This is a genomic window from Algoriphagus persicinus, from assembly GCF_035156415.1.
GTDB classification, from domain to species: domain Bacteria; phylum Bacteroidota; class Bacteroidia; order Cytophagales; family Cyclobacteriaceae; genus Algoriphagus; species Algoriphagus persicinus.
In genome coordinates this window covers 1-57,671 of record NZ_JAYEEY010000026.1, presented here as the reverse complement: position 1 = coordinate 57,671, position 57,671 = coordinate 1, and the positions used below count along the sequence as shown (strand labels likewise).

Sequence of the window (57,671 nt, the reverse complement as noted above, 5' to 3'; positions counted from 1 at the left end):
AGTATGGGTTCTTTCACTGTAAATTCTTTTGGAGAAAAGGGGCAATTTTCACTGTTTATGGGCTGCACTTCCAGTGAAAAAGTGCCTATAGAAGTAGGAGAGAGGAAAAGGCTTTGTCCTGTCCCGATAATATCTCCAGCGGCATTTTTCCAGGAAAAGGTAGCCAAACTCGGATCAAATCCATAAATCTCAGCTTCAAAAACCCGATTGCCGATCACACAGTCTTCACTTTTGAGGACAGGGTCAAAAGGTATGGGATCAGAAGTGTTTACGGTAAGCTTAAGTTCTGATGGACATACTTCACTTTGATTGGGTAGTATTCCTATTAAACTATATTCTCCCCCTTCAGTAAGGGTGAAAGGTTCGCCCGCATTTTTTGAGGTTGTGTTGCCGGCAGGATCTGTTAGGGTGAAAAGGAGGTTTTCTGTAGTCTGAGGAATTAGATCGTAGGACTCACAAATAGTTAGCTGTTCAGGTATTGTAAAGATCGTCTGGGGTTTACCTGGGATTTCAATAAGTTCTTTTCTAGGTAGTTTACAGCTGTCAGGGTCTAATATTTCGAAGAAATACTTTCCACCTCCCAGTTCTATCTTAAATGGATTTGCTGTAGGCAACGCCTCCTTCACGACCACGTCTCCTTTTTCGGTCAAAATCCTAAAAGAGCCCTCAGTTGGGCCATTTTCTAATTTGACATCGAAGGAGCCATTTGATATCCCATTGCTGGTACAGGCTTCTGCGGTAATGTTTTCAATAGCGAAATCCAGAACCGTGGGAGGGACGTTTAATGGTACTACGGCACCAAGTTTATTTTCGCAGCCATTGAGATAGGAATATAAGGTGTAGCCACCTGATTCTAGATTCGTAATTGTTATGGTTTCTCCAGCTAGATAAGGACCATAAGACGTACCTAGCCCCCCTACAATTACTTGATCTATATTGGTTTCAGCTTTTAGTTCTAATCCTCCATCCTGATTGAAACATCCACTTGCCCCAACTGTCGATAAAAGTGAAATAAGCGGTTCTTGGTTGTAAGTGAAACTACTTACGGCATGAGGACTGCAAGCAGGGTTTTCTAGATTTTCAACTATAAATTCTATACCGTAAACGCCGAAAGCTGGTAAATCAATGCTTGGCATAAATGTAAGCGACGATGAATTGCCTTTAGATATGCTAGTTGGCTGGCCAGGAACCGTCAGGAACCACTCGCCTTCTATGAGTGGGTCGGATGTGAAGGTGATACTGCCATCTTTGCAGACCGAAACTGAGCTGTTAATGATACTGATAGCGTCAAGGACTTCTACGGTCGATTGTAGGCTGGTCTTGCATATAGGGTTGGCATCCTTATCTGGCACATAAAATGTGACTGAATAAGTACCTGAAGTGCTTACACTAAGAGTATTTGAGAGGCCTATGACTACGTCGTTTTCATTTTTCCATTCGAAGAGATAGCTTGAGAAATTAGCACTTGATGGTGAGATGGCCTGTAGGTCTATAGGTTGGCCGGCGCAGATTCTATAATTAGGTGCAAGTGTGAGTGCTGGTCCGGTAATGACGTCTACTTTTTTTTCAAAGCTAGCGATGAACTTTCCACCACGGCTCACTTCTAAGAGGACTTTGTGCATGCCAGATGCCTCAAATGTGTATTCAATAGTTTGGAAAGCCCCGGGAGGTCTGGTAAACAATACTTTTCCATCAGGAGCTAGTACAGTCCATTTATATACATCAGTAACTACATCACCACCACCGGAAAAAACACCGATTACACTACCAAAGATGTTGCATAGCCCATCAGGACCAGTGAGCATTGGCTCGTTCAGCGAGGATTCTATATGGATTGATGCGTGTTCGTTTTTGAAAATATGCTTCAATGATGCCTCAGCAACAAAAATCACCATCAAGGAGAAAATGGAGATTGCAAAAGTTTTAAGGGATGCTTGAGTCAAAATAGAGGCTATAAACTTTTATTTACTACCCCTAAGGTACAATTTTATATAGGTAAAAAACAGTCACTGTCTTTAAGAGTCAATGAATAAGGGAGATGAAGAATTATCTCACAAATATCCAGTTATTTTGATCGCTCAGCTTATCAGAATACTCATATTCACCTTCATTGAACGTTTTCAATTGTTGAGGATCTGTGATTCTTTTTTTGATGGCAAAATTACTCATCATTCCTCGGGCTTGCTTGGCAAAGAACCCGATGATTTTATACTGGTCATCCTTGTATTCTTTGAAATCAATGTTGATCACTGGGCTTTTTAAAGATTTCATATGAACGGCTTTAAAGTATTCCTGTGAAGCGAGGTTAACTATCGCTTGCCCATTTGCAGCCTCATTGATGGCTTTTGAGATTTTCCTATTCCAAAATTCATAGAGATTTTTGCCTTTTTTATTCTCCAGTTTAATCCCCATTTCCAGGCGATAAGGCTGTATTAAATCCAAAGGTTTCAGCAGACCATATAGGCCGGAAAGAATTCTTAGATGCTGCTGCGCAAAATCAAAATCTGCCTTGGAATAGTCATCCACATCAATTTTGGTATAAACATCACCTTTGAACGCCAGCATCGCTTGCTTTGAATTTTCTTGAGTAAAGTCTTTCTGAAAAGTCTTAAAACGCTCCTCATTCAACTCAGCCAGATTTTCCGAGATATGCATTAGCTCGCCTATTTCTTTGGCAGATTTCTTTTTCATGATTCTCACTAGCGAGCGGGTATCAGTTTGGAAATCAGGTTGTGTTGACTCGTTGAAAGTTGGGGTGCTGTAGTCCAGCGTTTTGGCTGGCGAAATCAGAATAAGCATACTATTGAATTACTGTAATGGCTTTGGTTAATTTTTCTGTTTTGTTTTGATCTTCACTGGTAAACTTCACGACCACGGCATATGTTCCATTTGGCACAAATTCTCCTCGTACCTTACCATCCCAAGGACAGAAAGGTTGTCTTGGCTCCATATTTTCATGCATACAGTAGAAAATCAATTCACCCCAGCGATTGTAAATATATACTTCCACATCGTCGATATATTCATTTGCATAGAGTATGAAATTTCTATTTGTATCATTCAAAATCACAGCATTCGGGAAGACTATTTTCAGCGAACAGTCTTCTATTATATCTACGGTGGCCACATAGGCACAACCCAGATTGTCCGAAACGGTGAGTTCATATATCCCTCCCTCAGTTGGGGTAAATACAGCATCCTGGGATACCTCCAACCCATTTAACTTCCAAGAATAGTTGTCATATGTACCGGGGTCAATGGATTGTGTGACTCCTTCTATTGCGCAGATAGTAAATCCTACAGGTACTACTGGAGGTAGGATGGTAGATTTGGCTACGATACCATTGGCACGCCCAAGCTCACATCCTAGGCTACTTCTCAGCAATGCTTCATAGGTTCCTTCTTGAGACACTTCGATGATAGGCAATCCATCAAAAGCTGGAATTCTAGTTCGAGTTCCGTTGACTACAGAATACCATTCTATAGCTGCTACATTCGTCATATCTGCTACTACAGTAATGGTAGTACTCGTTTGCTCGGTACAGAATGGCACTATATCTAGACTCACCTCTACTCTTTGGGAAATAACTTCAGCTGTAAAAGGTTTTTTGTCAATCGGGCATAATCCTCCTGCAATAGGCTGAACTTCAAGAGTATAATCTCCCGATCTACTTGGGACAAACGTTTGTCTTCTTCCCACGATCACTCCCCCATTGTCTTTCCAAAGGAAAACAACCTCTGCCGGCGATACATTCTTCAAAATGGCTTCGTATTGAATACCGACCTGACAATCCACGATTGGTGGAGAAATTTCAAAATCTATTGGTTGGGTGATAGTTGCCACAATAGTCTCTTCCCTCGGGCAATTTACACCTGCTGGGTCTTCTCCTCTGACTGTGTATGTGTCAGATTGAGTGATTGTAAACTCTCCATTTGTATCAGGAGAAATGATAGTTCCTGTGGAGTTGGTTATTGTATAAGTTAATGCATCAGGAGAAGTAGGAGTGAAGGTGAAGCTTTCACAGGCCATCAAATCTGATGGAACGGAAAATACTACTGCGAATTTTTGAGCAATGGGATAAATAGTTGGATCTGGAATAGCGCAGCCACTCGGATCCTGAATTTCTATTGCATAATCTCCATAAGGAACAGCGATATCAAACTGATTTGTAGCCGTAAAGGATCCCTGAAACGTTTGTCCATCACCTTGCCTGGTCGCCACATAGGTACCTGATTGCGGAGAGTTGGTGAAGGTTACCGTTAGCAGGCCATTTTGAACCCCAGATGGCATGCATACTTCATCGGTAGGAGTGACTGTGTATTCGAATCCAGCTGGAGGATTGCTATTCTCTACAGTGACAGACGCAGTGAATGTACAGCCAGTACTATTTTCTGCTTCTATGGTGTAAACTCCAGGAAGTAAACCAGTTACTTGAACAGAATTCCCGGAGAGTACATTTGAGAAAGTATCTCCTGTCTCTAACACAGTTAATGTCTCAGCATCGGATTGCATCGTGATTTCAAATGATCCATCCGGCGTATTACAATCGGTAGCTGGAGTTGTTTGCAAAGCTGTGAAAAGAGGTAATGGATTTACCAATAAATCCAACTTTTTCTCAATAGTACATCCTACCAATATCGGGTCTTGAGTCACAAAAATAATCTCATAATTACCCGGGCCGGGTAATGTGTTGATGTATAGTTCTAGCTCGAAGAACTCACCTAATGCAACACGGGTTGGATCGCCATTGAGCTCATAGAACCATTCTCCTGTGATGGGAGTATTTGGGGCAAAGGTCACTGAAGTCTCCTCGTAACAGACTTCCGTAGCTGTCTGCGTAAGGTCAAACTGGAATGCAGGGCCTACAAAAATTTCTGCCGTTGAAGGGCAAGTTTCATAAAGTAATGCTTCATCATCCGAAAGTCCGTTAGGTAATCTGTAACTCACACTTACTGTATAAATGCTCTCTTCATCAACTGTAATCGTGTTTGAGTTTTCATCTCCAAAAACTTGTCCGGCAGCATTTGTCCATTGGAAATCATATAAACCCTCAGCAGGGTCATATCCTTCTATTGCTGTCAAGGTAACAGGGTTGCCAGCACACAGAGTAGCATCATCTGCCAAAGTCAATTCTGGTGGTGCTTCGACCAAGATCTCAGTACTCGAGCGGAAATATTCAGGATCACCGCACCTATCTACTCTCAGCTCTACTAGGTACGTACCAGGGTTGTTGAAAATCTGATCCAAGTTTTGGAATTCATCGCCAGGCCCACCGTAGTCGCTTCGAATGATAGTGCCATCATCCATATTGGTGATGGTCCAGAAATAGCTGTCAATATCTGGTTCTCCACCGCCTTCGAGAAGAGCTCCAGCGCCAAGTTCAGGATCCAAACAAAGTCTTAATGGAGCAGCGAGGATAGGTTCTGGTATCGAACTTCCGGAGTTTTGCACGAAAGAAGGTAGTCCTAAATTGGATGTTCCCGGCATGGCTTCTACGCCATCTTGTGTAAAGGTGCTTTGAGAATTACAGCCAGAACCTACGTTGATTTGCCCTATTCTATTGTCCCCGACTACAGCTGCATAGATCTGACCATTTGGTCCGATTTGTAATGCTCCAAGGTTAAGTCCAGCTGTTTGACTGATTTGATTTTTGGTGCTGATGATACAGGCTTCTATTTCTGCTCTGGTGCTAGCTCCATCAAAGCAAGTTGGGCAAATAGCTGCATCAGGATCATCGTTATCATTGGCTGTGATGATAAATTCTTCTATTCCCGGCCCACCATTTCTATAAGAAACCAGTACTCGCTCTCCATCTTCTGAAAACTCCATTCCATAAACATCACCATCACAGCCTAAGTCAATGCGAGCGTACTCAGTCATTTCTCCTGTGTCGCTGTCAAAATCAAATATTTCCAGCTTATTACATCCTCCTTCAGTAATCGTGACTGCTACTTTGTCACCATCAGAGTTAAATTTCATAGCTCCTACTCCCGAATTAAAACCATGATTGCTTCCTCCAGAACTGAGGATTGGTTGACCGATACCACTTGCTGAAATAGGATATGCTCGGAAAGTATTATTTCCTAGCTCATGATACATTACCCAGGTGGTGTCTCCTGCATCCAAAGCTGCGGAATGCTCCGTGGAAGGACTAAAGAGGAAATTGTCTTTCGTGACTACATTTCCTACTCCGGTTGGGTTTTCAGATTTGATATCTACCAGAGAGTATTTAGCTACATTTTCCCCGTTTGCGGATACTTGTGTGGTGAAGAGGTAAAAGAGTGTTTCTTCTCCCGGAACTGGGACAGCGATCACCCCTTGGCTACTTGAGTTTTCACCGCCTATATCATTGCCGTTTTCCATCAAGTCTCCGTTAAGATCCCATACAGATTGCCCGTCAGTATAGAAAAGTACTTGACCGTCTTGACTAGAAATTGTTGTAGTTCCAGCAGGGATATTTTGTGGATGTCGGGATGCTATCGGGCGTGGAGTAGGTGCGTCAGGGTCGTCAGGATCGGGGTTGAAATCCAATCCAGCGCCATCTCCGAAGTACCAAATATTGTTGGTTTGGTCTTCCACGTCCCACATTTTAACTCGAATCTCAGCATATGCATAACAAGAGGAACCAGGCTCACGAACTAAAGCCCAATACAATCCTGGTTTACATACCAGATTATCTTTTCTATCGGTCCAGCCTTCGTCTCGATAATTAGACCAGAAATATTCGTAATTATCTTCTCCACCCTGTCCACTACCTACTCCGCCTCCACCTCCGGCGCCTCCATCTTCTTCACCTTTTTGAGCAGATAGCAATGGGCCAATATCTATGCAGGTTTCACAGAGTGTAGTGTCTTGAGGAGAGAAATAAGCCTGTAAATCATTTTTGGTCAAAGGGACGGTGTGATTGACTTCTTTTTTTACCCCATCTGCAAAAGTGACTGTTAAAGTAATGTTTACACTAGTTTCTTGTGCGGCGTCAGCAGGTATTAGAAAATGCTCCTGAGTGTAATCAGCGGGTAACTCATTCCCAGTCGAATCTCGGAGTGGAGGATCAAATGCCCAATGAAAACTTACGGGTCTGTAGTTCTCAGGGGTTAAAACAGAAGTAAGTTGGACTGGGTTATTGGCACAAGGCATTTCTGGAGCCCAAGTGAAATCGACCGTAGGCTCTATGTCAGCATTTGGGGCAAAGGTGGGGAAGACCGTTCCACAGAAGTCGGTTCCTGCAAATGGATCTTCTTCTACATTGATTAATGTAAGATCTTCTTCGTTAGGATTGGTTACTTTTCCCATCATCTGTGGACCGCCGTCCACTTCCTCATAGAGATAATAGATGCTTCCATCTGGCCCTGCTTTGATGTCATGTACCGCAAAAATCCCAACAGGAGGTGTGCCAGGCCCATCTATGGGCATTACTTCTGGCGAAGCAGAAAGGTTAGCTGTAGGTACTCTGAATAAGGAATCCCCTGCGGAATAGAAGATGTAATTTCCGTCTGGTGAGAATTCTGCCCCGCCGTATGTCCCAGTGCCAGAAGATTGGGTGATAGGAGTTGGTGATCCGAATGTCCCTCCGCTCGTGTTAAAATTAAGTACTAATATGGGATCTGAGTCAGACTCAGGTATGATGATTAATTGATTGGTTTCTTCATTGAAGACAATTTGCTTTGGAGTGGAGGTAATTGCCTGAGTGTCTGTATTCGAGAAACTCCCCTCACTTGCACCTATGCTCCGGGAGATTAGATTTCCATTTTCGAAACTGATCAAATAGGAAGGTGAGGAAGGTGTTTTTACGACTAAAAGTGCGCCGGACCCATTACCAATTGAGTTGTCCTTGGAGGTGATTTCTCCCAATGGTCTTTCATTTCCTGTAGCTTGTCCGGGCGCGTTCATATCCACCACGGCATACTGCAGCTCACCGCCTAGAGAGAGGTAGAAGATATAAAAGAGCTTATTCCCATTTGGATCGTATTGGAGAAATCCGGTGGCCACTTGCTGGACTCCGTCTATATTTCCGTTCAGTCCAGAGCCGACACCCTGTATTGGGTTTTGACTGAAATCATAAACTAGTTCCCCATTGGTTAGAAATAAAGTTTGTCCAGTGATAGGGTCTATGGCTAGTGCAGAATTGTTTTTTGTAAAGACAATTGATCCCGGGATTGACTGCACGGTAGGCGTATCCCCTTTACCGAAGGATAAATAATTGTTTTCCGTAGATCCCCCACAATAGCCGAATATCCACTCGTTGTTATTAAACCCCTGCGAATACACAGTAGAATTAAATACAAAAGTTGTAAATAGTAGGGCAATAGCAAAAATGTAGGGTAACCTTATGGAATTAGGGCTGCTTTTCATAATTTTCGAACTGCTTCTAAAACAACATACGTTCTGTATCGTTGAAGAAGCCTACTGAATATTCAAATTAACGAACAAATACTTGTCACGGTCTCTGGTTTACGTTGTTTTTCTTGGTGTGGTTGGACTATTTCTAGGAACCAATGCCTATGCACAGGATCCGCAATATAGCCAATATTATGCGGCACCTCTTTACTTAAATCCAGCTTTTGCAGGATCTGAGTTGACGGGTCGCGTCGGCTTCAATTATCGAAATCAATGGCCAAGTATTGATGCACAATTCACGACTTTTTCTGCCTACTATGATACCTACCTTAATGAGTATAACTCGGGCATAGGGCTAATGGTTATGCAGGACACCGAGGGAGCTTCGAAACTTCGCTCTACCACCATTTCTGCAATTTATTCTTACGAGCTGAAGCTGGGAGATAATGCGTATTTCCGCCCTGGGTTTCAAGCAAGCTATATCCGGAGACAGATTGGCTTTTATGAAAATCTGATTTTCGCCAATCAAATCAATCCTAATGATCCCTTTGGCCCAATATTCCCAGGTTCGGATATCGCAGGTTTAGGCGATCCTGTTAATATGCTTTCCCTATCTTTTGGGGGACTGTTTTTTACGGAGGACTTTTGGATCGGCGGATCAGCTCACCATGTCAACCAACCGAATCAGTCCTTTATTGATGGGGATAGTCCCTTGCCAGTGAAGTTCTCTGCGCATGCCGGCTATAGGATTCCTTTGGGTGAAGGTGCTATGCGTGGCGATTTTACCCATATTAGGAAACAACGCTACCTTACACCTACTATTAATTACAAAAAGCAGGGGCCTTTTGAGCAACTTGATGTTGGAGCTTATTTTTATGTAGAGCCAATCGTTTTTGGCGTTTGGTATAGAGGGCTTCCATATAAGAAAGTGGAGGAGCAGAGTAACCGTGATGCAATTGTCATGATGGTTGGCCTCAACCTGCTTTCTGGGTTAAATATCGGGTACAGCTTTGATTATACAGTTTCACAATTGGGTATTCAGTCTGGAGGAGCTCATGAGTTGAGTTTGTCTTGGACTTTGCCAAACAGCAATCAAGGCCAACCAAGAAGAAGAGATACGCTACTTCCTTGCCCTAAGTTCTAAATTAGCTTATCTCCCGCAAAGGCGCAGAGGCGCAATTTTAAGTCACATAAATCAGGGTAGAGTCTTTCAGAGTAGGACATATCTGTGAATAAATAATCATGCGAGGTTCGAAAAAAAAATAAAAGTCTTCGTGTCATTAAGGCGGGAGAAAAGCTGCGCCTCCGCGCCTTAGCGGGAGATATTTTATCCAGTGCAGTTGCGAGAAATAATAACCAATAAAAAAGCTGAAACGATCTCTCATTTCAGCTTTAGACTATAAACTGCTATCAGCCTTAGAGAGCGTAATACTCTTCCCAACCTTTTCTAGGGACTTCACCGCCAAGTAGTTGATTTGCAAGGGGGTTATTAGTGATTCGTTGTGTTTCTCTATCAAATTTCAAGGTAGTATTCAACTGCTGTGCTAATACTCCCAGGCAGAACACTTGGCTTAGCGGGCCAGCAATCTCAAAGCGGGAACGAGTTTGTTCTTCGCCTTTGCAGGCTTTCAAGAAATTAGCAAAGTGATTGGATGGGCTTTCAGGCACTTCAGGAAGTTTGCTTGCCATGTCTTTAGCTTTTTCCTCCCCAATAATCGAAAGCGTGCTGCCATGAGAGCCGCCCTTGAACGTAAGGTCTTTGCCATAAATAATTTTGCCAGGATTTAATTTCGCAGGCTGAATCTGGCCCGTGCTGGCGGCCGGTATTTCAGAATTCAATTCGGAGACTCCATAATCTTCAGGTACTGGTGGTACATTATCCACCCCATCATACCAAGTCATAGTCAAAGCCGGCATCCCTTCTCGCTCTGGAAATTTGAAAGCAAGTGTTGATGACATCGGGAAGAAGAAAGGATTGTGACCTCTCAGCATCACTGGATCTACCTCATATGGAAGACCTAAATCCAGAAATTCGTGAACTGTATCCATGGTATGTGCTCCCCAGTCGCCTAAAGCGCCCATACCAAAGTCATACCAGCATCGCCACTGGCCGTTGATGAAGTCCTTGTTGTAATCATGAGCGGATCTAGCCATCAGCCAAGTATCCCAGTCCAGGGTGGAAGGAATAGCTTCAGCTTTCGGGAAGCTTTGCATATTTACATCCCAGCCATGCCATCTTCGTGGGCTATTCATATGAGCTGTCACTGCGGTCACATCCTTGATGATTCCCGCTTCTTTCCATGCTTTAAATTGGAAATAGTTTCCCTCAGAGTGTCCCTGATTTCCCATTTGGGTGACTACATTATGCCGTTTGGCACTATCCATCATGAGTGACACCTCATTGAAGGTACGGGCCATGGGCTTTTCTGTATAGACATGCTTGCCTTCAGACATGGCTAGCATGGTGATCGGGAAATGGGAAAAATCCGGTGTTCCTACAGTAATAGCTTCAAATCCATTTCCAAACTCATCAAACATTCGTCTAAAGTCCTGAAACCGTTTTGCATTCGGGAACTTGTTCATGATTTGGCTGGTATGCGGTGCCCCCATGTCCACATCGCAAAGTGCCACGATATTACAAAGGCCGGTATCATACAGTGCATTGATGATTTGAGCACCTCTGTTTCCTATTCCGCAGCAGGCGAGATTTACTTTGTCACTCGGGGCAATATGCCCCATGGATTTGCCAAGCACGGCAGAAGGGATTATAGAAATCCCACTAAGTCCAAATGCGGCTAGTGAGCCGGTTTTTAGAAAATTTCTTCTGTCTTTTTTCATATGTTAAGGGTATTTGGGTAATGCGAATTGTATTTTGGATGAGAAAGTAGGGATTTTTACTGCTAGTCTTTTTATTTTTCTGTAGAAAGGAGAAAGAATCAACGGAATCGATACCGAAAGAGAATTTTGAAGACGGGACGAAAACCCTTGAAAGTTTTAGTATTTTCCCAAATCATTCCCTTAAAAAAAAACATGAATAGTACATCGCCCCTGAAGTCTGCATTCTTAGTAATTTTGATTGCAGTCCTTTCAATTTCCTGTGTTTCAGCCCAAAATGGCAAAATCTTCTTACAATTTGAAGGGAAAGATGGCCTAGGCAAAGGCAAGAATGTAGTCTTGATCTCGGGAGATGATGAGTACCGATCTGAGGAATCCATGCCCATGATGGCGAAAATCCTATCGACCCATTATGGGTTTAATACGACAGTGCTTTTCCCAATCGAACCGGAAACAGGAAATATAGTACCTAGCTACCAAACCAATATCCCAGGATTAGATCATTTGAAGAATGCTGATTTGGTCATTATGCTTATCCGTTTTCGGGATCTTCCTTTAGATCAGATGAAGCATTTGGAAGATTATTTTAAATCGGGTAAGCCGTTCATAGCTCTTAGGACTTCCACACATCCTTTTTCAATTAAAGACAAAGACTCTCCTTATGCCAAATGGACTTGGAATAGTAAAGTCGCCGGCTGGGAAGGTGGATTTGGCCAGCAGATCGTAGGGGAAACTTGGGTCGCCCACCACGGTATTCACAAATCTGAAGGAACAAGAGCTTTGATTGATGGAGTTGATCGTGATGCAGATCATCCGATTCTGAGAGGTGTGGATGATATCTGGGCGCCAACGGACGTTTACTCGATTAAGAATTTGACCTCAGCTGCCAATGTGCTTTTATACGGACAATCTACCGCTGGAATGACTCCAGAAGCACCGCTAATGTGGGATAAGTCAATTATGCCTATCGCTTGGACGAAAGATTACTCGCTAGATGGTGGGAAAACAGGTAAGGTTTTGGGAAGCACGCTGGGTTCTTCGATTGACTTCCAGGTGGAAGATATGCGTCGTTTGATAGTAAATGCTTCCTTTTGGCTTTTGGATATGCCAGAAGTCATTACGCCTGAGCTTTCTGTAGAAATAGTAGGGAATTATGAGCCTACGATGTTTGGCTTTGATAGTTTTCGGAAGGGGATGAGGGTAAGTGATTTTAAGTAAATATTTAATTTTCCGATATTTTCAATGATGAATGATGAACATCAAATGTTGAATATTGAAGTGCTAAATAAGTTGAGTTAATAAGAAGGAGAATAATTCATGAACAAAATAGGGTTTAATGTGCTGGCCTGGTCGGCTGAGATGTCGGAAGAGCTATTGCCTGTTCTCGATCGTTTGAAAAAGATTGGGTATGACGGCGCTGAGTTTTTCATCGGCGGTTCGCCTGAAGAATCCTTCAAATTGATAGGAAGGCATTGTGCAGATATAGGATTGGAAGTGACGGCAGTGACGGTGATGGGGGCTGATCAAAACCCAATTTCGCAGGATGCTAACGTACGAGCAGCGGCCAGCGAACAACTCAAATGGGTAATCGATAGAGCGCATGATCTAAATGCTCAGGTGCTTTGTGGCCCGTATCATTCTGGATTCACAGTATTTGCATCACGAGAACCTATAGAAGAGGAATACAATTGGTCAGCTGAATACTTACACGCTATGGGTGATTATGCCCAGCAAGCTGGCGTATTGTTGACTCCTGAGGCATTGAATAGATTCGAATGCTACCTCTGCAATACCATGGAGCAACTTTCCTATTTGCTGAAGAAAGTCGATCACCCAAATGTCCAGGCGATGTTTGATACCCATCATGCGAATATCGAGGAGAAAAACCTTGGAGATGCTATTAAGTTTATTGCGCCTCAATTAGGCCATTTCCATATATCTGAGAATGACCGCGGAACTCCAGGCTCTGGTCATGTAAATTTTGACGAGACATTCAAGGCACTGGCTGATATCCAATACAATGGCTGGCTGACTATCGAAGGATTTACCAGAAATGATCCTGCTTTTGCCAACTCCATCGGCGTATGGAGAAATTTCTCCGAGCCTTGGGATATGGCGGAGAAAGGGTATAAGTTGATTAAAGGAATGGGGGAGAAGTATGGGTTGTAGATAGAAGCGGGAAGATGGAAGACCGAAGGTGTGGAGCGTTTCCGTGAATAGCGAGCGTTCTTGTTCTGTTTGTGTAAAAATCCAGAATATTAAAAAGTTTGATTTTGGCCTTATGAGACCAGGTTATTTTTCGCTTTGCCAAAGATTGTGTTGCTGAAATTTTCTATATCATATGATTCAATTCTGAGCCCTTATAAAAGCGGAATCAACATAAAATCCAATTTCACTTTTATTGATTTGCCGATTTATGATCCATTTCTAAACCAACGGTAGTTCGAGGTTTAAAGCCTGGCCATTCTTTCTTTTCAGCATCTTCTTTGACATCCAAATATGATTTATAGTCTTCTTCTCCTTTGAGGTAAAAACCTAGAAACGCTGTGACAAAATGTTGATTAATATTGTTGATTCTACGCATATCCCAAACAGAATCTGCATATCTCAAATATTCATCTATATGTCTGGCTGAGTCAAGAGATTCTGCTGGGGCAGGATTTGGGGCAGTATTGTGACGTGCATTTATGTAGGTAAGTAGGTACCTCTCAGAGTTAATTGCTCCTTCGTAGATCGCTTTGATACCCTCTTCATAGCCAGAGATATCATCTTTACTTCCTGCAATAAATAGTGAAGGGATTTTGATGCCCGCCAACCCTTCGGCATTCCAAACTCCTCGCTGCATACCCCAAGGAGCAAAAGCTACTACCACCTTGATCCTTGGATCTATGGAGGCCTCAAATTCAGGGTTACCCATAGTTCGTTTCAATAAGGCTTTACTTCCGCCGGTCATACCTCCAAAAAGTTGTGCCGCCTGAGGACTGTATCCAGCCCCAGCCACATTGACTACTCCATAGCCACCCATTGAATAACCGATCAATGCGGTATTGTCCGAGTCCACTAGACCCTTTAAAAAGGATCCATCTTTCTGACTCAATCTTGCAATTTCATTAAGGATAAAAAGATCATCAAGAGACCGATTGAGAAGGGTACTCTGAAAGCCTGCTGCATCGCGAAAGGTTGATTCGGTATGACCTATTGCCACGACAACATAACCTTTTGAAGCAAGATTCTCTGTCAAATAAGTCATCAAATATCTGGAACCTGTATATCCATGCGAAACGATCACTAAAGGAAAGGAATCATCACTGAAGGCCGGATTTGCATTTCTTGTGGCTCTACCGAGAAAAGTGAAGGGGGTAATAGGTCTGGTAGGCGAACCATTCTGTCCCATTACTTCATCGTAGGAAATCAATTCAGTTGATCCGGCAACCGCTGCTGCTGGATACCAGATTTCTACTTTCAATGGTCGATTGTAAAGCGAATCTTCACCTTTACCGTAATTAAGAATGTCAAGCTGATTTTCATGAATTAAATCCATGGTCTGTACACCCACAGCATATTCTCCTCGTGCGGCTAATTCCGGGGCGTCAGGCAATAAATCTCCATACACAAAGGAGGTTGCTGTGGACTGTCCGAAGTTGATAGAAAAAGTACTTATAAAAAGTACAGCTGTTAGAAGCGAGACTAGAAAACGCTTTTTGATCATTTCATGTGGAATTTTAGGTTTACTGGTTCAAGATAAGAAATCTGTATGGCCCAAGTTTTCTACAAATCTAGATTTCTTTACGAAAGTAGATGAGTGGTAAAGTAAATAGAGTTGTGGCTACGGTTGAGATACCTACGTAAGTGAGTGAGTGAGATATGTAAAAAACTAATCATTTTCATTTATCTTCAATCCATGATCACATTGACTCGCACAGACTCTTCCAATCCAGATTTTGTAGCTTTAGTAAAGCTGCTGGATGCCTATCTCGCAGAAAAAGATGGGCGTGACCATGATTATTACAATCAATTCAACACTATAGTTATGCTGAACCACGTGGTGGTTTGCTTAGAAGATGGGATTCCACTAGCATGCGGAGCAATCAAGGAATTTGATGCTGATGCTATGGAAGTGAAGCGGATGTTTACCTTACCAGAAGCCAGGGGGAAGGGCTTTGCTTCCCGTGTCTTGACGGAATTGGAAGACTGGGCTGCCGAACTGGGTTATACAAGCTGCGTACTTGAAACGGGCAAGAGGCAAGTGGAGGCGGTTGTCTTATATAAGAAGAAAGGCTACGCTATCATTCCAAATTATGCGCAATACATAGGAATTGAGAATAGTGTTTGTTTTCAGAAAGATTTGATATAGTAACTGGTAATTATTTCAGGATCTTGATTCCTACAGCTTCTATTCCAGGCAACTGGTCTTGACGCATGTACTGCAAGAGCGTTACGCTTTTGGTTTGCTTATCAAATAGGAAAGGAAGGGTGTCGTAGCGTGTGTAAGAACTACCAAATCCCTCACCGAGCGGTTCGCCAGATTTAGGATCGAATAGCAAGATATTTACCAGCTTATTATCCAAAATCACACCTGAAGAATCTTTACTGATCACTCTCATGTAGCAGTTAGAAAACGCATATTCCTCGTTAAACTTCACTGCCACCAGATTAGGGGAATTAATCAGTTCCACCTTCCCCAACTCGAAATTAAGGCTATCTGTGATGCCCCAATTTTGATTTGGTAGGCTTCGAAAATCCTCGTAAATCCGCCCGTCTGTACAAGCAGCAATTACAAGAAATAGTAGTATAAATAGGCAGTGCTGTACCTTATTCATTCTCTGGTTTAGTTGGATTTGGCCCTTGGTTTTTTCTTGGAGGGAATCTCTTCTTTCCTTGTGGTTTAGGCTTAGGATCTCCTGTGTTTGCATTCCCTGTATTCCCTGTATTCCCGTCATTGCCTTTTGGCTTTTGCACATTTTGCCTTTTTTGAGAGCCACTTGCTGCTTTTGGCTGCTGAGGTGGAGGCGATGCCTGACCAGCATTTGCTTCGGGATTTCTAGGCTTATTTCTGTTTTTGTTATTTCTTCGTTTTTTGGGCTGGTCTCCCGCGGGTCTCTGACTTTGAGGAGCGTTTTGCTGCTGAGGTTCAGCTTGATTAGGCTTTACATCAGAATTATTAGATGCTTGAGATGCTTGTTGATTTCTATTACCTCCAGCGTTTTTATTCTGTGGTCGTGGCTTTTTCTTGCGCTTTGGACTTGAATTAGCAAATTTCTTATCCAAAAGCTCCAGTTCCCGAGTTGATTTAGCTGCCAAATCTTCCATTTCTGAAGCTTCATTGTACCGAAGCGTAAAGACCTTTTTGCCGCTTTCATTGATCGCCTGGATCTCTTTCACCCGCTCGCAAGTGATGCTGTGCCAATCGTTGTCATTGTTGTAGCTGAACCACATGAGCTTACGGAAAATATCCGTCTTCTGAAGCTTAGCTGGGCCGGATTCTGTCTGCAATGGACGGTCGATGGCTGGGATATCTTTGATCGCATCCATGTAAGTATCCAATTCGTAATTGAGACAGCATTTCAGCCTTCCGCATTGACCACTCAGTTTCCCGGGATTCAGGGAAAGATTCTGATATCGTGCTGCAGAGGTACTCACATTTTTGAAGTCAACCAACCAGGTAGAACAGCAAAGCTCCCTACCGCAAACGCCTATTCCTCCGAGTCTTCCGGCTTCTTGTCTTAAGCTGATCTGACGCATTTCCACACGGATTCTAAACTCTCCTGCGAGTACCTTGATCAGTTCACGGAAATCAACACGGTCATCTGCCGAGTAGTAGAAAGTGGCTTTGGAATTATCTGACTGGTATTCTATGTCAGACATTTTCATTTTGAGCCCCAGTTCTTCTACAATTTGGCGACATCGATAGAGAGTAGGGATTTCCCGGTTTTGAGCCTCTCCCCATTTCTCCATGTCTTTTTGATTGGCGACACGGTATATTCTCAGTATTTCATCGTCATCCCTGATTTTCCTTTTCTGCATTTGAAGACGAACGAGTTCGCCCTGAAGTGATACGTGGCCAATGTGGTGTCCACTTGGGACGTCCACGACTACCGGATCACCGGTATTTAAACTGAGAAAATCTACGTTTCTATAGTATTCTTTTCTTCCTCCTTTGAATTTGACTTCGACAATATCAAATTTATCTACCTCGGGAATACCCATGTGAGATAGCCAATCGAAAACATTCATTTTATTACAATCACTTGTGCCGCAGCTGCCGTTACTTTGGCAGCCTCCGGTTCCTCCCGAGGAGGTTGAGCATGTGCTACATCCAGACATAATATATATACAGAGGTGACCCTCTTGGTTAGTTTTGGGTTTGATTACAATAAGTTCAGAATATCCATTCCGATATCCTTGCGGTAATAGGCCTGATCCCAGTGGATTTTCTTCACTGTCGTAAAAGCATGGTTAAGAGCTTCTTGCAATGACGCGCCTTTTCCGGTCACGGCGATTACCCGACCACCTAGATTGACTAATTCACCGTTTTCATTTCTGCCCGTTCCGGCATGGAAAATCTCCGCTCCAGAGATGGAATCAGGAAGTGAAATGATTTTCCCTTTTTCATAGGAGCCAGGGTATCCACCGCTCACCATGACCACAGTAGTGGCATATTCAGGAGAGATTTTCAGTTCGTATGCAGCTAGTGTCCCTGTACCAATGCCATACAGCAATGCCAAGAAATCACTCTCAATTCTAGGGAGCACGGCTTCTGTTTCTGGGTCACCCATGCGTACATTGTATTCAATCACCTGTGGTTCTCCATCTTTATTCATCAGACCTATGAATAGGAAACCTTTGTATGGAATATTCTCCTTCGTGAGACCTTCCACTGTAGGCTTTACTACCTTCTCTTCTACTTTGGCCATGAAAGCTTGGTCTGCGAAAATCACTGGGCTCACAGCACCCATGCCTCCGGTATTCAGTCCTGTATCGCCTTCTCCAATGCGTTTATAATCTTTTGCCTCCGGCAAAATCTTATAGCTTTTTCCATCGGTAGCCACGAATACGGAAAGTTCAATTCCAGTTAGAAACTCTTCGATCACCACCTTAGAGGAAGCTTCACCGAATTTCTGATCCAAAAGCATTTCCTTCAATGATGCTTTTGCTTCGGCCAGAGTCAGGCAGATCAGCACACCTTTGCCGGCGGCAAGTCCATCTGCCTTTAAAACGATAGGGAGACTTTGAGTGTCCAAATAGGCTAAACCAGCATCTAATTGATCTACAGTGAAGGTCTCGTACGCTGCAGTGGGGATATTGTTGCGCTGCATAAAGCGCTTAGAAAAGTCCTTACTTCCCTCCAGTGTAGCACCGAGTTGGGATGGACCAACGACTGGAATAGCTGCAGTTTCAGCTTGGTTTTGGAGGTAATCTACGATGCCTTTGACCAAAGGCTCTTCTGGCCCTACTACCACTAGGTTTATATACTTGGAAGCAATAAAATCTCGGATGGCGTCAAAATCAGTGATACTGATGTTCACATTGGTAGCTATACTTTCGGTGCCGGCATTGCCCGGAGCTACATATAAACGGGTACAATCGGTACTTTGTACGATCTTCCAGGCGAAGGCATGTTCTCTGCCTCCGCTTCCTAATAAGAGTATATTCATTGACTCAATTCAAGTTAATTCGCATGCTCAGAGATGAATTTGATCCGATAGACTCGCAGTTCATCTTCTGCAAAGTCTTCGTCTTCTAGTTCATCCAAAGCTGCTTTGATCTGATCACTCGAAGCATTCATGAAGTAGTCGTGGAGCATATCCTCCCGATCTTCATCCATGATGCGTTCTATGTAGTAATCTATATTTAGTTTAGTTCCGCTATAAATGATCTGCTCTATTTCATGGAGTAAATCACTCATACTCATATTGAGGTTTTCTGCGACCTCATCCAAGCCTACCTTGCGGTCGATCTGCTGGATTATTGATATTTTTACTTTAGACCTGGTTCCAGACGATTTGACTACCACATCTGAAGCGGTCTCGATCTCATTCTCCTCTACGTAGTTCTCAATTAATTTCAAGAATGAAGACCCGAATTTAACGACTTTTCCCATACCGACGCCAATGATTTGCGATAGCTCCTCTCGGGTGGTAGGATATAAAGTTGCCATTTCTTCCAAGGAAGGATCTTGGAAAATAACATAAGGAGGTAGCCCTTTTGAGCGTGCGATCTTTTTCCGCTCAGCTTTTAGCAGATCAAAGAGTTTCTCATCATAGGCTATGCCGGTAGTGATATCTATCTCTGCTTGGCCTGTTTGTTGTATTTCTGCTGCGAAATCGTGATCGTGATGGAGATCTAGCGCAAAGGGTGCATCGAGAAATGCTCTGCCTTTAGGCGTTAATTTCAGTACGCCATAATTTTCGATATCCTTCTCAAGCATATTCAATATCATCACTTGACGAATCACTCCGATCCAGGTTTTTTCAGAGTCTTCTTTACCCTTTCCAAAAACCGGCAATTTATTATGAGAATAGCTCAGAACGTAATCAGTCATTTCCCCTACGATTACTTTCACCAGATGCTCTAGACCAAAGCGCTCGTTGGTTTGTTTTGCTGCTTCTAGCACGGTACTTACCATAGCCATTCCTTCAAATGTCACACGATCACGCTTACAATTATCGCAAAAGCCACAATCATCATCCATTGTCTCTCCGAAGTAATTGAGGATAAATTTTCTTCTGCATACACCCGTCTCTGAGTAAGCGGCCATTTCTTGCAAGAGGATTCTGGCATTTTCCCGCTCAGTGACTGGTTTGTCCTTGTTGAATTTATCGAGCTTTACGATGTCTTCATATCTGTAAAACATGAGGCAATGTCCTTCCAAACCATCACGGCCGGCTCGGCCTGTTTCCTGATAGTATCCTTCCAGAGATTTTGGCACATCGTAGTGGATCACGTAGCGGACATCCGGCTTGTCAATTCCCATCCCAAATGCAATAGTAGCCACAATCACATCTAACTCCTCATTGAGGAAATCATCTTGCGTTTTGATTCTCACAGATGAGTCCAGTCCAGCGTGATATGGTGCGGCATTGACTTGGTTTACTTTGAGTAGCTGCGCAATTTCTTCTACTTTTTTCCGGCTTAGACAATAGATGATTCCAGATTTCCCTTTGTGTCCCTTGATGAATTTGATCAAATCCTTCTTTGAATCATTCTTTACTTTGGGGCGAATCTCATAGAAAAGGTTGGTTCTGTTGAAGGAGGACTTAAATAAGTCTGCCTCTTCCATCTGAAGATTGCGTTGGATGTCCTGCTGCACTTTTGGTGTAGCGGTAGCAGTCAATGCTATTATCGGTAGATTAGGAGCGATCTGAGCAATGATGGATTTGATTCTTCTGTATTCTGGCCTGAAATCATGTCCCCACTCAGAGATACAGTGGGCTTCATCAATAGCAACAAAGCTCAGCTGGGCAGACTTGAGAAATTCGACGTTTTCTTCTTTGGTCAATGACTCTGGAGCCACATAGAGAAGTTTGGTTTTCTTCTTGAGTACTTCACTTTTCACTCGGGTAGCTTCCGATTTATTCAAGGTTGAGTTCAGGAAATGGGCATTTATCCCCAACGCCTGCAACTGATCCACCTGATTTTTCATCAAAGCTATCAGAGGTGAGATGACTATAGCGGTACCTTCATTGATTACAGCAGGCAATTGGTAGCACAAAGATTTGCCAGCACCAGTGGGCATAATGACAAACGTATTTCGCTTATTAAGCAAATTATCGACGATCAATTCCTGATTTCCACGGAATTGACTAAATCCAAAGATTTTTTTAAGATCTGCTTTTACTTTTTCTTCCACTTGTTAGGGGGCTTAAAGGGTAACGAAAGCCTGTAAACAGGAATGATTTATTACATTTATACCCAGGTTCAAAATTAGTTATAAACCCAGGTAAAATTGAATTTAGCTAAAAATATTAGAAATACAGCCACGAGAGTATTGCAAAACGAGGCTCAGGCGGTGTTAAATCTTGTTGATTTTTTAGATGGTGATTTTGATGCATGTGTAGCGCATATTTTGATATCCAAAGGAAGAGTTGTGATTACTGGAGTGGGTAAAAGTGCCATCATAGCCAATAAAATAGTTGCAACGCTAAATTCTACGGGTACTCCGGCACTTTTCATGCATGCTGCAGATGCAATTCATGGTGATTTGGGGATGATTATGGAGGATGATATTGTTATTTGTATATCAAAAAGCGGGAATACCCCAGAGATTAAAGTGCTAGTTCCTTTGCTCAAAAAATTAGGAGTCAAACTGGTAGCTTTAGTGAGCAACACGAAAAGCTTTCTAGCAGAGCAGGCAGTTTATGTCTTGAATGCCACTATCAGTGAGGAAGCATGTCCTCATAATTTGGCTCCCACTACTAGCACGACAGCACATTTGGCACTTGGAGATGCCTTGGCAGTATGCCTGCTGGAAGCTAGAGGATTTACCTCCGAAGACTTTGCTAAATATCATCCTGGTGGATCTTTGGGCAAGCAGTTGTATCTTAGGGTGGGTGATGTGCTGGGAGGTAACGAAATCCCCGTGGTATCCGAAGATGCAGGGCTGGCTGAGGTAATACTTGAAATATCAGGAAAGAGACTTGGAGCCACCTCAGTAGTGGATGCGGACGGCAATTTGAAGGGGATTATAACTGATGGAGATTTACGGAGAATGCTTCAAAAATCACTGGATATTCGCTCACTGAAGGCTTCTGATATCATGACAGAGAATCCGAAATCAATTTCTACCCAAGAATACGCCATTAGAGCCTTGAATATGATGAAAAATTACAATATCACGCAACTCGTAGCGATGAATGGAGATAAAATCGCAGGTTTTGTCCATATTCATGAATTGATGAAAGAAGGAATTGTTTAATTATTGACATGCACGATAAACCCTATATTCTAATTATGGCTGGAGGCATTGGCTCCCGATTTTGGCCATATAGTCGCAGAAAACGGCCAAAGCAATTTTTGGATATCCTAGGGACAGGCCGTTCACTGCTGCAAATGACCTATGATAGGTTCACGGATATCGCCGATCCTGAGCAATTTGTGGTCATTACGTATAGAAAATACCTTGCACTAGTCAAGGAGCAAATACCGCAACTGAAGGATCATCAGATTCTAACAGAACCATTACGAAAAAATACTGCTACCTGTATTGCCTATGCTACCTATAGTATTCATTCAAAAGATCCGAAAGCTGTCATAATCGTCACTCCGGCAGACCATTTGATTTTGCAGGAGAAGAAGTTCGCTCGTACACTTAAGAGGGCTATAGAAGCGGCCGATGATGGGAAATTAATAACGCTTGGCATCACCCCAAATAGACCAGAAACAGGCTATGGTTATATCCAATACATCGAAAAGGAAGGGGCAGATACTTTCCGTGTAAAGACATTTATCGAAAAGCCAAATTCAAAACTGGCAAGGACATTTTTGGATAGCGGTGATTTCGTCTGGAATTCTGGCATGTTCGTATGGAAAGCAGAGAGCCTGATTCAGGCTTTTGAAGAGCACATGCCAGATATGGCTGAGGTGTTTGAAGAAGGTAGAAATATCTATGGTACAGATGAAGAGGCGGGCTTTGTATCCAATGCCTATGCTCAAATGAAAAACATATCGATTGATTATGGAATCATGGAAAAATCGAGTCAGGTTTATGTGATTCTGGGTGATTTCGGCTGGTCAGACTTGGGATCTTGGAATAGTCTGTATGACTTAAGAGAAAAGGATGAAAACAATAATGTGGTAGATGCAAATGCAATTCTATTCGATACTGAAAATAGTTACATAAAAGTAAATGGAGATAAGCTGGTGGTTGTGCAGGGGCTTGAAAATTACCTTGTGAACGAGACCGATAATGTACTGCTGATCTGCAAACTTGATGCGGAGAAGAAATTCCGTGAGTTTGTGTCAAATGCAAAAAAGAAAGGGGAAGACTTTATCTAAAACCTCCCCCTTTCATTAGTTTTTTCGCTGCCTGATAGCTTCGTAAATCGCCACTCCGGCAGATACGGAGACATTTAAACTTTCAATTCTCCCCGCCATTGGGATTTTGACTTTTTCATCCACGATACCCATGAGTTCGGTAGAAATACCGTCTTCCTCGGATCCCATGACCATGGCTACCGGTACAGAAAAATCTACTTCATACATCGTTTTCTCCGTTTTCTCTGTGATGGCTACTAATACCAACCCCGATTTCTGCAGATCTCTGCAGGTATAAAAAAGATTTCGCACACGTACTACCGGAAGGAAATTCAATGCTCCTACAGAAGTTTTGATTGCGTCAGAGTTGATCTGTGCGCTCCCTTTCTCAGGGATTACTATCGCATCTACTCCTGCACATTCTGCCGTTCGGGCGATAGCGCCAAAGTTTCTTACATCGGTGATTCTGTCAAGAATCAGGATCAAAGGAGACTTGCCTACATTAAAGCAGCTTTCGATCACATGATCCAAAGAAGCGTATTCTATCGAAGACATCTGAGCTACTACCCCCTGATGATTTTTACGCGTGATTCTGTTCAGTTTTGCCTCAGGGACACGAACTACAGGGATTTTCTCAGCCTTGCATAGCTGCAGCAGCTCTTTGATCAGGTCATTGTTGATTTCCTTCTGAACCAACACCTTGTCAATGTCTTTGCCGGCATGGATTGATTCCATGACCGCCCTGGTGCCAAAAATAAAATCTTTTTCGTGTTCGCCTTTTTCAATCAAAAAGCCATCTTTCCGCTTCTCCATATGGATATATTTTTGAACCAAACCGGCTGATATGCACGGGAGCGATTCAAGGTGTAATAGTGTGGGCTAAGTATGTTTTTAACCCGCGCAAAGGTAAAGCGAATTCTTGAACTCTCATTAGTTCCCCCATAACTCCACACTTCTCTGTCCAAATAAAAGTTGACTTCCTGAGGTGGCCCCATTACGATATAGACCATGCCTTTGTCAGTTTTCCATCCTTCCTTGAAGTCTGTAAATAGAATATTGGCAAATTCTACCTGCCGGAAATACTCACGGATAAGTTCTTTTGCTGTAGCTGGATTCCTGGTTAATCCTATCCAGTAATTGTCTAGCGCCTTCTTTTTGTCTTCGGCAGCCAAAAGTTCTTCATGTTCTTTTCGCGTGGAAATGTAGGTGACCATATTCACCATTTCATCCCAATCTTTCACCTTTGGGAATGATTCATGTGTAGTTTTCAGTACCAGGCCCGTCCGACCGGTAGTATCACTTTGGATAAAATAGTATCCAATTTGATCTAATGCTTTAGGGATATTTTCTAAGAAATCTCCTTCATCTATCACTTGTAATTCTCTAGGAACTGCTGCTGGCTTGGTTTCCATAGGCGGATAAGGGACTTCCAGGCTGATTGGATAGTAAAATCCATGAAGAGTTGGGCCTCCGGTAGATTTGAAAAGCAATGATTCTCCTACATTTAGGTAGTTTTGGTCGAAGCCTACATTATTGGCATAATAGGCACCGAAGTCAGGGGTATCAAATACAAAACTGCTTTTGAGGTCAGTAGAAAAATGATATTCATCTCCTTGCCTGGTGTCCAACGCAGTAAATAATGCAATAGAAGTTTCGGTACTAGTTGGGATTTCAATTGACTTTTCAAATACCCAATGCCTGTCAGTGTTATATTTTAAATCATCTGAAGTTAATATGGATGTGTTATCCGAGAGAATTTCCTGATCGTAACTATCCAACATGGAGTAAGTGAAGCTAAAGGAATTGAATTCCGGATTATCTTCGATTTTTTCTACCTGAAACTGTAGCCTAAAACTCGTCTCGGATTCTTTAATTGGGATAATCTTAAGCGACAGTCTTGAGTATCTCGAATAGCGAAGTGTCTGATTTAGACTACTTAATGTCTTCTGCGCTAGGGTGGGTAATATAGTGCCTGTGAAGAGGATCAAAAAAATCAGGAGTCGGCTTGTTTTACAGTTCATTGGGTGTTGATCTCGGGTTTTCAAAATTAACCTTACTTTTGCCAAAATAGTAAATTTTTGTATGGCTACCTATACAACGGAAATCGCGTCTGACAAGTTGGTCAGTGACAATCCTATTCATAAACGCTTGCTCAAAGCATACATTGCTGCGCAGCCCTGGATTTCTGGCAAATTGCTGGAAGTGGGCTGTGGTGAAGGCCGTGGTGTGGAGACACTTTTGCCTTTGGCAGAAAGTTATCTCGGATTGGATAAGATTCAGGAAGTAATCGATGAGTTGAAAGTTAAATTCCCAAAAGTAGAGTTTCAGCAGGCTGTAATTCCTCCATTTAAAGGAATAGCGGACAATTCTTTCGATACCATCGTGAGCTTTCAGGTGATAGAGCACATTTCTGATGACCGATTGTTCTTGGAAGAAATCTATCGGGTATTGAAGCCAGGAGGAAAAGCGCTTATTTCTACTCCTAATATCAACCACACCCTATCACGTAATCCCTGGCATGAGCGTGAATACACTCCTCAGCAATTGAGTGATTTATGTTCATCCATTTTTGACTCGGTAGAGGCAAAAGGAGTGGGAGGAAATGAGAAAGTGTGGGCATACCATGAGGCCAACCGCAAGTCGGTGCAAAAAATCATGCGCTTCGATATTTTTGATTTGCAACATAAGTTACCAGCAGCTTTACTGCGAATACCCTATGAGATTCTTAATCGCATGAACAGAGATAAGCTGCATCAGCAACAAGGGGAAAGTGTGGTGGAGATCACACATGAGGATTACCCAATGGAGGATGATCCAGAGATGGGCTTGGATTTGTTTTATATTTTACGAAAGCAGTAGAACTACAGGGAATAGGTTTTTTAGTCAAAAAAGGCAGCTTTTAAGCCTGAAATTATCATGTTTGTTCCGATGATGGCAATGATCAACCCCATGATTTTTCCGATCACGACGATCAGGTTTTTCCCTAATCGCTTCACAATCTTATCTCCCAATTCAAATGCTATATGGGTCATTAAGCATAGCACGGCAAACACAGCAATCACAATGAGGATATTAATGTAATCGCCCTGGGAGGCAAAGTTCATCGCAGTTACTATTGTCCCCGGGCCAGCCAAAATCGGAATTGCCAAAGGGGAAATGGCAATGTTCTCTTCTGTTTCAGGATCTTTAATGTGCTTGACACTGGATTTTTTGGATTGAAGCATCTCAAAACCCACAAAGAAAATCAGAATACCGCCCGTGATTTTGAAAGCAGGAATGGTGATCCCGAAGATTTCAAAAATGAATTTCCCCAGCAATACAAAAACGACTACAATAATAAATGCCGTAAATGTCGCCCTTTTACTGATACTTCTTTTGGTGGCTTTATCCAAGTCATCCGTCAGAGAAGCAAAAATAGGCACGTTTGCAATCGGGTTCATGATCGCGAAAAGGCCTGTAAAAACGGAGAGCGTGAAAGCTAGGATGTTATCCATGAATGAAGGTTGATCTTCTGAATTAGCTAAGATTTGCGAAGGTATCGATATCTTCTTTTAGAATGAAAAGAACCTCAGATTTATCATTTAACGTTGTCATATCTTGGGTTTTAGGATCTTGGGTTTTGAAACAATTTTCTAACCCTCACCAAATTTAGTGTAGGGTTTTTACTGATTTAAATTCCAAAAAAGGGAGAATTATATTTCCTAATGGCATCTCATAAATAGAGTTTAGCTCTGATTTCAGTGCTTTTAGTAAGATTTCCAACTACAATTTTGTCATTTATTTTCGCCAATCTATCTTGTTAGGAAATTGAGATTTATGAAGAATTTTTTACTGGTGCTCCTTTTCGCAGGCTTGGTAGCTTGCGGTGAAAAAACACAGGAAACACATGAAACTGGCTATATCCCAGAATTGGTGATTAAAGATAGTTTGGTGATTGATAATCTGACCCAATTAGCATTTATTGATGTTAAAGAAGATCATTTGGAATATCTATTTTATGATTTTAAGACCAGCGAATTCTTTAGAGTAGATAAATCCGGAGAAATAGTTCTCAAAGCTAATCGCAGTGAAGACGGGAAGGATAGTTATAAGTCTAGGTACTTTTCTACGGCTCACTACATGAAGGATGACCGGATTTTAGTACTTACCCATGGTCTCGCATCCATTTATGATCTTGATTTTAATTTGATTGATTCGAAAAAAGTTGATTTTGAATTGGTTTCCCGTACTGTAGGAGGAAGCAGGGCTGCACTTACATCTGGTGTGTATTTGTACACTTTTTCCCTAGATATTACTGGGGATGCCCAGGATATATTCGAATCTGAAGAATTTAGTATTGCATATCCATTTATGACCGTTCGAGATATTAATTCCCTAGATACCTTATACACGGCATATATTCCAAAAGAGTCACAATTGGCTATCAATCCCGGTCAATACAATAATTTAGATCCAATTGTTAAAATTGTGGAAGAACAGATGTATGTACTTTTTCCCAATTCTCCAGAAATGTATGTCTATAAGTTTCCGGAATTGAAGCTGAAAACTTACTGGGAATTGAACCCAGGAGATAATTACAAACAAATAAAACCCAGTAATAAGGACATTGGACTGGATGGATTCTTTCAAGCGTTAGCTGCCTCCGAATACAAAGGATTTAGTTTTTCCAATGGGTATTTGATCACTATATATGAAGGTGGCGCTCCTCAGCATGAAATTGACGTATTACCCAATAGAACCGTGGGAAGTCCTGAATTCAATGAATTAGTAAAAAAGTACAAGTCAGCTTATTATTACCAGATTTTCAAAGACAATGAAAAGCTATGGCAAGGGAATCTGAATGTCAATCTCAAGTCAGTTCGTGATGTGCTGTATTCTGATGCCAAGCCAGGTGAAGATCCTGAAGCAGTTGAAAAGGATATGCAGACCTATTATTTTTATGAATTGAAGTAAACCCATTCTAAAAATTAGCTGTGATTTTTTCAAACATTCTCCTTCCTATTTAGCTTTTATACTAAAGCGGTTAACTATGAAAGGAAAGAACATAGTCATCATCGGGGGAAATTCAGGGATCGGAAAATCGGTGTCTGAGCTCACCGAAAAAGGGGGAGCAAATTTGTATCTCTATTCTAGAAGTGGTGAAGGAAATCATCAAATCGATGTAACAGATGGCTCTTCAGAATTGCAGGATTTGCCTGAGGTAATTGATGGCTTGGTTTATTGTCCAGGATCTATCAATCTGAGACCGTTTCACAGGATTTCCATGGAGGATTTTAAGTCAGAAATGGATATTAATTTTTTTGGAGCTGTCACCACGCTCCAGACCTGCCTGAAAAATCTAAAAAAATCCAATCATGCATCGGTGGTATTATACAGTACAGTTGCGGTGCAGACAGGAATGGGTTTTCATGCTGGTATTGCTTCAGCAAAGGGTGCAGTGGAAGGGTTGGTGCGATCGCTAGCGGCAGAGTGGGCACCAAACAGTATCAGGGTAAATGCCATTGCTCCGTCTTTGACAGATACGCCGCTGGCAAGACAACTGGTAAGCTCGGATGAAAAACGAGCCGCCTCTGACAAGAGACATCCTTTGGGGCGAATAGGAACGCCACAGGATATTGCTGAAGCTACCTGTTTTCTGCTAGATGATAAATCCTCTTGGATCACAGGCCAGATACTCCATGTAGATGGTGGAATGTCATCTTTGAAATAGGAGAACAATCTTCCAATTTAAATCTTCTATAAATCAATCGACATATCAGTTGACTTTCCATGAGGTAGTTGCTTAGCTTTATATATGAAGCATTTATTACTTATTGGGTTAATTTCCCTAGTATTCTTCTTTTCCTGCTCTAGGCCTGAGTCTAATTCTTCTTTCATTAACACGGTCAATGGCTGGATTCCTATCGATTCCATGGGGATTACTTTGATTCATGAGCATATGCTGGTGGATTTTATTGGAGCCGATTCTGTTTCTCCAGAGCGATATAATCGAGAAGAAGTGATTGCCAAAGTTTTACCGTATTTGCTGGAAGTGAAGAAGTACGGGGTGAAAACAATTTTTGACTGTACGCCTTCTTACTTGGCCAAAGATCCAATGTTGCTTAAAAAACTCAGTGAGCAATCCGGAATACAAATCATCACAAATACAGGATTTTACGGAGCGGTGGATAATAAGTACCTACCGGACTTTGCTTTTAATGAAACTGCCGAGGAGTTGGCAGATCGCTGGATTGAAGAGTTTGAAAATGGAATAGGAGATACTGAAATCAAACCTGGCTTTATCAAGATATCTGTAAACGAAGAAAAACCGCTTCGGGAAATCGATGCGAAGTTGGTCAAAGCAGCTGGAATTACCCATCAGAAAACCGGATTGCAAATAGCTTCTCACACTGGCATCTGGGCTACGGCAAGTCAGGAAGTGGTAATTTTGCAGGAAATGGGGATCGAACCTTCCGCATTTGTATGGGTTCATGCACAGGCTGAGCAGGATTTTCAGAATTACTTCGAAGCTGCTAAACTAGGCGTTTGGATTAGCCTAGATGGGATTGGTTGGAGCGTGGATGAATACGTGGATCGCCTGCTTTTTGCCAAGGAAAATGGATTCTTGAACCAAGTGCTGATTTCCCACGATGCAGGATGGTATGATCCGGCCAAACCCAATGGTGGAGAATTTCAGCCATTTACCAATATTTTTGAAAAGCTTATGCCAGCATTAAATGTAAAGGGATTTACAGCATCAGATTGGGAAATTCTGTTGGTGGAAAATCCGAAGCGAGCTTTCGGGATTGATTAAAAAGCAATCATTCCTTTGTGAGTGTCATCACTATCGAGAATCACTTATACTTTCTTCCAATTTGAGTGAGGAAACCCGCACGGGTGTTTTGAACCTCATCTAATCCCTAAAGCGTCAATATGATCGTCTGATAAACTGCTTCCAATTTCTGCTTTGCCAAAGAAATGGAATCCTCTAATCCTTGATTGGATTCTGCAGAAAGATCCTTGATAGAATCCAAAGACTTCAGATACCAATCTTTCCATGTCTTGAGAATTAACTTCTGTTCAGCTGCATCCTCTCCGTTGTTTATGGCTTTTTTGCTTAAAATACTTTCGATCTGTAAGCGGGCAGTTGCTTTACCTAGTATCAATTGCGAAACCTCGTCTCCCGTCTGCTCATCAGCATTCAATAAAGTAAATGCAGAAACCAAAGCAGCTGTTCCTACATTTTGCATGGTTTTTTGGGACACTTTATCCAAGCGGTCATTATCAGTGTGATAGAACTGATCGGTAAAGTGCCAAAGCAAAAGTCCCGGAATATCCGCCTGAAGGAATGGGGTATGATCAGAACCTCCTTCAAAAGGATTGGTTTTTACCACCCAGTCAGCATATTCGCCCTGAGCTTCAAAGTTGGTCAAGATAAAGTCGTTTAAATAGTGCGGTTTCATTTGCTTTACGGTCATGGACGAGCCACCCCATTCACTGTGCTTGTCCTCGCCGCGTGTCCAGATGGCACTTGGGTCAGGCATTTTTTCGATGAGAAATGTTCCACCAGTGAGGTCAGTATTTTCTCCCACCATATCCAAGGAAATGCCCCAGTTGATTTTTGCATCACGCCTTTCTTTTTCCTCGATATATCTTCTTGTAGAAATTATTTCATCTCCCCAGAGAAAGGTCAGCGTGCGCTTCAGATCAAGCTTTCCTTGCTGGATCAAATCTGCTGTGATTGCAGCCATTTCCAGTTGCGTACCCACTCCGGTAGCATTGTCATTTGCTCCAGGCTCTTGGATATGCGCTGAAAATACCAGGCTTTCCAAAGGCAAGTCAGAACCTTTTACATTTGCAACTATGGTAAGTTCTTCAGATTCATAAATCTTGGTTTCTGCTTTCACTAACAATTCTACTTTGCCTTTTGCTAATTTCGCTTTCAGTTTTTCTTTGGCTTCGAAAGAAAGCGCAATTGCCCAAGTAGGATTATTCACGTCGTGCTTCATACCTCGAAACTGGATGGAAGTGACGTTTTTCTCAGGTTTCAAATAGGCAGGCATATCGTAAGTCAGCACGCCCAAAGCACCCTTCTTATTTACAGCAGCCTGTAAAGTCCTGTAGCCCACCTGATCCGAGAATAGAATTTTTCCAGCTACATCAAGTGAAGAAAGAGCCTTCTTGCTTTCTATATAAAACACTTCTGCACTAATTCCCTCAGATGGAGTGGAGGAGGAGTATTGATAAATCATATTGCGGTTGGTCTCCGATGAAAGTAGATTTTCATTGGAACCAACTATTTTCAAAGAAGCAGAAACTGGCTCCCAAGTGGGTTGCCTCATATCCCGGGTTTCGATTCTAAAGGTGAATCGATCTGCCTCCGTAGCTTTTTCTTCCAATACATAACCAGCTGCTTCCAGCTGCTCGGCAATACGAAATACGGTATTGTTAAATCCGGTATTTCCTGCGATTCTCCAGTATTTCTCCACAAAAGCTACTGTTTCATAAGCCAAATCACCCTTGAATTCTGGTCTTACGAGCTTAAAATATGGGTCGTTAACTTTTTGAAGAGGAACCTTTTGAGCAAAAGCACTGCTGGCTAAGAAGAGAAAAAAGATCGGGAGAATAGCTTTTGATTTCATACTGAAAAGGTGAATTCAAGTTGGTTTAATGATGCTAGATACTATAATACTTACTGAAATGAATAACCGTTGGAGGATTCGGGGTTTTGAATCTTCTATTTCGAATTAGATTGCCTGTCATTCCGAGCTCCCGTCTGAAGCTGAGCAGGGAGTCGAGAACTAAAAAGTGTAAATGGCTTCGACTTCGCTCAGCCTGACTACTTACAACCTTCAAACTATAAAACCTTACAACCTTTCAACTCTTTACAACTTTCAAGTCCCCAAAATCTTCCAATCCGCCACAGCAAACAAGTTTTTTCAATTTTCCAATTTTCAAATCTCTTCTAACCAAACATTATTCGGTAAAATTTATAAGAACACTTCCTCATTTTAACTGACCTGCTTACCTTTGCGCATGGCAGAACAAATCTTGATCCTTGATTTCGGTTCTCAGTACACGCAACTCATCGCCCGACGAGTTAGAGAGCTGAATGTTTATTGTGAAATCCACCCTTATAATAAAGTCCCAGAGATCACCTCCGATATCAAAGGAGTGATACTTTCAGGTTCCCCTTGCTCGGTAAGAGAGGCGGGTTCTCCTGATTTGGATTTGGATGTTTTGCGAGGCAAACTTCCTCTTTTGGGGGTTTGTTACGGAGCCCAACTATTAGCTCAGAAATACGGAGGAGAAGTGCTACCCTCTGAGATCAGAGAGTATGGCCGAGCTAATTTGAGTCACATCGATACGCATTACGACCTGCTCAAGGAAATGAGTCACGGTTCACAAGTTTGGATGTCTCATGGAGATACGATCAAGAATTTACCTGATCATTTTGAAGTGATCGCCAGCACTGACTCTGTTCGCGTGGCTGCTTTCAAAATCCAGCATGAAGAAACTTACGGAATTCAATTCCATCCTGAAGTAACTCATTCTACTGAGGGGAAGAATCTCCTTAGAAATTTTGTGGTAGGTATCTGCGGCTGTGCCCAAGATTGGACTTCCGATGTTTTCATAGATGCTAGTATTGCTGACCTGAAAGCGAAAATTGGCTCGGATAAAGTGGTAATGGGGCTTTCAGGCGGAGTGGATTCTTCTGTAGCTGCTACGCTGATTCACCGTGCGATTGGCACTCAGCTCATCTGTGTGTTTGTAGATAATGGCTTGCTTCGCAAAAATGAATTCGAAGAAGTTCTAGAATCATACAAGCACATGGGGTTAAATGTGATTGGCGTAGATGCCAAGCAGAAATTCTATGATGCTTTGGTAGGTGTGACTGATCCTGAAGCAAAGAGGAAAGCTATTGGAAATGCTTTTATAGAGGTTTTTGATGAAGAATCAAATAAACTCGAAGGGGTAAAATGGCTTGGACAAGGCACAATTTATCCAGATGTGATCGAATCAATCTCTGTAAAAGGGCCTTCTGCTACCATCAAATCTCACCATAATGTGGGCGGATTGCCTGACTTTATGAAGCTTTCTGTGGTGGAGCCGTTGAATACGCTTTTCAAAGATGAGGTACGTGAAGTAGGTAGAGCGCTGGAGATTGTAGAAACTATTATAGGAAGACATCCATTCCCGGGGCCGGGGCTTGGAATCCGTATTTTGGGGGATGTCACCGCCGAAAAAGTGAAGACACTTCAGGAGGTGGATCATATTTTCATCAAAGGCTTGAAGGATTCTGGACTATACGACCAGGTGTGGCAAGCAGGAGCTATGCTTCTCCCAATCCAGTCTGTAGGAGTGATGGGGGATGAGCGTACTTACGAGAAAGTAGTCGCACTGAGAGCTGTAGGTTCGGTAGATGGCATGACTGCTGACTGGATTCATCTTCCGTATGAGTTCTTGGGTAAAATCTCCAATGACATAATCAATAAAGTGAAAGGCGTTAATCGTGTCGTCTACGATATTTCCTCCAAGCCACCAGCTACAATTGAGTGGGAATAGAAGAATTTTACATTTCCTTTTTTAAAAAACAGCGAAGGAATCTGGCCTTTTACATTCATATTAAAAAACCCGAAGAATTTCTTCGGGTTTTTACTTTATGAGGCTTTTCGGCCTGAACTTTGGGTTTGGAAATAATGGGTTAAATTTGCAAACCCTTTTGATGTTTGATTCACCTCGATATAATGAAAAAATTTCTTTTAGCAATTCCGGTATTTTTCATCTTGAGCTTCGCTTTCGCTCAAATTCCTACCCCGGAGGCTTATCGCAAGGCTCAGTCCGAACTTGCTGCCAAAAATTACTGGGAGGCGATTCCTCTTTTCAAGCAATTTACTGATCCAAAAGCGTATGGTAATTTAGCGAATTATGCAGCTTTTCATTTGGGAGAAGCAGCTCTAGGTGCCAATCAACCAGCACAGGCTATAGCCGCTCTGGAGCCAATAGTAGCCGGTAATTGGGCTAAATCTGATCAGGCCAAATATCTTTTGGCTATTTCATATTTCAGAAATCAACAATACGTAGAAGCGCTACAGCTCATCAAAAAAATCAAAGATGAGGTTATAATGGTAATGGCTGAAAATGCCACATACGAAAATTTAAAGCAGGTGAGTGTAAGCTTTATGATTGCCAATCTTTCTGAGTTCAAAGAGAATAAAGGCTATGGTGAAGCGCTTAAGCGGGTTTTGGAAAGCCAGAGCATTCTGTCTGCCACTGAACGGGATGCTTACTATGAGTTGCAGGGAAAGGCAAATGAAGGCACAAATGTGGTGAAAGATCAGGTGTTGGATATCGTGGTGATTTTACCTTTTACCAATTCCTCCCGTTCAAATTTGTCTAGTATTCCCCAAAGTGATTTTGTCTTTGAATTGTACCAAGGATTGAAATATGGCGTAGAGCAATTAAAGCTACAAGGGATTCAGGTCAAGATGTTGACTTTTGACTCGAAGAGAGATATTGCACACCTACAAAACCTGCTAACTGATCCAGCTATTGCTTCTGCGGATATTATTGTAGGCCCGATTTATCCCGAAGAGGCTGATTTGGTAAGTAGTTTTGCGGAAACAGCAAGAATTCCGTTTGTTCATCCTCTTTCGAACTTAGGAGAAAGATTTGAAGAGTTGAATTACAGTTATCTGTTTAGACCTTCGGTAAGTTCTATTGCCAATGGGATTGTGAATAGTTTGAGAAAGCAGAATTGGGGCAAGAGGGTAGCGATTGGATACAGCGGTAGCTCCCGGGATGAGATGCTGGCGGTAATGCTGCAGGAGCAATTAGGAAGAGCAGGGTTCCAGCTGGTGAGATTTGAGCAAATAAATCCGAAAAGTGTTAGTGGGTTTTTGCAAGGATTGGGGATTAGGAGAGGAGATACAAGCATGTCTGTAGATCAGATTATTTTGCTGTCGGACGATCCATCCATTGCACAGCCTGCTTTTTCATTATTAGAGTCCATTACTGCTTCTATTCCGACATTAGTTATGGATTCCTGGTTGGGCTTTAATTTTGCCAATTATGAAATGCTGGAGTTTCCAAATTTCTATTTTATTGGTAATAATACCCTAAGTTTCTATGGAGAGCCTATGCAGCAATTCCGAAATAAATTTTATGATAAGTACCTGAGTTTTCCGAGTATGAATACTGCCCTTGGAGCTGAATTGGTCAGTTGGCTGTCTTCTAATATGTCTGATACCAAAGGCTTTGACCTAAGAAGAAATCTCGACCAGAAAGCCTTCCAAGCAGGTAAATTGACTTGGGGATTTAACTTCCAAGGCACCCACAATAATCAATATGTACCTCTGTTCACTTTAGAAGCGGGGGAATTGAAACCTTTAGATTAACCAATGAATATTTCTAAGAGTAAGGCTCTTTTTGCAAAAGCCCAAAATTTCATACCAGGTGGGGTAAACTCCCCCGTTCGTGCCTTTAAAGCTGTAGGTGGAGAACCACTTTTTATCAAAAAAGCTGATGGCGCTTCGTTGTACGACGAGGATGGAAATCAATTTATCGAATTGATCAATAGTTGGGGGCCAATGCTTTTGGGTCATAATCACCCGAAAGTCAAAGAGGCGGTGATCAAGGCAATGGAAGACGGTACTTCCTTCGGGGCTCCGACAGCAAGAGAAGTAGAAATTGCGGAGCTGATTGTAAGTATGGTTCCTTCCATCGAGAAAGTCCGCATGGTGAATTCAGGCACAGAGGCGACTATGTCTGCCATCCGAGTTGCAAGAGGCTATACCGGTCGTGATAAGTTCATCAAAATGGAAGGCCATTACCACGGCCATGGGGACTCTTTTCTAATTGCTGCCGGTTCGGGAGCGATGACTATGGGTGATCCTGATTCTCCGGGAGTAACCAAAGGAACTGCAAAAGACACCTTGATTTCTCCCTATAATGACTTGGAGGCTATAGAAAAACTAATTGCTGCAAATCCGGGTGAAATAGCTGCATTGATATTAGAACCTGTTCCGGGAAATATGGGGCTTTGTCTTCCAAAGGAAGGGTATCTCCAAGGATTACGGGATATCTGTACCAGAGAAGGGATAATATTGATCTTCGATGAGGTAATGACAGGTTTCCGTCTGGCAAAGGGTGGCGCTCAAGAAGTTTTCGGAGTTACTCCAGATATGTGCACTTTAGGGAAAATCATCGGTGGAGGTATGCCGGTAGGAGCCTATGGAGGAAAGAGAGAAATAATGGAGTTTGTCTCTCCCGCAGGCCCGGTTTATCAAGCAGGAACACTTTCTGGGAATCCGATCGCTATGGCAGCTGGATTGACAATGCTAAAACATCTAAATGAAGATTCTGAAGTCTATGCGGAGTTAAATCATATTGGGAAGAAATTAACCGAGGGCATAAAAAGTATCAATCGGGAATTAGGATTGGACTATGCTGTGAATAGCTTGGGAAGCATGTATTCCTTGTTTTTCACAGATAAGCCGGTGTTTGATTTTGAAAGTGCAAAGACTGCTGATACTGCTTTATTTGGGAAATATTTCCAGGCAATGCTGAATCGGGGAGTTTATTTGGCACCAAGCCAGTTTGAAAGTTTGTTCTTGTCAACTGCACTGAAAGATGAACTGATCGATCAGATTCTAGTTGCTCATAAGGAAGCGATGGTTGAAATATTGGGATTATAATAGATTGAGTCTAGCATAAAAATTAAGTAAAATGTCTATCAAAGTTTACGGAATCAAGAATTGCAACACGATGAAGAAGACCTTCGATTTCCTAGCGGAAAAAGAAGTGGAGTATGACTTTATCGATTATAAAAAGCAGAAGCCTGATGCTGCACTTTTAGAAGGTTTTTTGGAGAAAACTGATCTTGCTTCTCTGGTGAATAAGAAAGGAACGACTTACCGAAAAATGACTGATGACCAGAAATCAGCCCTCGAGAATGAGGAAACGGCGATCCCTATCCTGGAAGAAAACTCAAGTATGATCAAACGACCTGTGATTGTTTACAGAAATGGAAGCCTGACTTTGGGTTTTGATCCGGAGGCAATTGAGAGGTATTTGAGGTAAGAATCTAATATGTTTTTGTCTCCCGCAACGGCGCAAAGGCGCAATGGTTTAAAGTTGCTGTTTGATATTATGAAGCTTTATTAACGGATTTTGAATCCAACTATAAATTCTTCTAAGTTTCAAACCTCAAAAAAAGAAATTGCGCCTTTGCGCCTTGGCGGGAGACTTACTTTTCAATAAACAATAGTATCCGAAGCCAAAGGAGGCAAGCTGAGATTGCCGGTTTCCAAGTGAAAGCTAAATTGGGAGGAACTACCTGAATCAGCTGCAGGCGTTTCAAAAGCAAATACTTTTTCTAGTGTGGGATGGCCGTCAAGAGATGCGAACTTGTCAAAAGTGACCCTGGTATTAGTAATATAAAGTAACTTCAAGTTTTTGTTTTCGGTTAATTTCTCCAAACTCGAACCTTCGATAGGAGTTTGATTGAGTTTCAAAACAGTCAGGTTTGGAAGTGTAGCAATTTGCGCCAAAACAGCATCGGTAATCGCCGTACCCGTCAGATCCAAGTAAACAATCTGGTCTTTAGCAGACTGAAGCAAATGCCATTCTGAATCCGAAAATGCAGGAAAATTGATACAACTGATCTTCAAGAATGGAGAGCCCATCTTCACTATTTCGGCGAAGAAACCTTGATCTCTGAGTTTGGAAATTGAATCCTGTGGAAGCTTAGGTGCCTCAACAACAGGGTAAAATGGTTTCTCATCCTTTTTGAAGAATGGCTCCACCAAACTTACGCTTAGTGCTGATTCACCTAGTTTGGAGCTTTCAGATGAGCCAGATTCGATCCAGGCTTTGATCAATTCAATTTCTTCTTTTCTGGGCTGTCGCTTATCCTTGGGAGGCATATGGTCATCATGATCTTCTGGTAAAACCAAGCGCGTAACTAGTTCGCTTTTTTCAGGATGTCCGGTTTCCAATACTAATCCATCCTCACCACCTTTTTGGATCCCTTTGAAAGAACTCAGATCTAATTCTCCTTTGAGTCTCTTGGGATTATGGCAACTCTTGCAGTTATGATCCAAAATGGGTTGGATTGCGCCAGTGTAGAATTCCACTTCTTCCCAGTTATTAGCGGGGAGTTCTAGAGGTTCAGTAGTGCTTAGTTCCACACCAAGAAAAGCTTGTAGTTCTAGCGGTAAAACTTCGGTGAAATAATCATCACCATGAGTGATATTTCCGCCCAGATGTCCGGTCAAGATCAAAATCACTAAAATCATAGCCCCTTTGAGTTTCAATTGTGCGGGAGATGCAACTGATTTTTTCAAGTGGTACCAAAGGCCAAATGAAAGTAAGGTGGTGATGATTCCTAAAATTAAATGAAATTTGACTGTGTCCCAGCCATAGCCCTCGTTTTGATATTGAAGAAAACCGCTGATACTGGCCAAAAGGGCAGCAATTCCACCAAGAAGAAATCCCAATTCGATAATAGGCGAATAGGCTGAATACTTCTTTCCAGCCCAAAAAATCAGGATTACTCCAAATACTATAAAGCCAATCGGCAAGTGAACCAAAATCGGATGAAATCGCCCGAATAATGGTAAGATAAAATCAATCATTTAGTCTGATTGTCTTTTTAAGATTCCTGCTTTCATAGACTGCATGTTATTAAGCTAGTATTTTATTGATCAATTCACCTTCCACATCAGTCAATCGGAAAGGACGGCCTTGGAAATCATAGGTGAACTGCTCATGGTCAAAACCCATCAAATGTAGAATAGTGGCATGGATATCATGAACCGAAACTTTATCCTCAATCCCTGAAAACCCAAAATCATCCGTTCTGCCAAAAATCACTCCTGGCTTGATACCGCCACCTGCCATCCACATGGTAAAGGCATCCCCATGATGATCTCTGCCAAGGAAACTTTGTGTTTTGCCTTCTCGGTTCTCCTGCATAGGTGTTCTGCCAAATTCTCCTCCCCAGACCACCAGAGTGTCTTCTAGCAATCCTCTTTGTTTCAAATCGAGCAGCAATGCAGAAACCGGTCTATCCATTTCACGGCATTTATTTCTTAGACCCATGTCAATCGATCCGTCATGATCTGTACCATGCGTATCCCAGCCCCAATCATATAACTGGACAAAACGGACACCTTTTTCCACTAGTTTCCTAGCGAGCAGGCAGTTGTTTGCAAGGGATTCCGTTCCGGGTTTGGTTCCATATAGCTGGTGAACAGATTCCGGTTCATCATTGATATTCATAACCTCCGGTACTTCTATCTGCATGCGGTAAGCCATTTCATACTGGTTGATTCTAGCGAGAATCTCAGGGTCGCCATAGGCATCAAACTCCTCTTTATTCGCAGTGTTAATCGCATCGATGACGTTTTTCTTCAGATTTCGGGTCATTCCTTCTGGATCATCCAGGTACAGGACCGGGTCTCCTTTTGATCTGCACTGCACCCCTTGATAGACGGAAGGCAAAAAGCCACTTCCCCAAACGCTTTTGCCTGCATCAGGAGTTTTTCCTCCTGAAGTAAGCACGACAAAGCCAGGGAGATTTTGATTCTCTGTTCCCAATCCATAAGTCACCCAACTACCTAAACTTGGACGGCCAAGTCTTGCACTTCCAGTTTGCATCAAGAGTTGAGCTGGGCCATGATTAAATTGATCTGTATGCACGGCTTTTAAAAAGGAAACTTCATCTGCTAATTTTTGGAAATGCGGCATGTAATCTGAAATCCATGCACCAGACTCTCCATGTTGAGAAAAATTAGCTTGAGGGCCAAGAAGATTAGGCACTCCGCGGATGAAAGCAAATTTCTTTCCTTCTAATAGTGACTGAGGGCAAGGTTGATTGTGGTATTTTGCCAGCTCCGGCTTATAATCAAATAGCTCCAACTGCGAAGGTGCACCAGCCATGTGGAGGTAAATGATTGATTTTGCTTTAGCGCCGAAAGGTGGAGGAAGGGGAGAAAGTGGATTTAGATCCCGCTGACTTAGATTTAATCCCGGAGATCCTATGGTTGAATCTGAACCACATCCAAATAAGAGTGGAGCCATCGCGAGACCGCCAACTTTAGAGACGCAGTCCATCAGGAAATGTCTTCTTGTTTGTTTCTCCAGCTTTTGCTGAGCAAACCCTAGGAGCATTCTATCGAGACTTTTCATTTTAGGGTTTGGTTAGGAATTCATCCATATTCAGAAGTGCGTTAGCCACCACAGACATTGCTGCTTGCTCAGGGTTTGTTGATTTATCTTTCACTGTAAAGAATGCTTCCAGTGATTCAGGATTGCTTTTGTATTCGGCTAGGGCTTCATCATAAAGCGATGAAAGAGTCTCAAGCTTAGTTTCTGAAATAGGATGTAAGACTAGTTTTTGATAGCCGTAGGCAATACTTTTTTCTGGTTTTGCAGCGTCTTGCTTGATCATATCTTCTGCCAAATAATAAGCTGCTTCTAGGTAAACAGGATCATTCAGCGTGACCAAAGCTTGCAAAGGTGTGTTTGTGACAATTCTTCTACTCAGACAAACCTCCCTGCTGGCTGCATCAAAGGATATGAAGGAAGGATAAGGGCTGGTTCGTTTCAGAAAAGTGTAAATCCCTCTTCTATGCGCATCTTCACCCTCACTTTCTTCCCATGATTCTCCATTATAGACTGTCTGCCAAATGCCCTCTGGTTGATGAGGTTTGACTCCCGGACCGTACATTTTATCACTTAGCAATCCTGCCACAGCCAAAGCCTGATCCCGAACTTGCTCTGCGTTTAATCTGAATCTTGGCCCACGAGCATACCATTTATTTTGCGGATCTTTTTTATAAAGCTCAGCTGATACGGCAGAAGATTGCTTGTAGGTAGCCGAGGTGACGATCTCCCGAATCAAGCTTTTCATACTCCAGTCGTATTCATTCATAGTTTTCCAAGCCAGGTAATCTATCAATTCAGGATGTGAGGGAGGATCGGACTGCGTTCCCATATCTTCCAGTGAACTTACTATTCCTCTGCCAAAAAGCTGATCCCAAACTCTGTTGACCAATGTTCTCGAAGTAAGTGGATTTTTCTTGTCAGTCAGCCAATAGGCGAAACCCAAGCGGTTATTTGGCCATTCTGGATTCCACTTATTTAGGGTTTTTGGTGTTTCTGGATTTACCTTTTCTCCCAGACTCATCCAGTTTCCCCGATCAAAAACATGTGTTTCCCGAGTCATATAGTCGGGGTTTTCGATCATGATGGGAAGCTTTGTTCCTCTAAAGTTCAAGGCTGTTTCCCAGGAATTTTGAATATCCTTGAAACCCGACTTATCCTTTCCAGCAAGAGTTGGGACAAAAGCAAACCATACAAATTTGGCAGCGTTTTGCTCTGATTTTACACTTGGATTCTTAACCTCTAAAAATAAGTCTACAAAACCTTTCGTGGGCTTTAGAGGAATAGCTCGGATAATATCTCCGTTGGTTTTGTTGATTGGAAAAGCGGCCAGGATTTCTCCTTCTGGCCCACCATTTCGGATGGTCATTTTGCTTCCATCTAAGCCTGAGCCATATTGAATCAAGATTTGATCAGAGCCTCGTGTGTCTATTTTTCTCAAATAAGCAGATCCATTCGCTTGAATTCCTAGCCATTTGGTATCTATGAGTTCTGCATTGTTAAAGTCCACAGCATCGTGGGAAGGATACTTTGGCTCAAGGTAAGTCAGGAAGTTTTTGCGATCAGTTGCGGCTTTTGCACTTTCATTTTCTTTGACCCAAGCTAGCACAGACTCTATTTCTTTTTTCTCTTCTGGTGAATAGAACCTCAATCTAGGCTCTTCATCATGAGTGTCCTCATCTCTTGAATTGTTAAAAAAGGCTGCTGATTGGTAGAACTCCTCGTGACGAATGGGATCGTAGGGATGACTATGACATTGCACGCAAGCCATGGTGGTACTTTGCCAAACCTCATAAGTTGTACCCACTCTATCAAGGACTGCGGCTACTCGAAATTCCTCGTCATTCGTCCCACCTTCATCATTGTTCATGGTATTGCGGTGAAAAGCTGTTGCAGCCAATTGTTCCTCGGTAGGATTTGGAAGTAGGTCTCCAGCTAATTGCTCTATGGTGAACTCATCAAATGGTTTGTCGGCATTGAAGGCACGGATCACATAATCTCGATAAGGCCACATGGTACGGGAAACATCCCGTTCGTAGCCCTTGGTGTCAGCATATCGCGCAAGATCTAGCCACCAAGTTGCCCATTTTTCGCCATAGGTAGGAGAGGATAGTAGCTGATCTACGGCTTGCTCATAGCTGATTTTTTTGGAAGAAAATTGTGACACAAGATCGCTAGTAGGAGGTAGGCCAGTGATGTCAAGCGCAGCTCTTCGTAGGAGTTTTAGTGGATTTTCCTCTTGTGAAAATGTCAGTTCAATCTCTTCGAGTTTTCTGCCTACATAAAAATCTATGGAAGATATTTCGGAAGGATTACTACCAGAAGTAAATCCCGCGGTAGTTTTTTGTTCTGCAATTTCAGGTGCTTCGACAGGCTGATAAGCCCAATGCTCACCCCATTTAGCACCTTGTTTTATCCACGTTTTGAGAAGATCGATCTCTTCTTCGGAAAGGGGTGTTCGCTCATAAGGCATTCTTAATTCAGGATCTGAAGCAGTCAGACGCTTGATTAATTCGCTGCCATTAGGGTCACCGGGAATAATTGCAGGGTGGCCAGATTCTGTATTTGCAAAAGCTTCTTCCTCGAAGAGCACAGAGAATCCGCTATTCTTTTTTACACCTCCATGGCAGGAAATGCAGTTTTTATTCAAGATGGGCTTGATCTGTGAGCTGAAGTCTACTTCTTTTTCCTGACCAAAAATAATAAAGCCAGCAATGCCTATGATTACGGCAAGGGTAAGAAAGCCTGCTATTTTAAGATTAATCATGGGTTATTGAATGAACCTCAAAGTAAAGAATTCTGGACTACTTCTAAAACCCGTTATTTCATTAGGGCAATTTTAGAATAGGATATGCTAATATTCTGGAATTTTGATGTGGCCAGCGTGGATTAACGGTTTAGTGGTTACTGCGGTTAGATAAAAAAAATACCCCGCTTAATATAGCGAGGTAGTGGTGTTAGAACTCAAAGTTTGGAAGGTTTTCCAAAATGTCTTTGGTCATGGCATCTAGATCGTAATCATGCTTCCATCCCCAATCTTTCCTTGCACAGGAATCATCTATGCTGTCTGGCCAACTGTCTGCGATTGCTTGACGGAAATCAGGATTGTATTCGATTCTGAAGTCAGGAATATGCTTGAGTATGCTTTGATAGATTTCTTTAGGAGTGAAATTCATCGCCGCAAGGTTGTAACTAGAGCGAATTTTTACAGATTCCCGAGGAGCATTCATTAGATCCAATGTGGCTTTGATTGCATCAGGCATGTACATCATAGGTAGTGAACTGTCTTCTCGAAGAAAACAATCGAATTTTTCTCCTGCCAATGCTTTGTGATAAATATCCACGGCGTAATCCGTAGTGCCGCCACCTGGAAGAGACGTATAGCCAATCAAACCTGGATAGCGAAGACTTCGAACATCCACATTGTATTTCTGAAAATAATATTCACACCATCTTTCTCCAGCCTGCTTCGAAATGCCATAAACAGTATTTGGTTCTTTGACACAATACTGTGGGGTATTGATTTTTGGTGTATTTGGTCCAAAAACAGCGATGGAAGATGGCCAATAGATTTTGTTAAGATTAAATTCTTTGGCTAGCGCCAACACATGAAGCAGACTTTCCATATTAAGCTCCCAAGCGAAAAGAGGTTTTTTCTCACCCACTGCGGAAAGCACTGCTGCTAAATGATAAATTTGGGTGATTTTTTCTTGTTTGACTAAGGTGGTCAAGCCTTGCTTGTCCATCACATCTAGGACTTGAAAGCGACAAAAATTAAATATTGACCGTGCTGATTCGTTGAGATCTGTAGCGATTACTTGCTCTGCACCAAACTGATCTGCCAAAGACTTGGTGAGTTCAGAACCCAATTGCCCTGCAGCGCCTATTACTAGGATTTTTTCCATTGATATTTCTTTCAAAATCTACCTAAAGCCGAGCTCTGGGTTTTTGTTTATATTTGGGTTTGAGACTGCAAAAGTAAGAAAAAACTGCTTTCTGAGCAGGATTTTTAACTAAAGGAATCAGACGTTTTTGACTCATATAAAATCAACTAGCTATCATGTACGATCAGTTCAGACCCAAATTACAAGAGGAACTTAAGGGAATAGAAGAAGCCGGCCTTTTCAAGAAAGAGCGTGTGATAACCTCGCCGCAATCAGCGGAAATCACTATTGCAGGCGGGCAAAAAGTTTTGAATTTTTGTGCCAACAATTACTTAGGACTCTCTTCACATCCGAAAGTAATTGAAGCAGCCAAGGCTGCAATTGATTCCCATGGTTTTGGGATGTCATCCGTTCGCTTTATTTGCGGGACGCAGGATATTCACAAGGAACTGGAGAAGAAGATTTCTGAGTTTTTGGGTACGGAAGACACCATTCTTTATGCAGCGGCTTTCGATGCAAATGGGGGAGTGTTTGAGCCGATTTTCGGTCAGGAGGATGCGATTATTTCAGATGCCTTGAATCATGCGTCCATCATCGATGGCGTTCGTCTTTGCAAGGCCATGCGATTCAGATACGAGCACAATAATATGGAAGATCTGGAAGCTCAGCTGAAGGATGCTATCGCAAAAGGAGCGAAACAAAAAATCATCGTGACTGACGGAGTTTTCTCTATGGACGGTACAATTGCACAGTTGGATAAGATCGTGGAGTTGGCGGAAAAATATGAAGCTCTTGTGATGACGGATGAGTGTCATTCTACAGGTTTCATGGGTAAAACCGGTCGTGGTGTGCATGAGCATTGCGGGGTGATGGGCAAGATAGATATCATCACTGGGACACTCGGTAAAGCACTTGGTGGTGCATCTGGAGGGTTTACTTCAGGGAGGAAGGAGATTGTCGAATTGCTTCGTCAACGCTCTAGGCCTTATCTATTTTCCAATACATTGGCTCCATCGATCACAGGTGCTTCGATAGCAGTGTTTGATTTGCTTTCAGAGACCACAGAGTTGAGAGATAAGTTGGAAGAAAACACCAAGTACTTCCGTGAGAAAATGACTGCTGCTGGATTTGATATCAAGCCAGGTGAGCATGCCATCGTACCGATTATGCTTTATGATGCGGTTCTTTCGCAGCAAATGGCTGAGAAGGTGCTAGAGAAGGGTATTTACGTGATTGGTTTTTATTTCCCCGTGGTACCAAAAGGTCAGGCAAGAATCCGTGTGCAGATCTCTGCTGGTCATGATAGAGCGCATTTGGATCAGGCGATTGCGGCTTTCTCTGAAGTTGGAAAAGAGTTGGGAGTGATTGATTAACAGGATTGTCCGCAAGGATAGTAGATATATTATTGGTTGGATGTGCGATGCTAGGTGTCCGATGCAGCAAAGCCGGGTTTCTAATTTAGATTCTCGGTTTTTTTGTCGGTGATGTTTGAATTTGAAAATTGATCATTGAGACTAACTCACTTTTCGCTTTTCAAAATAAATCATCGAACAGTAACGTGGTAGCAGCTCTGTTTTCTTTCTTTGATGTAGAAAATCTTTCCAGCGTCTTGGAATTCATTTAGAACCGTTTCAAGTTTTTTCTGAGTAGTTCTACTGAAGCGTTTCTTGCCATTAAATCTAATGTAGGAGATATCAAATGAGACTCCAAAAGAGTGAGAGCTCGGACCTGCAGTTGCATTTTTATTTCTCCTTCTTAAGCTTTTTTGCTGTTCAGGAGTTCGTGTCACTGAGGTTAAGGTGAAGAAACTCTCATTGTCGGTTATTGTTTGGAAAGCTAATCCCAATTCCTCCAAAATGATTTTTGAGTAGGGTGTAATGTATGGGTGACTATGAGTTAGTTTCATCACCTCGTATCCAGTACCCTGATCTATCAATACTAAGTTCTCTTTCTCAATTAGATTTTTGAAATGACTTTCATTCTCTATTAAACCAAATCCATTGTATTCTGCTGCATAAAGATGCTTGTCATATTCTTTGGTAATCAACTCTTCCGGAATAGGTGGTATAACTCTGGGCAGAGGTAAATCCAGCTTGATCGGCTCAGGATTATCAATGTTTCTATCAGCTTGTTTCGGGGTATTTGTTAAGGTAGAATAAGTGTCTTTTACTTGCTTTTTCAGTTCTGGCATGTATACTTGGGTTGCCAGAGCACCTGCCGAAATAAGTATGAAAAAAGAGGCAAGGTGTATAAATGAGAGTTTTTTCATTGGTAAAGGATACTTGTTTTTCAAATTTTTCGGATGACTAAGAACTGCAGTGGAGCAAAGATTAATCCATTTTATGTCCTGCCAGTTACCTAGCTGATTTTGATAGGTCGAAATGCTTCATTTCAACTGGAGTCGTAACTTGTGTTTTTTTGAAACTAAATCCCAGAATAAATTTTTCTGAGGGCTCTATGATTTTTTAAATGGCATTTAGGGTGAAATTGAGCCGGATGACATTAATGACATAAGAATGACGTATAGTAGACACAAATATTTTAATGTTGTCTATCTATTTTTGATTTGCATAAAATGAATAAGAAAATGGATAACAAAGCACTAGGTGTAAAGTTGAAAACACTTCGACTAAAGAATGGGTTTTCTCAGGATGAATTAGCTGAATCAGCTGGAGTTAGTTTACGGACTGTACAAAGAATTGAAAATGCAGAAACAATCCCTCGTGGTGATACGGTGAAACGATTGTTTCAGATTTTCGGAATGAGCCCTGATGAAGTGCTTGATTGGTCTCAAACCGAAGACAAAGGGTTTCTGATGGGAAGGAATCTGTCTGGTTTGATGTTTTTAATTTTTCCTCTTCTTGGAGTAATGTTGCCTCTCGTTCTATGGATCAGTAGGAAAGATAAAATTGCTGGAGTAAGTGAATTAGGACGAAACCTAGTGAACTTCCAACTGACCTGGACGCTGATATATTATGTACTGGTTACGATATATGGTTGGTCGTACAAATACTTCATGCTGGGAGGGAATGGTGATATAAGTCCTAGTAGTGTAGAGAGTATTGTATCGTTTCGAATGGGAGTGATTTTGACTATATATCTAATAGTGAGTGTGATGATAGCATGGAATACCTATCGAATCAATTATGGACTTTCAGTGAAGTATTTCCCGAAAATCAATTTCTTAAGATAATACATAAAAAAAGACATGTGAAAGTTTGTCATTTTTTAAGTGGAAGACTTACTTGTCATTGCGAGTTTCCTTCGTTTTTTCAACTCATATTCTTCGAGATCTTCAAATCGCGTATCTACATCCAGATTATTAAGGTAATCATTGATCATTTCCCTGATTTCTTGGAAGGACATATTATGGAGAATCTTACCATTTTTGGACATGGATAATTGGCCTGTTTCTTCTGAAACGATCAACACAATTGCATCAGTTGTCTCTGACATGCCTATAGCGGCTCGGTGGCGAAGCCCAAATTGCGCCGGGACTTCGCGTTCAGTAACCGGTAGAATACAGCGGGCAGCCTTTATTTTACCGTTATGAATGATTACAGCGCCATCATGTAGCGGACTGTATTTATTGAAGATTGAGATAAGCAGTCTCTTCGATAATTCTGCATCGAGAATATCTCCGCTTTCAGCATAAAACTTTAGTTCAGTACTTTTCGAAATCACCATCAAAGCACCAGTATTGCTCCCCGCAAGAGTTTTTGAAGCATCTATAATAGGACTGATATTGAAAATAGCATTGTCTTTTTTTCTCCAAAAGAAAAGCATGTCCTTCCAAACATTGTCGTCTGAGAGGAGTGAGGATCGCCCTATCAGAAGAAGGAATTTTCTTATTTCTGGTGCAAATATGATGATGGCAGCAATTACACCCACTCCCATGAATTGACCTAAAATAGCAGAGAGAAGCTCCATTCTCAGAGCCCGAACCAGAAGGTAAATCAAGTATATAGAAAGGAAGCCAAGAAAAATCTTAATAGCTACACTGCCCTTTAGAAGTTTATATACTTGATATAATAGGGCAGCAACCAAGGCAATATCGATGATATTGACGATGGAGATATCTAAAAATCCTATTTTGAAAAGTAATGTCAAGGGTATAAAGTGTTGTATAATTTTAATGTTTCGTTAGCTTCTTTTACGTCATGTACACGCAGGATGTTTGCACCATGACATAAAGCAAACATATTTAATGCTGTAGTACCATTCAGTGCATCGCCGGCTTCTATTTCCAGCGCTTTTGATATCATCGATTTTCTCGAAATGCCTACTAGTACTGGTAATGAAAGCGTCTGAAACTGATGAAGGTTCCTTAGTATGAAATAATTTTGCTCTAGGGTCTTAGCAAATCCAAATCCAGGGTCAATTATTACATCTTTGATGCCAAACTTTCTGAATTGTTCCAGTTTTTCAGCGAAATAATACAATATTTCTCCTAGAATATCCGAATAGTTTGTTTTTTTATCCATGTTTTGAGGATTTCCTCTCATATGCATGGCGATATAGGGGACTCGCAGTTTTGCCACTGTTTGGATCATTTCCTCATCCAGATCCCCAGCCGAAATATCATTTACGATATGGGCACCAGATTGTATTGATTCTTCAGCAACTTTAGCACGAAAAGTATCAATAGAAATTAAGATATCAGGATAGTGGGAAGCGATCCACTTCACTGCTGGAATAACCCGGTCTATTTCTTCCTGTAAGCTTACCTCAGCAGCACCCGGTCTGGAACTGTAACCACCAAGATCCAGGATACTAGCACCATTAGAAATGTGAGAAGTGACTAATGCTGCAACTTTATCCAAGGACTTCTCAGCTCTACTTCCTTCGAAAAATGAATCTGGAGTCAAATTCACTATTCCCATCAGATGAGGTTTGTCCCAGCTGATTAGCCGTCCATCGATTAGAAGGGTGTTTTTTTGGGGAAATGATTTATCTTCGATTTTAGAAGACTGGCCCGGAAGAGGAAACATTAAATTAAGAGACTTTGGAGACGCAAACTAGTAACGAATATAAGGAAGTTATCAGCCGTTGTAAAGAACTATTTCGTAAGAAGACTATAGATTATGGTACAGCTTGGAGGATTGTTCGGCTTTCTTCGATCACGGATCAGATTTTCATCAAAGCTCAGCGTATTCGTTCTATTCAGGAGAAGGGAAATCAAAAAGTAAATGATCCCATTGAGGATGATTTCGTAGGGATTATCAATTATTGCCTGATTGCGTTACTGCAAATTAGTTATGCAAAAGATGGACGGATGGAAATTCCTTTTGAGGAGCTGGAACCCGCTTACGATCACTGGGTAAATGAAACGCGTGGTCTTTTGGAAAATAAGAACCACGATTATGGAGAAGCTTGGCGAGATATGAGGGTGAGTTCGATGACGGATATTATCTTGATGAAATTATTACGAACCAAACAAATAGAAGATAATCAAGGTGAAACATTAGTGTCAGAGGGTATAGAAGCTAACTATCAGGATATGATCAATTATGCAGTATTTTGTTTAATTAAATTAGACTATCATGTTTAAGCAAGGGTTTTTGTGGGTGATTCGATTTATTGTCGGTGGCCTATTTATTTTTTCTGGACTGATTAAGGTCAATGATCCGGTAGGAACGGCTATTAAGTTGGAAGAGTATTTCGATGTTTTTTCTAATGACATCGCGGGTTTCTTCTATTACCTAAAGCCATTTGCACTTGAGCTGGGGATTTTTTTAGTTGTGGTGGAAGTAACGCTGGGAATCATGCTGATTTTGGGTGTGAAAAGTAGATTGACGGTCTGGGCTTTGGCTTTGATGATCTTGTTTTTCACCTTTCTCACTTTTTACTCTGCCTATTTTAATAAAGTGACTGATTGCGGATGCTTTGGTGATGCGATCAAATTGACACCTTGGGAATCTTTTTATAAAGATTTGATCCTATTGGTCTTGATTTCCATCCTTTTCTTATTTCAAATGGATTTGCCAAAAACATCTCATAAATGGGCTAAAGGTGTAACCGTAGTTGCTTTGGCGTTATCTTTTGTTTTAGCAGTATTGGCAGTTCGCAATCTTCCATTTATTGATTTTAGAGCCTATAAAGTAGGAGTGAATATCCCTCAAAATATGCTGCCTTCAGCTCCATTGGAGTATTCATACGTGATGAAAAAAAATGGTGAACTTATGACTTTTGATCAGTATCCCTCTGATGAAAGTCTGGAGTTTGTAGAAATGAATTTGAAGAATCCAGATGCCTTACCCAAAATTTCTGATTTTGCAGTTTGGAATGAGGAGGGAGATTTTTCTGAAGAAGTTTTCACGGGTAACAAAGTATTGATTTTGGTGAGTAGCATGGCTAAAATGAGTGAAACAAATCTTAGCCGAATTGATCAATTAGTCAAGTCGCTAGCGGGATCGCCTATTCAGCCCGTTTTTGTAGCAGCAGCATCTGAGGAAGAAATCCGAAATTTCACCCAATCAAGAGGCTGGGACGTTCTTTCTCTTCAAGCAGATGCCACTGTAGTCAAAACTATGATCCGAGCTAATCCTGGAATAATGGTGATGAAGGATGGAGCAGTATTGGCTAAATACCACCATAACAATACCCCTGAAGCGGGAGAGGTTTTAGATCTTTACATGAATTAGGGAATGGGAAAAGATCTGAAAATCGTTCTGGTGGGACTTCCCGGTTCTGGGAAAAGTACTTTTGGAAAACAACTTGCTTCTGTTTTGCAATTTCCTTATTACGACTTAGATAGCTTGATAGAAGATCGATTTCACATGAAAATCTCCGATATTTTCTTACAATTTGGAGAGGGTGGATTTCGTCATCGGGAAACTGAGGTATTACAAGATGTATTGAACAGTAATGGTTCTTACGTTTTAGCGTCAGGAGGCGGCTGTCCCTGCTTTAATGATAATATGGAATTGATTAACGAAAAAGCTGTCTCGGTTTACCTAGATGTGCCATTAGAGGAAATATCGCATAGATTAGGCTTGTCTAAAGCACAAAATAGACCAATGTTTTTGGGGCTTGACCAGGGAGGAATCACTTTGAAATTAAAAAGTCTGCTTGTGGAGAGAGATTATTTTTACAGGCAGTCAAAAATAAAACTCAGCGGGGAAGATTTCTCCGCTGAGTTGTTGGTTTCGGAATTGATCCAGTTAATCAGAAACTAAGGCCGAAAGTCAATAATCCACTTACAAGATTATTTTTGATTTCTGTCACCGGACCTATGTTTGTGTTTTGAGCATCTAATACCTGATAGCTTCCATACAGTGTATTGTATTTTTGGTTCACTAGAGCCAAGTCAATGGAGAATTTATTGAGTTTCACGCCCACACCACCACTGATTTGCTGCGTACTTCTATCATAGTCTGAATCTGCAATTGGATCACCGTAATATCCGTATCCTCCTCTAAATCTGAAGTTACTCAGTTTGTATTCTGCCCCAAACCGGAAATTAATTGTGCTGGTGTATAGGTTTTTGATTTCCAGATTATCTGGTCCTTCGTCGAAGTCTCTGGATATGATTCTGGCTGCGCTGTAATCAACCCAATCTACGTCAGCTGAAATAAATCCATTTTTCCCTAAAAATACTGTGGCGCCACCACCGATTTTAAGAGGAGTATTTAAATTATATGAGCTAACGATAATATCTGTCAAATTTTCTACTTGCCCCAAAGTGATGCCTTCTGGCTCGTAATCGTAATTATCATAATTAGCAACCATACTAGCGGTGTATTCGTCATTTAGAGCATACCAAGTAGGAGATTGTACAGTGAATCCCAAATTCAAATAATCTATAGGCTTATAGATCAAACCTAGATTAACGTTTACTCCACCTCCATTGATAAACAAACTCTCTTGTAAGTTAGAATTGATTAATGGCCCTTCAGAAAATTCTTCATTATACATCTTTCGAGAAGTAAAATTCAAAGTGCGGAGACCGACTGAGCCGCCTACAAATAATTTGTAGTTGAAGTTGGCTCCGTAAGCAAAAGTTATTTGGCTTGAACTTCCTTCTTGCATAATATTTTCATCCTGAAAAGGGGCAATGAAACCATTAATTGGTTCATATTCTCCGGTAATTACATTGCCGTTATTGTCTAATCTAGGATTGATTTGGTACGTATTGTATGCCATACCAGTCAAACCAAAATTGGCGACCTGGTTTTCAGGATAGCCTTGAGCATCTTGGAGATAAAAATCAATAATTGATGTTTCCCCTGGAAGATCAGAAAAGTATCCATATTCCGTATTGAAATTGGCAATTCTTTGAATACTGATTCCAAATGAACCTCCTTTAAAAGCTCCTCTATCAAATTCGCCCTTGGGGTTTGCAAGCACGAAACTTAGGTTTGGCAGTGAAAAGTTTGTGGATTTGTAACTATTACTTTGCCCTAAATAGTTTGTTTCCACTCCCCAGTCAGTATAACCCAAAGTTGCACTAGCTTCAGAAGATCTGAAGAAGCCTAGTCCTGCAGGGTTTCCTGCAATATTAGACACATCACCACCTAGTGACCATTGTGTTCCGCCTACAGCCATTATTCGGGCTGAGCCTGCGGGTTTTACTTGGCTGAAGCGATAGGCATCTTCATAATACCCGCTTTGAGCCAATACATAGGAAGATGTAATTAAACTTAGGGATAAAACCAGAATGGGTATTCTCATTTAGATTTGATTTGGATTTAATAAATAAACGTACAGGATAGACGAAAATGTTGCTTTGGTTCTATATTCTTTTTCCAAAAACTCGTGATATAATATGGAAATGGACTGAATGGCTACATATATTGCAATAAATAAGGCAGTGATACCACTGCCTTATTTAATCCACGATCAGTACTGAAGTCAATTTAATTTCCTCTCCCTCCTCTAGAAGGACTAGAACTACTTCTTGTAGGTGTAGCTCCTCCTCCAGATGACCCACTGCTTCTAGAAGGTGTGCTATAGCTCGGTGTACTTCTTACTGGAGTGGTTGTTCTTACAGGAGCCACAGTTCTTGTATTTGTGTTCCCTCTATTATAGGAAGGTGAAGTAGTTCTCGCTGGCACATTACTTCTATTATATGATGGACTTGAAGATCTTGTATTGGTAGGATAAGATGATCTAATGGTACCACCTCTTCCAGCATTTATTGTCCTTGAATTTGAAGGGTTTATAGTAGGTCTGGCAGAAGGCATTGCACTTCTTGTTCTGGAAACAGGTCTATTCATTGCTGCCGAACTCACATTTCTACTATTTCCTTCCCTTGCGCTTGAGTTGTAATAGTCATTTTGGGAGGAACTGAAGTCTCTTGCAGAAACTCTTGAATTGTCAGAATTAGATACTAACCTCCTAGATGTAGCATTATTGCCATTGTTCAATACATCCCTTCTTGCTTGAGCTCTAGCGGTGTTGGGTTGTAGTGCAGCATTCGAGATACTACCTGCTCTCGAAGCAGCAAGTGATGAACCTCTTGTTGGTCTTGCGCCTCTAATAACTCTACGATCTCCATATTCTCCACCTGGAAGGATATAGACTGGATTGCTGGAAAACATTGGAGAATAACCGTATCCAGGATATCCAAAGCCTCCCATGCCATAAACTGATCCCCAAGGATCGTAAAATCCCATCATACCATATGTTGGTCTATAATAGATAGGTCTATAAAAAGGATTGCCGAAACCAAAGCCTATACTCATATTAAAACCTGGTCTAAAACCAAATCCTCCTCCCCACATTGGGTTATAAAATCCACCCATTCCCCATGGACTCATTCCGTACATCATTCCCATATTAAATGCCATGGAAGAATTGAAATTGGAATTATTGTTTGAATTGCCTACTCTATAATTATTGTAAGCGTCGATGTCTGGATTGCTTTCCACTTCATCAGCCTCATCAAAATACACAATATCATCTTGAACGGTTTCTTCACCAGCCTGATACCTTGCGATATAGTCTGGATTCACATTTCTAGAGCTAAAACTTTCCTGTGGAACAGTCTCTGTGGCAGTGGAGGAAAGCGTCTGGAATTGCTCTGGATTATTATTTTGTACAGCATACTCAGTAGCTACTTTAGCGTCTGATGCCATGAAATACAAATTGTCACTAGTATCCACTGTCGCCAATTTATTCGTGCTACAAGAGGCTAATGCCAGCGATCCAATGATAAATGTTGAGGTTATGATTACGGAATTCTTCATAGTTGAAGTTTAAATTGTTACTTTCTTATACGAGGGCAGGGGTGAAGGGTTATTCTTTTTGGTTTATATTTGCCATGCATAAGTTAGCAATAATAACCATAATCTGTATCTCAACCAACCACAATGAGTAAAGGACTACCTAAGAGAAGCGAGGATTATTCGCTTTGGTATAATGAATTAGTAAAAAAAGCCGATTTGGCAGAAAATTCAGCTGTGCGAGGCTGCATGGTAATAAAGCCTTATGGTTATTCTATATGGGAGAAAATGCAAGCTGAGCTAGATCGCATGTTCAAAGAAACAGGTCATGTTAATGCATATTTTCCTCTTTTTATCCCAAAATCCTACCTAAGTAAGGAAGCAAGCCACGTAGAGGGATTTGCAAAGGAGTGTGCAGTAGTCACTCATTACAGACTCAAAAACGCTGAAGATGGTAGTGGAGTGATCGTGGATCCTGAAGCAAAGTTGGATGAGGAGTTGATTGTTCGTCCTACTTCCGAGACAGTGATTTGGAGCACCTATAAAAATTGGGTTCAATCCTATCGTGACCTCCCTCTTTTAGTCAATCAATGGGCAAATGTGGTTCGCTGGGAAATGAGAACAAGACTATTCCTTCGTACCACAGAATTCCTCTGGCAGGAAGGTCATACAGCGCATGCAACTCAACAGGAAGCCGAGGCCGAGACATTGCAAATGATGCATGTCTATGCCCAGTTTGCTGAAGACTTTATGGCTTTGCCGGTAGTAAGAGGGAGAAAAACGGAAAGTGAGCGCTTTGCAGGTGCAGATGACACCTTATGTATAGAGGCTATGATGCAGGATGGTAAAGCTCTTCAAGCTGGCACATCACACTTTTTAGGACAGAATTTTGCCAAAGCATTCGATGTGAAATTCGCAACAAAAGAAGGTGGCCTTGAATATGTTTGGGGTACATCCTGGGGCGTTAGCACGCGTTTAATGGGAGCTTTGATTATGGCTCACTCGGATGATAATGGCTTAGTATTGCCACCAAAGTTGGCTCCAATACAAGTTGTCATTATCCCGATTTATAGAAAAGACGAAGAACTGGACGCCATTACCGAAAAAGCAAACGAGATTATTGCTGAACTTCGCAAAGCGGGAGTTTCGGTGAAATATGACAATCGAGATACGCATAAGCCAGGATGGAAATTTGCGGAGCATGAATTAAAAGGAGTTCCGCTTAGAATTGCCATCGGTCCGAGAGATTTAGAAAATGGAACCATCGAAATTGCCAGACGTGACAACTTGACTAAAGAACAATTTGAATTGGCTTCCCAGCCAATCGCTGAGAAAGTCACTTCCATGTTAGATGAAATCCAGACTAGTATTTATTCCAAGGCTTTCAATTTTAGAAATGAAATGACTACAGATGTGAATTCATGGGATGAGTTTAACCAAGTTTTGGAAGACAAAGGTGGGTTTTTGTCTGCTCATTGGGACGGCACTGCTGAGTCAGAAGAGAAAATCAAGGATCTCACCAAAGCTACCATTAGGTGTATTCCCTTAGATAGAAAGGAAGAAGCTGGAGTTTGTGTCTATTCAGGCAAACCTTCCGTTGGAAGAGTTCTTTTTGCAAAAGCCTACTAATCAAGAAGCCCGGAAAAATTCGGGCTTTTTTTAGGTGTAATTGACGGGGGGTAACGGGGAAACGTGTATTTTAGAGATCTATTCTTTTTCTCTTGAGTCAATGACAATCCTAGTCCTATCCAGTCTTTTAATTATTGGTCTTGTTCTTTTACTTGCTGAGGTGCTTTTTGTCCCTGGAACAACCGTCGTTGGAATCTTTGGACTTGCCGTCAGTTTGGCAGGAGTAGTCTATGCATTTCTTAGCTTTGAGGCAGAAATAGCATGGTGGATTACTTCAGTGGCAGTGATTCTTAATCTGGCAGCAATAGTCTATGGTTTTAATTCTGGAGTGTGGAACCGCTTTTCCCTCAAATCAGCCATACGCGGTGGAGCTTTTGACGGACGCACTGATGCTTTGCAAATAGGGATGCCGGGAAAAACAATTTCAGACCTGAAGCCCATTGGAAAAGCTAGCTTTGGCGATGTGATATATGAGGTGAAATCAGAGAATGGCTTCATTCCAGTAGAAACTGACATCACGATTATCAAAATTGAAAACAATAAAATTTTAGTAAAATAATATGGAGAATCTAGATCCGAGCAGTTCAATGTTCATCCTAGTGGCTGCGGTCGCAGGAATTGTACTACTTTTCATCTTCTTGTACTTTGTTCCGGTCAATCTCTGGATCACAGCCCAATTTTCAAATGTGAAAGTTGGGATAGGGGAGCTCATAGGTATGAGAATCAGAAAAGTACCGCCAAGTATCATCGTCAATTCATTGATCACCGCTACAAAGGCTGGGGTTGAATTGACTACCAATGACTTGGAAACTCACTACATGGCAGGTGGAAATATACCGAATGTAATCAGAGCGTTGATCTCTGCTGATAAGGCGAATATTAACCTGACCTTCAAGCAAGCAACTGCAATAGATTTGGCAGGAAGAGATGTGTTTGAGGCAGTTCAGATTTCCGTCAATCCAAAAGTGATCAACACACCGAATGTAGCCGCTGTAGCTGCGGATGGTATTCAATTGATTGCCAAAGCTAGAGTCACCGTACGAGCGAATATCGCACAGTTGGTAGGTGGTGCTGGCGAAGAAACTATTCTGGCTAGAGTAGGTGAAGGAATCGTTACCTCGATTGGTTCCGCGGCGACTCATAAGAGTGTGCTCGAAAATCCAGACAAGATTTCTAAGCTTGTCCTTCAAAGAGGATTAGACGCAGGAACTGCTTTCGAGATTCTATCAATTGATATTGCTGATATTGATGTGGGAACTAACATCGGAGCGAAACTACAAATTGATCAGGCTTCTGCTGATCTAAAAGTAGCTGAAGCAAGAGCGGAAGAGAGACGTGCGATGGCAGTAGCTCTAGAGCAAGAGATGAAAGCTAGGAATGTGGAAATGAGGGCGAAAGTAATTGAAGCTGAGGCAGAAATCCCAAAGGCTATAGCAGAAGCATTCAGAACCGGTAAACTTGGTGTGATGGATTACTACAGAATGGAAAATATCCAATCGGATACTTCGATGCGGGAATCGATTGCTAACTCAGATGAATCGAAGGATTCGTCGAAAGGCAAAAACGAGAAAAAATAGAAAAAGTGGCTGTCTCATATTGATTTTCATTATTGGAGACAGCCTTTTTTATTCAATAGAGGCCGATTTCCTGAAATCGGTCTCTATTTTTTTGACTACTGTTTAACTCTTTAGCAATAGG

The 57,671-nt window shown here is 41.8% G+C and carries 44 protein-coding genes (1 of these 44 running past the window's edge); 22 read left to right on the top strand and 22 right to left on the bottom strand.

Translation table 11 applies throughout. The features are described from left to right. From U3A58_RS17785 to U3A58_RS17775, 3 genes are all read right to left on the bottom strand, one after another. Positions 1–1,943, bottom strand: the 5' portion of a protein-coding gene (locus tag U3A58_RS17785) for a hypothetical protein (RefSeq protein ID WP_323825746.1). 1,552 nt of this gene lie to the left of the window's left edge; only the first 1,943 of its 3,495 coding nucleotides appear in the window; it begins with the start codon at positions 1,941–1,943; its stop codon lies off the left edge, out of view. A 103-nt stretch (positions 1,944–2,046) separates the two neighbouring features. Next, on the bottom strand, positions 2,047–2,799 hold the full coding sequence (gene yaaA / locus U3A58_RS17780) for a peroxide stress protein YaaA (RefSeq protein WP_323825745.1): 753 nt from the start codon (positions 2,797–2,799) through the stop codon (positions 2,047–2,049). A gap of 1 nt (position 2,800) precedes the next feature. Then, on the bottom strand, positions 2,801–8,353 hold the full coding sequence (locus tag U3A58_RS17775; protein ID WP_323825744.1) for a T9SS type B sorting domain-containing protein: 5,553 nt from the start codon (positions 8,351–8,353) through the stop codon (positions 2,801–2,803). A gap of 82 nt (positions 8,354–8,435) precedes the next feature. Between U3A58_RS17775 and U3A58_RS17770 the strand changes: the two genes are divergently transcribed. Then, a complete protein-coding gene (locus U3A58_RS17770; RefSeq protein WP_323825743.1) occupies positions 8,436–9,482 on the top strand; it encodes a PorP/SprF family type IX secretion system membrane protein in 1,047 nt (348 codons plus the stop codon). Positions 9,483–9,754: 272 nt separating this feature from the next. Here U3A58_RS17770 and U3A58_RS17765 read toward each other — a convergent pair whose 3' ends face one another. Continuing rightward, positions 9,755–11,176, bottom strand: a complete 1,422-nt coding sequence (locus U3A58_RS17765) for a Gfo/Idh/MocA family oxidoreductase (RefSeq protein ID WP_323825742.1) — start codon at positions 11,174–11,176, stop codon at positions 9,755–9,757. Between the two features lie 192 nt (positions 11,177–11,368). Here U3A58_RS17765 and U3A58_RS17760 point away from each other — a divergent pair, with 192 nt between their 5' ends. Next, positions 11,369–12,391 carry a ThuA domain-containing protein gene (locus U3A58_RS17760; RefSeq protein WP_323825741.1) on the top strand — a complete coding sequence of 341 codons (1,023 nt, stop codon included), beginning with the start codon at positions 11,369–11,371 and terminating at the stop codon, positions 12,389–12,391. A gap of 99 nt (positions 12,392–12,490) precedes the next feature. Then, complete coding sequence (locus U3A58_RS17755; RefSeq protein WP_323825740.1) at positions 12,491–13,342, top strand: sugar phosphate isomerase/epimerase family protein; 852 nt, start codon at positions 12,491–12,493, stop codon at positions 13,340–13,342. 229 nt (positions 13,343–13,571) lie between these two features. Here U3A58_RS17755 and U3A58_RS17750 read toward each other — a convergent pair whose 3' ends face one another. Beyond that, positions 13,572–14,882 carry an alpha/beta hydrolase family protein gene (locus tag U3A58_RS17750; RefSeq protein WP_323825739.1) on the bottom strand — a complete coding sequence of 437 codons (1,311 nt, stop codon included), beginning with the start codon at positions 14,880–14,882 and terminating at the stop codon, positions 13,572–13,574. Between the two features lie 192 nt (positions 14,883–15,074). On the opposite strand from U3A58_RS17750, the gene U3A58_RS17745 reads away from it, so the two are divergent. Continuing rightward, positions 15,075–15,527 (top strand): GNAT family N-acetyltransferase, encoded by a 453-nt coding sequence (locus U3A58_RS17745; RefSeq protein ID WP_323825738.1) that lies wholly within the window; start codon positions 15,075–15,077, stop codon positions 15,525–15,527. A 10-nt stretch (positions 15,528–15,537) separates the two neighbouring features. On the opposite strand, the gene U3A58_RS17740 is transcribed toward U3A58_RS17745, so the two are convergent. The 4 genes from U3A58_RS17740 to recQ form a co-directional block, all read right to left on the bottom strand. Continuing rightward, positions 15,538–15,993 (bottom strand): gliding motility lipoprotein GldH, encoded by a 456-nt coding sequence (locus U3A58_RS17740; RefSeq protein ID WP_323825736.1) that lies wholly within the window; start codon positions 15,991–15,993, stop codon positions 15,538–15,540. Continuing rightward, positions 15,986–17,407, bottom strand: a complete 1,422-nt coding sequence (locus tag U3A58_RS17735; RefSeq protein WP_323825734.1) for a regulatory iron-sulfur-containing complex subunit RicT — start codon at positions 17,405–17,407, stop codon at positions 15,986–15,988. The genes U3A58_RS17740 and U3A58_RS17735 overlap by 8 nt, the downstream gene beginning before the upstream one ends. Before the next feature lie 134 nt (positions 17,408–17,541). Then, positions 17,542–18,828 (bottom strand): phosphoribosylamine--glycine ligase, encoded by a 1,287-nt coding sequence (gene purD, locus U3A58_RS17730; RefSeq protein ID WP_323825732.1) that lies wholly within the window; start codon positions 18,826–18,828, stop codon positions 17,542–17,544. Between the two features lie 14 nt (positions 18,829–18,842). Continuing rightward, positions 18,843–21,023, bottom strand: coding sequence for a DNA helicase RecQ (gene recQ, locus U3A58_RS17725; RefSeq protein WP_323825730.1), 2,181 nt, complete (start codon positions 21,021–21,023; stop codon positions 18,843–18,845). Positions 21,024–21,119: 96 nt separating this feature from the next. Between recQ and U3A58_RS17720 the strand changes: the two genes are divergently transcribed. Next, on the top strand, positions 21,120–22,088 hold the full coding sequence (locus U3A58_RS17720) for a KpsF/GutQ family sugar-phosphate isomerase (protein ID WP_323825728.1): 969 nt from the start codon (positions 21,120–21,122) through the stop codon (positions 22,086–22,088). An 8-nt stretch (positions 22,089–22,096) separates the two neighbouring features. Then, positions 22,097–23,167 (top strand): mannose-1-phosphate guanylyltransferase, encoded by a 1,071-nt coding sequence (locus U3A58_RS17715; RefSeq protein ID WP_323825726.1) that lies wholly within the window; start codon positions 22,097–22,099, stop codon positions 23,165–23,167. A gap of 15 nt (positions 23,168–23,182) precedes the next feature. On the opposite strand, the gene rlmB is transcribed toward U3A58_RS17715, so the two are convergent. Together rlmB and U3A58_RS17705 are read right to left on the bottom strand one after the other, a co-directional pair. Beyond that, the gene (gene rlmB, locus U3A58_RS17710; RefSeq protein ID WP_323825724.1) at positions 23,183–23,959 is read right to left on the bottom strand and encodes a 23S rRNA (guanosine(2251)-2'-O)-methyltransferase RlmB; all 777 of its coding nucleotides are present in this window, start codon (positions 23,957–23,959) and stop codon (positions 23,183–23,185) included. Then, a complete protein-coding gene (locus U3A58_RS17705) occupies positions 23,932–25,167 on the bottom strand; it encodes a GWxTD domain-containing protein (protein WP_323825722.1) in 1,236 nt (411 codons plus the stop codon). The genes rlmB and U3A58_RS17705 overlap by 28 nt, the downstream gene beginning before the upstream one ends. A 61-nt stretch (positions 25,168–25,228) precedes the next feature. On the opposite strand from U3A58_RS17705, the gene U3A58_RS17700 reads away from it, so the two are divergent. Further along, on the top strand, positions 25,229–26,005 hold the full coding sequence (locus U3A58_RS17700; RefSeq protein ID WP_323825720.1) for a class I SAM-dependent methyltransferase: 777 nt from the start codon (positions 25,229–25,231) through the stop codon (positions 26,003–26,005). A gap of 20 nt (positions 26,006–26,025) precedes the next feature. On the opposite strand, the gene U3A58_RS17695 is transcribed toward U3A58_RS17700, so the two are convergent. Then, a complete protein-coding gene (locus tag U3A58_RS17695; protein WP_323825718.1) occupies positions 26,026–26,640 on the bottom strand; it encodes a MarC family protein in 615 nt (204 codons plus the stop codon). A gap of 322 nt (positions 26,641–26,962) precedes the next feature. On the opposite strand from U3A58_RS17695, the gene U3A58_RS17690 reads away from it, so the two are divergent. The 3 genes from U3A58_RS17690 to U3A58_RS17680 all read left to right on the top strand — a co-directional run bounded on the left by U3A58_RS17690 (position 26,963) and on the right by U3A58_RS17680 (position 29,939). Next, a complete protein-coding gene (locus U3A58_RS17690) occupies positions 26,963–28,099 on the top strand; it encodes a hypothetical protein (RefSeq protein WP_323825716.1) in 1,137 nt (378 codons plus the stop codon). Positions 28,100–28,175: 76 nt separating this feature from the next. After that, the gene (locus tag U3A58_RS17685; RefSeq protein WP_323825714.1) at positions 28,176–28,856 is read left to right on the top strand and encodes an SDR family NAD(P)-dependent oxidoreductase; all 681 of its coding nucleotides are present in this window, start codon (positions 28,176–28,178) and stop codon (positions 28,854–28,856) included. 84 nt (positions 28,857–28,940) lie between these two features. Next, positions 28,941–29,939 (top strand): phosphotriesterase family protein, encoded by a 999-nt coding sequence (locus U3A58_RS17680; protein ID WP_323825712.1) that lies wholly within the window; start codon positions 28,941–28,943, stop codon positions 29,937–29,939. 106 nt (positions 29,940–30,045) lie between these two features. On the opposite strand, the gene U3A58_RS17675 is transcribed toward U3A58_RS17680, so the two are convergent. Beyond that, a complete protein-coding gene (locus tag U3A58_RS17675) occupies positions 30,046–31,767 on the bottom strand; it encodes a M28 family peptidase (protein ID WP_323825710.1) in 1,722 nt (573 codons plus the stop codon). Positions 31,768–32,161: 394 nt separating this feature from the next. On the opposite strand from U3A58_RS17675, the gene guaA reads away from it, so the two are divergent. The 4 genes from guaA (at position 32,162) to U3A58_RS17655 (ending at position 37,207) form a co-directional block, all read left to right on the top strand. After that, positions 32,162–33,691, top strand: a complete 1,530-nt coding sequence (gene guaA / locus U3A58_RS17670) for a glutamine-hydrolyzing GMP synthase (protein ID WP_323825708.1) — start codon at positions 32,162–32,164, stop codon at positions 33,689–33,691. Between the two features lie 182 nt (positions 33,692–33,873). After that, on the top strand, positions 33,874–35,523 hold the full coding sequence (locus U3A58_RS17665; RefSeq protein WP_323825706.1) for an amino acid ABC transporter substrate-binding protein: 1,650 nt from the start codon (positions 33,874–33,876) through the stop codon (positions 35,521–35,523). A 3-nt stretch (positions 35,524–35,526) separates the two neighbouring features. Next, on the top strand, positions 35,527–36,822 hold the full coding sequence (gene hemL, locus U3A58_RS17660) for a glutamate-1-semialdehyde 2,1-aminomutase (RefSeq protein ID WP_323825704.1): 1,296 nt from the start codon (positions 35,527–35,529) through the stop codon (positions 36,820–36,822). Positions 36,823–36,853: 31 nt separating this feature from the next. Further along, entirely contained in the window at positions 36,854–37,207 is a 354-nt protein-coding gene (locus tag U3A58_RS17655; protein ID WP_323825702.1) for a Spx/MgsR family RNA polymerase-binding regulatory protein, read from the top strand. A gap of 173 nt (positions 37,208–37,380) precedes the next feature. Here the strand turns inward: U3A58_RS17655 and U3A58_RS17650 are convergent, their stop codons facing one another. The 4 genes from U3A58_RS17650 to U3A58_RS17635 all read right to left on the bottom strand — a co-directional run bounded on the left by U3A58_RS17650 (position 37,381) and on the right by U3A58_RS17635 (position 44,199). Continuing rightward, positions 37,381–38,763 carry a c-type cytochrome domain-containing protein gene (locus U3A58_RS17650; protein WP_323825700.1) on the bottom strand — a complete coding sequence of 461 codons (1,383 nt, stop codon included), beginning with the start codon at positions 38,761–38,763 and terminating at the stop codon, positions 37,381–37,383. 49 nt (positions 38,764–38,812) lie between these two features. Beyond that, a complete protein-coding gene (locus tag U3A58_RS17645) occupies positions 38,813–40,318 on the bottom strand; it encodes a DUF1501 domain-containing protein (RefSeq protein ID WP_323825698.1) in 1,506 nt (501 codons plus the stop codon). Position 40,319: 1 nt separating this feature from the next. After that, complete coding sequence (locus U3A58_RS17640) at positions 40,320–43,061, bottom strand: DUF1553 domain-containing protein (RefSeq protein WP_323825696.1); 2,742 nt, start codon at positions 43,059–43,061, stop codon at positions 40,320–40,322. A 190-nt stretch (positions 43,062–43,251) separates the two neighbouring features. Further along, positions 43,252–44,199 carry an NAD-dependent epimerase/dehydratase family protein gene (locus U3A58_RS17635; protein ID WP_323825694.1) on the bottom strand — a complete coding sequence of 316 codons (948 nt, stop codon included), beginning with the start codon at positions 44,197–44,199 and terminating at the stop codon, positions 43,252–43,254. Between the two features lie 155 nt (positions 44,200–44,354). Here U3A58_RS17635 and kbl point away from each other — a divergent pair, with 155 nt between their 5' ends. Further along, positions 44,355–45,551 (top strand): glycine C-acetyltransferase, encoded by a 1,197-nt coding sequence (gene kbl, locus U3A58_RS17630; RefSeq protein WP_323825692.1) that lies wholly within the window; start codon positions 44,355–44,357, stop codon positions 45,549–45,551. 170 nt (positions 45,552–45,721) lie between these two features. Here kbl and U3A58_RS17625 read toward each other — a convergent pair whose 3' ends face one another. Further along, positions 45,722–46,447 carry a DUF5715 family protein gene (locus tag U3A58_RS17625; RefSeq protein ID WP_323825690.1) on the bottom strand — a complete coding sequence of 242 codons (726 nt, stop codon included), beginning with the start codon at positions 46,445–46,447 and terminating at the stop codon, positions 45,722–45,724. Between the two features lie 318 nt (positions 46,448–46,765). Between U3A58_RS17625 and U3A58_RS17620 the strand changes: the two genes are divergently transcribed. Further along, positions 46,766–47,371, top strand: coding sequence for a helix-turn-helix domain-containing protein (locus U3A58_RS17620; RefSeq protein ID WP_323825688.1), 606 nt, complete (start codon positions 46,766–46,768; stop codon positions 47,369–47,371). Positions 47,372–47,406: 35 nt separating this feature from the next. Here the strand turns inward: U3A58_RS17620 and cdaA are convergent, their stop codons facing one another. Together cdaA and folP are read right to left on the bottom strand one after the other, a co-directional pair. Further along, a complete protein-coding gene (gene cdaA / locus U3A58_RS17615) occupies positions 47,407–48,288 on the bottom strand; it encodes a diadenylate cyclase CdaA (RefSeq protein WP_323825686.1) in 882 nt (293 codons plus the stop codon). After that, a complete protein-coding gene (folP, locus tag U3A58_RS17610) occupies positions 48,285–49,169 on the bottom strand; it encodes a dihydropteroate synthase (protein ID WP_323825684.1) in 885 nt (294 codons plus the stop codon). Before folP ends, cdaA begins: the two co-directional genes overlap by 4 nt. A 14-nt stretch (positions 49,170–49,183) precedes the next feature. On the opposite strand from folP, the gene U3A58_RS17605 reads away from it, so the two are divergent. Genes U3A58_RS17605 through U3A58_RS17595 form a run of 3 tightly spaced genes read left to right on the top strand, consistent with a single transcriptional unit; the run spans position 49,184 to position 51,356 of the window. Next, entirely contained in the window at positions 49,184–49,729 is a 546-nt protein-coding gene (locus U3A58_RS17605; protein ID WP_323825683.1) for a DUF1599 domain-containing protein, read from the top strand. Continuing rightward, a complete protein-coding gene (locus U3A58_RS17600; protein ID WP_323825681.1) occupies positions 49,722–50,822 on the top strand; it encodes a BT_3928 family protein in 1,101 nt (366 codons plus the stop codon). The genes U3A58_RS17605 and U3A58_RS17600 overlap by 8 nt, the downstream gene beginning before the upstream one ends. Before the next feature lie 3 nt (positions 50,823–50,825). Further along, positions 50,826–51,356 (top strand): shikimate kinase, encoded by a 531-nt coding sequence (locus U3A58_RS17595; RefSeq protein WP_323825679.1) that lies wholly within the window; start codon positions 50,826–50,828, stop codon positions 51,354–51,356. Here U3A58_RS17595 and U3A58_RS17590 read toward each other — a convergent pair. Next, positions 51,346–52,851 (bottom strand): OmpP1/FadL family transporter, encoded by a 1,506-nt coding sequence (locus U3A58_RS17590; RefSeq protein WP_323825677.1) that lies wholly within the window; start codon positions 52,849–52,851, stop codon positions 51,346–51,348. The two genes, U3A58_RS17595 and U3A58_RS17590, sit on opposite strands and share 11 nt — an antisense overlap. A 185-nt stretch (positions 52,852–53,036) precedes the next feature. Then, a complete protein-coding gene (locus tag U3A58_RS17585; protein WP_323825675.1) occupies positions 53,037–54,368 on the bottom strand; it encodes a hypothetical protein in 1,332 nt (443 codons plus the stop codon). A gap of 123 nt (positions 54,369–54,491) precedes the next feature. Between U3A58_RS17585 and proS the strand changes: the two genes are divergently transcribed. The 3 genes from proS to floA all read left to right on the top strand — a co-directional run bounded on the left by proS (position 54,492) and on the right by floA (position 57,550). Next, entirely contained in the window at positions 54,492–55,973 is a 1,482-nt protein-coding gene (gene proS / locus U3A58_RS17580; RefSeq protein ID WP_323825673.1) for a proline--tRNA ligase, read from the top strand. A 100-nt stretch (positions 55,974–56,073) separates the two neighbouring features. Further along, on the top strand, positions 56,074–56,532 hold the full coding sequence (locus tag U3A58_RS17575) for an NfeD family protein (protein WP_323825671.1): 459 nt from the start codon (positions 56,074–56,076) through the stop codon (positions 56,530–56,532). A 1-nt stretch (position 56,533) separates the two neighbouring features. Continuing rightward, positions 56,534–57,550 carry a flotillin-like protein FloA gene (gene floA / locus U3A58_RS17570; RefSeq protein WP_323825669.1) on the top strand — a complete coding sequence of 339 codons (1,017 nt, stop codon included), beginning with the start codon at positions 56,534–56,536 and terminating at the stop codon, positions 57,548–57,550. Positions 57,551–57,671: the final 121 nt, after the last annotated feature.

What these genes read in the sequence shown, in the direction of transcription:
- purD (WP_323825732.1), bottom strand. Translation starts at nt 18,828, where the DNA reads ATGAATATACTCTTATTAGGAAGCGGAGGCAGAGAACATGCCTTCGCC.
- yaaA (WP_323825745.1), bottom strand. Translation starts at nt 2,799, where the DNA reads ATGCTTATTCTGATTTCGCCAGCCAAAACGCTGGACTACAGCACCCCA.
- folP (WP_323825684.1), bottom strand. Translation starts at nt 49,169, where the DNA reads ATGTTTCCTCTTCCGGGCCAGTCTTCTAAAATCGAAGATAAATCATTT.
- U3A58_RS17655 (WP_323825702.1), top strand. Translation starts at nt 36,854, where the DNA reads ATGTCTATCAAAGTTTACGGAATCAAGAATTGCAACACGATGAAGAAG.
- U3A58_RS17740 (WP_323825736.1), bottom strand. Translation starts at nt 15,993, where the DNA reads ATGAATAAGGTACAGCACTGCCTATTTATACTACTATTTCTTGTAATT.
- proS (WP_323825673.1), top strand. Translation starts at nt 54,492, where the DNA reads ATGAGTAAAGGACTACCTAAGAGAAGCGAGGATTATTCGCTTTGGTAT.
- U3A58_RS17640 (WP_323825696.1), bottom strand. Translation starts at nt 43,061, where the DNA reads ATGATTAATCTTAAAATAGCAGGCTTTCTTACCCTTGCCGTAATCATA.
- hemL (WP_323825704.1), top strand. Translation starts at nt 35,527, where the DNA reads ATGAATATTTCTAAGAGTAAGGCTCTTTTTGCAAAAGCCCAAAATTTC.
- U3A58_RS17715 (WP_323825726.1), top strand. Translation starts at nt 22,097, where the DNA reads ATGCACGATAAACCCTATATTCTAATTATGGCTGGAGGCATTGGCTCC.
- U3A58_RS17675 (WP_323825710.1), bottom strand. Translation starts at nt 31,767, where the DNA reads ATGAAATCAAAAGCTATTCTCCCGATCTTTTTTCTCTTCTTAGCCAGC.
- kbl (WP_323825692.1), top strand. Translation starts at nt 44,355, where the DNA reads ATGTACGATCAGTTCAGACCCAAATTACAAGAGGAACTTAAGGGAATA.
- U3A58_RS17620 (WP_323825688.1), top strand. Translation starts at nt 46,766, where the DNA reads ATGGATAACAAAGCACTAGGTGTAAAGTTGAAAACACTTCGACTAAAG.
- floA (WP_323825669.1), top strand. Translation starts at nt 56,534, where the DNA reads ATGGAGAATCTAGATCCGAGCAGTTCAATGTTCATCCTAGTGGCTGCG.
- U3A58_RS17750 (WP_323825739.1), bottom strand. Translation starts at nt 14,882, where the DNA reads ATGATCAAAAAGCGTTTTCTAGTCTCGCTTCTAACAGCTGTACTTTTT.
- U3A58_RS17755 (WP_323825740.1), top strand. Translation starts at nt 12,491, where the DNA reads ATGAACAAAATAGGGTTTAATGTGCTGGCCTGGTCGGCTGAGATGTCG.
- U3A58_RS17695 (WP_323825718.1), bottom strand. Translation starts at nt 26,640, where the DNA reads ATGGATAACATCCTAGCTTTCACGCTCTCCGTTTTTACAGGCCTTTTC.
- U3A58_RS17575 (WP_323825671.1), top strand. Translation starts at nt 56,074, where the DNA reads ATGACAATCCTAGTCCTATCCAGTCTTTTAATTATTGGTCTTGTTCTT.
- U3A58_RS17665 (WP_323825706.1), top strand. Translation starts at nt 33,874, where the DNA reads ATGAAAAAATTTCTTTTAGCAATTCCGGTATTTTTCATCTTGAGCTTC.
- U3A58_RS17700 (WP_323825720.1), top strand. Translation starts at nt 25,229, where the DNA reads ATGGCTACCTATACAACGGAAATCGCGTCTGACAAGTTGGTCAGTGAC.
- U3A58_RS17635 (WP_323825694.1), bottom strand. Translation starts at nt 44,199, where the DNA reads ATGGAAAAAATCCTAGTAATAGGCGCTGCAGGGCAATTGGGTTCTGAA.
- U3A58_RS17625 (WP_323825690.1), bottom strand. Translation starts at nt 46,447, where the DNA reads ATGAAAAAACTCTCATTTATACACCTTGCCTCTTTTTTCATACTTATT.
- U3A58_RS17680 (WP_323825712.1), top strand. Translation starts at nt 28,941, where the DNA reads ATGAAGCATTTATTACTTATTGGGTTAATTTCCCTAGTATTCTTCTTT.
- U3A58_RS17685 (WP_323825714.1), top strand. Translation starts at nt 28,176, where the DNA reads ATGAAAGGAAAGAACATAGTCATCATCGGGGGAAATTCAGGGATCGGA.
- U3A58_RS17645 (WP_323825698.1), bottom strand. Translation starts at nt 40,318, where the DNA reads ATGAAAAGTCTCGATAGAATGCTCCTAGGGTTTGCTCAGCAAAAGCTG.
- U3A58_RS17760 (WP_323825741.1), top strand. Translation starts at nt 11,369, where the DNA reads ATGAATAGTACATCGCCCCTGAAGTCTGCATTCTTAGTAATTTTGATT.
- U3A58_RS17705 (WP_323825722.1), bottom strand. Translation starts at nt 25,167, where the DNA reads ATGAACTGTAAAACAAGCCGACTCCTGATTTTTTTGATCCTCTTCACA.
- U3A58_RS17585 (WP_323825675.1), bottom strand. Translation starts at nt 54,368, where the DNA reads ATGAAGAATTCCGTAATCATAACCTCAACATTTATCATTGGATCGCTG.
- rlmB (WP_323825724.1), bottom strand. Translation starts at nt 23,959, where the DNA reads ATGGAGAAGCGGAAAGATGGCTTTTTGATTGAAAAAGGCGAACACGAA.
- guaA (WP_323825708.1), top strand. Translation starts at nt 32,162, where the DNA reads ATGGCAGAACAAATCTTGATCCTTGATTTCGGTTCTCAGTACACGCAA.
- U3A58_RS17745 (WP_323825738.1), top strand. Translation starts at nt 15,075, where the DNA reads ATGATCACATTGACTCGCACAGACTCTTCCAATCCAGATTTTGTAGCT.
- U3A58_RS17765 (WP_323825742.1), bottom strand. Translation starts at nt 11,176, where the DNA reads ATGAAAAAAGACAGAAGAAATTTTCTAAAAACCGGCTCACTAGCCGCA.
- U3A58_RS17595 (WP_323825679.1), top strand. Translation starts at nt 50,826, where the DNA reads ATGGGAAAAGATCTGAAAATCGTTCTGGTGGGACTTCCCGGTTCTGGG.
- U3A58_RS17650 (WP_323825700.1), bottom strand. Translation starts at nt 38,763, where the DNA reads ATGATTGATTTTATCTTACCATTATTCGGGCGATTTCATCCGATTTTG.
- U3A58_RS17735 (WP_323825734.1), bottom strand. Translation starts at nt 17,407, where the DNA reads ATGAATGTTTTCGATTGGCTATCTCACATGGGTATTCCCGAGGTAGAT.
- U3A58_RS17590 (WP_323825677.1), bottom strand. Translation starts at nt 52,851, where the DNA reads ATGAGAATACCCATTCTGGTTTTATCCCTAAGTTTAATTACATCTTCC.
- U3A58_RS17775 (WP_323825744.1), bottom strand. Translation starts at nt 8,353, where the DNA reads ATGAAAAGCAGCCCTAATTCCATAAGGTTACCCTACATTTTTGCTATT.
- U3A58_RS17690 (WP_323825716.1), top strand. Translation starts at nt 26,963, where the DNA reads ATGAAGAATTTTTTACTGGTGCTCCTTTTCGCAGGCTTGGTAGCTTGC.
- U3A58_RS17600 (WP_323825681.1), top strand. Translation starts at nt 49,722, where the DNA reads ATGTTTAAGCAAGGGTTTTTGTGGGTGATTCGATTTATTGTCGGTGGC.